This window comes from Streptomyces sp. NPDC048419, from assembly GCF_043200415.1.
GTDB lineage: Bacteria > Actinomycetota > Actinomycetes > Streptomycetales > Streptomycetaceae > Streptomyces.
Window position 1 is genome coordinate 11766 of record NZ_JBICXT010000010.1, and the last position, 56074, is coordinate 67839.

A 56074-nucleotide genomic window follows, 5' to 3' on the forward strand; every position below is an offset into this window, starting at 1 on the left:
GGCCTCGCGGGGTCTGAGGGCGCCCCCCCGCCCCCCACTGTCAGCCGGGCGATACTCCCCGCGGGGCCCCGCGGTTGGGCCCGCGGCTGGCATGCCCCCCGGTTCGGCGCCGTCACCTCGCCAGGAGCGTCACAGACCGCTCTTACGCAGGACGCCGCGGCGCTCCCCGTCGGCCGTCACGGGCCGCCGGGAGCCGGGCAGCGCGCTGGTCTCCGCCAGGGTGCGGCCGCGCGTCTCCTCGGCCCACAGCACCGACACCAGCCAGCCCACGAGGGTGATGCCGGCGCCGATCAGCATGGTCGGGCCGATGCCCAGGCGGGCCAGGGAGATCGGCAGCAGATAGGTGCCCGCGGCGGCGCCGATACGGCTGATGGACGTCGCCACGCCGCCGGCGGTGGCCCGGATGCCGGTAGGGAACAGCTCGTTGGGATACGTCCACTCCAGCACCGTGGGGCCGCCCGAGAAGAGGGCGTAGGCGCAGAAGCAGGTGACGACCACGGCGATGGGCAGCGCGGAGCCGCCGCCGAGCACCGCGAGCGGGACCGCCATCAGGGCGAACGACCACACGATGACCGGGCGGCGTCCCACCCGGTCCACCAGGCGCAGCGCGGGGATGCAGCCCACGACGAACACGACGCTGATCAGGGCCGAACCCAGGTAGCTGTCGTTGCCCTCGCCCAGGCCGAAGGAGCCCAGGATGGCGGGGCCGAAGGTGTAGAGGGCGAACATCGGCGTGATCTGGCACATGTAGAACAGCCCGCAGAACAACGTCCTGCGCAAGTAGACCCCTTGGAACAGATCGCGGAACCGGCTCTGCTCCACCGACTGCTCCTCGGCAGCGGCCGCCAGCAGGTCCTCGGTCGGCACGGTCCGGTCGAGGGCTTTGCGGATCGCCTTCTGGGCGTCGGCGGTACGGCCCTTGTTGACCAGCCACAGCGGTGACTCGGGCGTGCCGATGCGCATCAGAAGGATCAGGGCGCTCAGCACACCGCCCGAGGCGAGCATCCAGCGCCAGGTGCCGGGGCCGCCGATCTCGGCCATCGCGTAGCCGACGACGTAGGCGGCCGCCGCGCCGACGTACCAGGCCAGGATGAGGACGCCCAGCAGTCGGCCTCGGTGCCTGTTCGGCACCCATTCGGCCAGCAGGGACGTCGCGATCGGGTAGTCGGCACCGATGGCCATGCCGAGGACGAAGCGCAGCACGACGAACTGCCAGGTCTCGGTGGCGAAGATCGACAGGACGGAGCCGCCGACCAGGACCGCCAGGTCGATGGTGTACATCGCCTCGCGGCCGAGCTTGTCGGTGACGGCACCGAAGAAGAGGCCGCCCACGAAGATGCCGACCAGCGCGGCGGCACCGATCAGGCTCTCGTCGCCGGTGGTGAGGTTCAGCTCCCCGCTCATCCCGACGAGCGCGACACCGATGATGCTGAGCAGATAGCCGTCCAGGAAGGGGCCGCCGGCGCAGGCCCAGGTGAGTTTTCGATGGAACTTGTTCAGTGGCGCCTCGTCGACGGCACGGATGGACATTTCAACTCCGGGGGGATCGGGGACTGACATGTCGTTGCGTGGGATTGCGCGGTTGCGTCCAGAAGAACGCGTTGCTGTGCACGCAACGGAACCCCGATAGCTCGACGGCGTCAAGACGGTGCGCCGAACCTCTTGCGACTTCTCACCGTGGCCGCGATCCACCCTTGACGGGGCGCCGGCACCCCTTTCATCATGTTGCACATTCCGCCGAGCGTTCCTCAGTGCGGAACACCGCTGCCGACCCGCAGCCGGCGCGTCTCCACCTTCGTCATCTACCGCCGGTGCCGTGACCGGAATGGTTCACCGGAGGGGTGCGATCGGTTTCTCAAGACGGGGTGTGAACGGAGCCAGCGTGGTGGGCTGCACCGCGTCGGCTGCGGCCGAGCCGCGCAGTAGCTCGGTCAGGTTGCGGGGGTGTGCCTGCTCCGTGGTCGGAGTCGCTGCTGTGATGCGGTCCAGCCGGAAGCCCCGGCCGGCCAGTCGCGTGCGGCACCAGGCGATGAGGTACCACCGGCCGTCGGCGGTGAGCAGTCCGGCCGGTTCCACGATGCGGTCGCTTTCGCGTCCTGCCGCGTCGGTGTAGGACAGCCGCAGGACCGTGTTGGTGGTGAGGGCCTGTTCCACCGCGGTGCGGACTGCGGCGTCGGAGGGTGCGGGCAGCGCAACGATCCGGGTGGCCAGTTCCTGTGCCGCCGCTGAGGCGGGACCGGTCATCGAGGCCACGATCTTCTGGGCCGCCGTGCGGGCCGCCCCGGCGTACGGGGCGAAGACATCGGTCGCGGCGAGGGCGACGGCCAGGGCCGAGGCTTCCTCAGCGGTGAAGTGGATCGGGGGCAGCGTCATGGCCGGGTCGATCGACCAGCCCCCGCCGCGTCCCGGTGTCGTGCGCACCGGGACGCCGGTCCCCATCAACGCCTGGAGGTCGCGCTGCACCGTGCGCGTGCTCACCTCGAAGCGCACGGCGAGCGCCGCGACCGTCAGCGGCTGCGGCGCGGCTGCGCGCAACTCTTCCACCAGCGCATACAGCCGGGCGGTGCGGTTCATGCGGGCGACGCTACAGGCCCGCGGTGGACAGGAAGTCCCGTCCGCGTCGCAACTCCCGTTCGGTGATGGTCAGCGGGAAGAGGGTGAAGCCGTGCATGGCGCCGGCGACGACGCCCAACCGCACGGGCGCGCCCGCCGCCTGCCACCGTTGGGCCAGGAACAGCGAGTCGTCCCGCAGCGGATCTTCGCTGCCGACGACGATCCGGGCGGGCGGCATGCCGACAAGGTTGGCGAACAGCGGTGAGACCTCCGGATCACGGCGCTGTTCCGCGTCCATGCCTGGGGTGACCAGCTCATAGGTCCGCCGCAGTGTGTCGGTATTGCTCAGCAGCCGCTTGGAGCCGAACGATCGCCGGCTTGGTGTCATCGACAGGTCGTAGGGGCCGAAGAGCAGGTGGGCGGCCCGGAACGCGCTGGTGATGCCGTGTCGATCGCGAAGGCGCAGCAGCGTCACAACACTGAGGTGGGCACCGGCCGATTCGCCGCCGATCAGCAGCCGCTCGGTGCCGAACTCGGTCGCGGCGTGCCTCACCAGCCACCGTGCGGCGGCTTCGCAGTCGTCGGGTCCGGCGGGGAAGGGGTGTTCCGGTGCGAGGCGGTAGTCCACGCTGACCACGGCGAGCCGGGTCTGCTCGGCGAGTCGCCACAGTCTTTCGTCCTGCCCGTCCGCGGAGCCGAACGTCCAGCCGCCTCCGTGGAAGTGCAGGTACACGCCGTCAACCTGCTCCGGCACGAAGACTCGTACCTTCACCCCGCCCTCAACGACGCGGTCTTGGCCCTGCGTCAGTCGCACCGGTGGCGTGTCGCCGCCGAGCCGGTTACGCCGCAGGGCGGCCAGCATGGTTGCGTTGGGCGTCTCGTCGCGCGCCGGGCGGCTCGCGGCCGTGGCCTCGAACTGCTCGTTGAACGCCAGGGTCTCGGCCAGGCAGTCCTCATCGGTGATCGTCATGCGTCGACCATCACAACCGTCCGCGACAACACCCTGTCACCGTTTACCGGTGAACCGCGTCACATTCCTGTTGCAGCAGCTCTCTGTCCGCCCAAGTGTCCCGGTGTCAGAATCCCGCTGTGATCCGTGCAGAGGAGCTGACCCTGCGCTGGTGGACCGGGCGTGCGCACTGGGTGATGCGGGCGTTTGCGCGGTGGTCCTGGTCGCCGTGTATCTCACCTGCGAGATAGCGGGATTCCGGCGGGGGCTCGTGGCCGATCGGGAAGGGCTGCGATTCCGGACCATCCTGCGGTGGCGGCGTCTGGCCTGGATCGAGGTCGCCCGAATCGAGCGGATGCAGGTGGAGTGGGCGGACAGCGCGCGGAGGGGTGACCGGCTGAGGGCGGTCGCCGTACTGCACGACGGCTCCCGGGTGGCCCTGCCGCTGCCGTACGGAACCACGCAGCGCCGGCACCCGTACGAGGAGGAGATGCTCGAACTCCAAGCCGCCTGTGAACGGTTCGCGGGCCGGCACGATGAATCACGGCGTATCTGAGGGCGGAGCCGACGGCCCACGACGGCACGACCGACCGTCCGCGTTCGCCGGGGCGCGGTCGGCTCACGTGGCCGTCCGCCCCGTCAGCGCTTCCACCTCACGACGACAGCCCGCGGCGTGAACTCCCCTCAGAGCAAACAGAATTCGTTGCCCTCCGGATCCGCCATCACCATGTGATCCGGCCTGCCGTCCAGGGCCTCCTCGCTGATCACCAAGGCGCCCGCCTCGGTGAGTCTCTCCATCGCCTCCAGCACGCGCGGCCACCGCTCTTCCCACGGTGTCTCCCGGCCGCCGCCGACCTGTACGTCCAGATGCAGCCGGTTCTTCGCCACCTTCGGCTCCGGGACCCGTAGGAACGAGATGTTGGGGCCTACTCCGTCCGGATCGCTGAGGTACGCGCCTTCGTCCCACTCCTCCTCCGGGACGCCGTGGTGGGTCAGCCACTCCTCCCAACTGCCGTATCCGGCGGGGGCGGGCCGTTCCGCGTAGCCGAGCGCCAGCGCCCAGAACGCGGCGAGTTCCGCCGGCCGTGCGCAGTCGATCGTCACGGTCCACCTGGTCGCCATGCGGCCCTCCTCGGTCGGATACGGCGACGCTACCGGCAGTTCTGCCCGAACCCCTTGACCAGCCGCCCACTACCCCCGACCATGTTGCGTATAGCTCATCAAGTTGCGTAATACGCACCCTCGATCAAGTCCCGACGGAGGATGCCATGTCTCCTCGACCGCAGCCCGGCAGCGAGTTCGTCCTGACCCTCTCGTGTCCCGACCAGGCCGGCCTGGTCCACGCCGTGACCACCTATCTCATGAGTCACTCCGGCAACATCCTGGAGAGCCAGCAGTTCGACGACCGGCTTCAGGACCGCTTCTTCATGCGGGTGCATTTCGACGTCTCCGATCCGGCGCTCTCGCTGGAGGAGCTGCGCACCGGCTTCGGCCCGGTGGCCGAGGCGTACCGGATCAGCTGGCAGCTGTACGACGCCTCGACGCCGACGCGCACCCTGATCATGGTGTCGAAGTTCGGCCACTGCCTGAACGACCTGCTGTTCCGCAGGTCCACGGGCGCGCTGAACATCGAGATCCCGGCGATCGTCTCCAACCACCGGGAGTTCGAGTCACTGGCCGAGAGCTACGGCATCCCCTTCCACCACGTCCCGGTCACCCCGGACACCAAGGCGGAGGCGGAGGCGCGGCTGCTGGAGCTGGTCGACGAGCTCGACGTCGACCTCGTGGTGCTCGCCCGCTACATGCAGATCCTCTCCGACGACCTGTGCAAGCAGCTCGACGGGCGGGCCATCAACATTCACCACTCGTTCCTGCCGAGCTTCAAGGGGGCCCGCCCCTACGTCCAGGCACATCAGCGCGGGGTCAAACTCGTGGGCGCCACGGCGCACTACGTCACCTCCGACCTCGACGAGGGCCCGATCATCGAGCAGGAGGTGGTCCGCGTGGACCACTCCCGCACCCCGGACGAACTGGTGGCCATGGGCCGCGACGTCGAGGCGCAGGTGCTCGCGCGCGCGATCGCTTGGCACACGCAGAGCCGCGTTCTGGTCAACGGACGTTGCACGGTGGTCTTCCGCTGAGGCGCCGCTGATGCGAGGCTGACGCGAGGTCGCGACGGCTCTCCCCCGAGCCTCCCCAGGGCTTCCCGGACCGCCGACCGGGATGCGTATAGTTGCGCTATGAGCAACCACACGGCAGATGGCGAAACAACGGGGCCTGCGGTGAGCGGTGTGCAGTCCGTCGACCGTGCCGTCAGCGTCCTGGAGATTCTCGCCCAGCGCGGCGAGGCGGGTGTGAGCGAGGTGGCCGCCGAGATCGACGTCCACAAGTCGACGGCGTTCCGTCTGCTCGGGGCGCTGGAGTCCCGCGGCCTGGTGGAACAGGCGACGGAGCGCGGCAAGTACCGGCTCGGCTTCGGCATCGTGCGCCTGGCCGGCGCGGTCACGGGCCGGCTCGACATCACCCAGCAGGGCCGGCCCGTGTGCGAGCGGCTCGCCGAGGAGTTCGGCGAGACCGTCAACATCGCGGTCCTGCAGGAGCATTTCGCGGTCAACCTCTACCAGGTACGCGGTCCAGGCGCGGTCGGCACGCACAACTGGGTCGGCCAGCTGACCCCGCCGCACGCCACGTCCAGCGGCAAGATCCTGCTCGCCCATCTCTCGGAGGAGGCGCGCGCCGCGGTGCTCGGTGGCTCCGGGCTGCAGAAGCTGACGCCCCACACCCTCACGGCGCGGACGAAGCTCGACAAGGACCTCACCCGGTCACGCGAGCGCGGCTACTCGATCACGCTGGAGGAGCTCGAGATCGGCCTGCACGCCATGGCGGCCCCGATCCGCTCCCGCGACGGCGAGGTCATCGCAGCCCTGAGCGCCTCCGGCCCGGCGTACCGCTTCACGGAAGCACGGATGCACGAGCTGGCACCGGTGCTGGTCAAGGGCGCGGAGGAGATCAGTCACCGGATGGGGTATCTGGGCTGAACGCGCAGTGGCGAGTTGGGCACGCCCCGTCGCCCCCTCAGACCGCCGCCTCCGCCGCCCACCGCGCCGTCACCCGTACCGCGTCCAGCGTCGACGCGACGTCGTGCACGCGTAGGCACCAGGCGCCCTGCGCGGCGGCCAAAACGGAAACCGCGGTGGTCGCGGCGTCGCGCCGCGGCGCCGGGCGGGGCTGTCCCGTCGCAGGGTCGGCCAGCAGGCGGCCCAGGAAGGATTTGCGGGAGGCGCCCACCAGGACGGGGTGGCCCAGGGACGCGACCTCCGCGAGGCGGGCCAGCAACTCCCAGTTGTGGTCGGGCTGTTTGGCGAAGCCAAGGCCGGGGTCCATGATCAGGCTGCCCGGAGGGATGCCTGCCCGTAGCGCGGCCTCGATCCGCAGGCGCAGTTCGTCGAGCACGTCGGTGACGACGTCGGCGTAGACGGCGTTCGCCTGCATGGCGGTGGCGTGGGCGCGCCAGTGCATCAGGACGTACGGCGTCCCCGCGCGCGCCATCAGCGGCAGCATCGCGGGGTCGGCGAGGCCGCCGGAGACGTCGTTGATCAGCCGTGCGCCCGCGTCGAGGGCGCGCGCGGCGACCTCGGCCCGCATGGTGTCGACGCTGACGACGCCGCCCGCCGCGACCAGTTCCCGTACGACGGGCAGGACGCGGCGCAGTTCTTCGTCGACCGGTGGGCGGACCGCGCCGGGGCGGGTCGACTCCCCGCCCACGTCGACGATGTCCGCCCCGTCCTCGAACAGCGCGAGGCCGTGCGCGACGGCCGCGTCGGCGGCGAACGACCGCCCGCCGTCGGAGAACGAGTCGGGGGTGACGTTCACGACGCCCATGACGAGCGTGCGGCCGGGACGTGGCAGCCCGTAGGGGTGGAGTTCCGGTGTTCCCGGGGGCGTTGCCGTGGCGGCGCGGGCGGTGCCGATCACCGGGACCGGGCCTTGCGCACCGCCGCGTCCCTCACGCCACGCCTCCGGCCGGCACCGCCCCGAGGCGGGCCGCGACGCAGGCCGGCGGGAGGTTCGGCCGGGCGTCGGACAGCTCGACGTAGACCATGCCGTCCTCGACGAGGACCTGGTGGGTGCGCACGGGCAGGCGGGCCGGCGGGGCGTCAACGTTGCCGGTGCGCAGGTCGAACTTCGAGGCGTGCAGCGGGCATTCGACCTCGCACCCCTCCAGCCACCCGTCCGCGAGCGAGGCGTCCTGGTGGGTGCACGTGTCGTCGATCGCGTAGAGCTCGCCGTCCTCGGTGTGGAAGACGGAGACGGGCGGTTCGGACTCGATCCGGAACGCCTCGCCCTGCGGCAGGTCGGCAAGAGGGCACGCGGGAATCTTCATGACCACCTCGGTGCGGATGCGTAATACGAAACGATGTGCGCTTAGCGCAACGCCAGTTTGGAGGCGCACTCCGCCCCTGTCAAGAAGTCGGCGAGGCGGCTCAGCAGCACCCCGGGCCGCCGGTCACGAAGCAGCAGCACAGGGGCTAGTGAGCCACATCCGGAATTTCCTGCTCCGCCCAGATGATCTTCCCGTCGGGCGTGTGGCGGGCGCCCCAGCGGTCGGTCAGCTGGGCCACCAGGAAGAGTCCTCGACCGCCCTCGTCCATGCTGCGGGCATGCCGCAGCCGCGGGGCCGTGCCGCTGGCGTCGGCGACCTCGCAGGTCAGCCGGGCGTCACGGAGCAGCCGTAGCCGGATGGGCGGCTCGGCGTAACGGATCGCGTTGGTGACGAGCTCGCTGACGACGAGTTCCGTCGTCATGGCGAGGTCGCCCAGACCCCACGCCTCCACCTGGCGGGTCGCCTGCGCGCGGACGTCGGCCACGGCGGACGGGTCGACGGGCACGTCCCAGGAGGCGACGTGGTCCTCACCCAGGATGTGCGTGCGGGCCAGCAGAAGGGCGATGTCGTCGGGCTGCGGTACGGGCACGAGCTGCTGCACCACGGACGTGCAGAGGTCGGAGAGGTCGGCGCCGGGGCGGGCCAGCAGGTCGGCGAGCCGTGACATGCCGCGCTCCATGTCGCCGTCGGTTCCCTCGATCAGGCCGTCGGTGTAGAGACCGAGCACGCTGTTCTCGCCGAGCTCGATCTCGGTGGCCTCGAAGGCCATTCCCCCCAACCCCAACGGGGGCCCGGCCGGGGGTTCTGGGAAAGACACCTGCCCCTCAGAGGCGACCACGACGGGAGGCGGGTGTCCGGCCCGGGCCATCGTGCACCGGCCGGTGACGGGGTCGTAGACGGCGTAGAGGCAGGTCGCCCCCAGGAAGGCGGTCGTGCTGCGCTGGGCCGCCTCGTCGTCGGACTTCTCGGCGCTGAGCCGGAGCACCAGGTCGTCGAGGTGGGCGAGGAGTTCGTCGGGCGGCAGCTCCATGTCGGCGAGGGTCTGCACGGCGGTGCGCAGCCGGCCCATCGCCGCGGCGGCGGTGATTCCGTGCCCCACCACGTCGCCGACGACCAGGCCCACGCGCGCGCCGGACAGCGGGATCACGTCGAACCAGTCGCCTCCCACGCCACCCGTCGGGTCGGCCGGCAGATAGGCGGAGGCCGCCTCCAGGGCGGTTCCGCCGGTCAGCACCTGCGGCAGCAGACTGCGCTGCAGGGTGACGGCCGCCGTGTGTTCCCGGGTGTAGCGGCGGGCGTTGTCGACGCACAGCGCCGCGCGCGCCACCAGCTCCCGGGCCAGCAGGACGTCGTCGGGCTGGAAGGAGACGGAGTTGAGGGAGCGCAGGAAGGTGGTGATGCCGAGGGCGGTGTTGCGCGCCCGCATCGGCACGGAGATGAGCGAGTGCATGCCGAACTTGTGGATACGGTCTGCTCGTTCGGGCTCTTCGGTGACCCACTCGGGGGCGGACGGGTCGAGGACGGGGATGAGGATCGGCTCGCCGTCGATGAGCAGGTTCAGGTCGTGCGAGGGCGGCAGGAAGCCCGCGCTGTCCCCGATCCGCACCACGGCCTCCGGGCAGCCCTCGCGCACCGAGCTCATGCCCGCGCGGCGCAGCATCGGCCGGACGGAGGCCGGCCCGGCGTCCGTCAGCCACGCTCCGTGCCCTTCGGTGCTCAGGACGGGCTCCAGCAGGTCCACGACGACGAAGTCCGCGAAGCGGGGCACCGCGAAGTCGGCGAGTTCCTGCGCCGTGTCCATCACGTCCAGGGTGGTGCCGATGCTGGCCCCGGCCTCGTTGACCAGCGTCAGCAGCCGGCGCGCGCTCCACCGCTCGGTGACGTCCTGGACCAGGTAGCAGACCCCGGTGGTGACGCCCGCGGCGTCCACCAGGGGGAAGAAGGACGTGGAGTAGGCGTGCTGACGGTGGGGATCGGCCCAGCTCCAGCCCAGGTACTCGTAGTCGGTGACCGGGACGCCGGTCTCCAGGACCTTGCGCATCAGGCCCTCGATGGTGGCCGCCTGAAGGCCGGGCAGCAGCTCGCTCAGCCGGCGCCCCAGCCGCTGCTCACGGGGCACACCGCCGAACCGCTCCAGGGTGTCGTTGAGCCACATGTAGCGCAGCTCCAGGTCCATCACGGCCATGCCGACCGGGGAGCGGGTCAGGAACCCGTCGAGCACGGACTGGCCCATCGCCCACTGCGGCTTCTCCTCCCGCGCCGAGATCAGGAAGCACTCGTCCGCGCCGATGCGAAAGGCCGCGGAGACCCGCAGGTCGACGTCGACGACGCCGCCGTCGCCGTGCCGCAGGGGGATCAGGCCGTTCCAGCCCATGCCCGCGCGGCACCGCTCGACCACGGCGGCCACGCGCGCGGGGTCCCGGTCCATCGCCATCAGGTGCTCGACGGAGCCGCCGACCACCTGGGCGGCCGGCCGGCCGAGCAGGATCTCGGCGCCCCGGGTCCAGCCGATCACGGCACCCTGGGCGGACACGATCGCCGCCGCGTCGCTGGACGCGTCGAGGAGATCGCGCGGTGTCGCGGGCGGGGGCCCGCCGGATGCTTCTCGCGCAGGATCCATGGGTGCCATCCGGTTCGTTCCTTACAGCACCATGTTCCTGCTACTCCGCCCGATGTGCACGGCTCCGGCGCAAAGCCCGCCGGAGCGCCCTCCGCTTCCGCCCCGCCCGGACCGGGGGCAGCATGGAAGGGCCACTGGTCAGAACCCGGGTGGCCGGCGACGCCGCACGGTCTCGCCGGATGCCGCGGAAGCGGCGGAGGTGGGTGCGGGATGACGGCCGATTTCTTCCGGTCCGGCGGTGACGGTCAAGGCTCCGGGGAGCCCCGGCGCACCGGCCTGCTGGACGTCCTGAGCGTGTCCGCGGTGGTCGTCGACGCCGGTGGACGCGTCGTGTTCTGGACCCCGCAGGCCGAGGAACTGTTCGGGTACACCGCCGAGGAGGCGCTGGGCACCTACGCGGCCCGGCTGTTCATCCACCCCGAACATCTGCAGGCCGTGGTCGAGCTGTTCACGGAGGTGCTGCAGACCGGCCGGAGCTGGGCGGGCACCTTCCCCATCCGGCACAAGGACGGCAGCACCCGGCTGATGGAGTTCCGCAACATGCGCCTCCAGGACGACCTGGGGGACGTCTACGCCCTGGGGATCGCCGCCGACCACAACCTGCTCCAGCGCGTCGAGACCGATCTGGCCCTGTGCGAGCGGCTGATCAACCAGTCCCCCATCGGCCTGGCCCTGCTGGACCCCGATCTGCGCTACCTCCTGGTCAACCCGGCGCTGGCCCGCATCGACGGCGTCCCCGCCGAGGACCACGTGGGCCACAGCCTGCACGAGATCCTGACGCTGCCGGACGTCGACACCATCGAGTCCGCACTGCGCCAGGTGCTCACCACCGGCAGCCCGCTGCTCGACCAGTACCACGTGGGCCGCCCCACGGCCGACCCCGAGCACGAGCACGCCTGGTCGCTGTCCTTCTACCGGCTGGAGGACCCCGGCGGGCGGGTCCTGGGCGCGGCAGCCTCCGTCGTCGACGTCACCGAGCGGCACCGCGCGGCCGCCGAGGCCGACCGGGCCCGGCGCCGGCTCGCCCTCATCGCGGACGCCTCGGTGCGCGTCGGCACCACGCTGGAGGTGGAGGACACCGCACGTGAACTGGCCGAGATCGCGGTGCCGCAGCTCGCCGACGTGGTCGCCGTGGACGTCCTCGACTCGGCGCTGGCCTGCCGCCGCTCGCGCCGGCCGGACGACGGCCCGGAGCTCTTCCGCGCCCTCGCCCTCAAGGCGGCCCACCCGACCGTGGCGCTGCGCGCCGCCGACCCGCCCGGCGACCTCGCCGCCTACGACGGGGACCGCCTGGTCACGCTGTGCGTGCACTCCGGGCGGCCGGTCCTGGTGCGCCATGTCGGCGACCGGGATCTGCCGCGTATCGCCCGCGACGCCGAGGCCGGCGCGCTGCTGGCCCAGGCCGGCGTGCACTCCTACCTCGCCGTGCCGCTGATCGCCCACGGTGAGGTGCTCGGCGCCCTCGACCTCAAGCGGACCCGTAACCCGCTGCCGTTCGACGAGGACGACGTAGTCCTCGCCACCGAACTGGCCGGCCGTGCGGCGGTGGCCATCGACAACGCCCGCTGGTTCCAGAGCGTGCGCAACACCGCGCTCACCCTCCAGCGCAGTCTGCTGCCCGACCATCCGCCCCGGCACGCGGGCCTCGAACTCGCCTCCCGCTACCAGCCCGCCCAGGCCACCAGCGAGGTCGGCGGCGACTGGTACGACGTCATCCCGCTCAGCGACGACAAGACCGCGCTGGTCGTCGGCGACGTCATGGGCAACGGCATCGACGCCGCCGCCACCATGGGCCGGCTGCGCACCGCCACCTGCGCCTATGCCGACCTCGACCTCGCCCCCGGCGCCGTGCTCCAGCATCTGGACAAGATCACCTGCGATCTGGAGCACTACATCGTCACCTGCCTCTACGCGGTCTACGACCCGCGCACCGGGCGGTGCGACATCGCCAACGCCGGGCACATGCCGCCCGCCCTGGCCGGCCCGGACCGCCCCGCCGAACTGCTCGACCTGCCGCCCGGCGCCCCGCTCGGCGTCGGCGGCATCCCCTTCGAGACCACTACGGTCCGGCTCGGGCCCGGCGACCTGCTGGTCCTCTACACCGACGGCCTCGTCGAGACCCGCCAGCACTCCCTGGACGACCGGCTGAACGTTCTGCTCAGCTTCCTCGACGAGCCCCAGCGCCCGCTGGAGGAGACCTGCGACCTGCTCCTGTACGGCCTGCGCCACCCCGACGACCACGACGACGTCGCCCTCCTGGTCGCCCGGACCGTGTAGGGAACCCGGCCGGGGGAACTGGCGTCCTCGTGCAGGACAGAAACGAGGGGACACGATGAGCGAGAAGGCCCGCAAACTCTTCGAGGCGCTCGACCTCGACCACAACGGCATGCTGACCCGCGACGAGGTGATCATCGCCCTGCGCACGAAGGGCCCGACGCTCGCCGCGGCGGGAGACCTGCCGTTCTGGGGCCTGGGGGATGCCGACGACTCCTCCGCCCTGTTCGACGCGGCGGACCTGAACGGCGACGACGTCGTGACCCTGGAGGAGTTCGCGGCCGTGGTGGACCGCCGCTTCGGCTGGCACTGACGTACGGAAGGAGCGCGCTCAGCCCTGGGCCGGCGTGAGCACCACGAAGTCCGCGTTCGACGGGTCGAGGCAGACGGCCAGCCGGCCCACGCCCTCCATGTCGGCCGGCCCCATCTGCACGCTTCCGCCGTTCCCCGTCACCTGCGCGACGGCCGCGTCGCAGTCGTCGACCGCGAAGACCGGGTGCCAGTACGGCCGTCCGTTCGTCAGGGAGAGATCCTTCGGGGCCAGCTGCATCAGGCCGCCCTGCATCCGCTCCTCGGGGAGACCGGCCGGGGTGATCAGGGTGTACGCGCCTCCCCCGCCCGGCATCGGCATGTCGCCGAACTGCCAGCCGAGGACGGTGCCGTAGAACTCCCTCGCGGCCGGTGCGTCGGTCGTGTAGAGCTCGGTCCAGGACAGCGAGCCCGGCGCGTCCGCCAGCTCGAAACCGGTGATCTTCCCCGGCTGCCAGACCGCGAACTGGCCGCCCGCCGGGTCGCTGTACTGCGCCGTTCTGCCCTGGTCGCCGAAGGCCCTCGGCGCCATCCGCACCGTGCCGCCCGCGCGCTCCACGGCCTGCGTCGTGGCGTCCACGTCGGCGACGTCGTAGTAGATCATCCAGGCGGAGCGGGCGCCTTCCTCGGTGAGCTTGCCCAGTCCGGCGACGACCTTGCCGTCCTTGCGGAACATGCCGCCCTCCGCGCCCTCGCCCATGGACTCGAAGTCCCAGCCGAGCACGGCGCCGTAGAAGGCCGCGGCCGCCGGGACGTCAGGCGCGCCGAGGTCGAGCCAGCAAGGGGAACCGGGAACGAAGTCGGTGGTGATCACAGGGGTGCCCTTTCGCAGCGTTCAGACGGTTTCAGCGTGACACCGAGTCCCTGTACGCGCGCGTCGGACCACCCACCCGAACACCACCACCGAGCTCACCGCCGCGACGGCGCACCAGGTCGAGACGAACTCCAGCCGCCACAGCGCCCAGCACACCAGCGCACCCACGGCGGCCAGCAGGCCGAGCACCCGCAGCCAGTCGTCGCCGGACAGCAGAAACGCGCCCACGGTGGCCAGCAGATAGCCCGCGACCAGCACTTCGCCGTGCGGCAGCCCGATCACGTAGCCGACGGTGTGACCACGGATCTCCGCCCGGACGGTGTGGGTGGCGATGGTGTACGCCATCACCGCGGCGGTCAGCACGCCGGCCACCAGCGGAACGGCAGGTCGTCGTCGATCACGCCGTGGAACGGCACACATCACGGCCACCGGCACCCACACCGCCAGCAACGGGAACGCGATCACCGCCCAGGCGACGGTGGCCGGTCCGGTACCGCCGCCGAGCTGCCACACCCGGGCCTCGACGAGCTGATGCGCCCCGAGCAGCAACGGCAGCGCGGCGAGCGGGAGATCCCCGATCCGCCGCACCCGCGCCACACAGGCCACACCGACACCGGCGATCGCAGAACCCGCCACGAGATCAGCCGTCGCACTCCAGCACATGACACAACCATGTCACCGCGTTCTGGCGGTTCATGCGTGCCGCAGGGTGACAACACTCCACGTCACGGCGAAATCGCGGAGTCGGCGGTCCACTTCGGCCGTGATGCCGTGTGACGCATCACCAGGGTGTGGTCGACGCGACGGCTGTGGCCGGCTGATGTCCCCGTACGAGCGGTGATGGGCGGTCAGCCGGTGAGCGCGTGGTGGAGGGTGTCGTTGCAGTCGATGACGGTGTCGACGCCGACGATCTGCAGGGTGCGCGACACGACAGCGGTGGGCGCGGCGAGGCGGAGCCAGCCGCCGGCCTCGCTGAGGGTGTGGTGGGCGTTGATGAGGATGTTGATGCCGGTGGAGTCCATGAAGGTGACCTGGTGCAGGTCGAGCACGATGCGGGGGCGGGGGACGTCGGAGACCTCCAGGGCCCGGCGGAGCGGGTCGCCGGTGGCGTGGTCGATCTCTCCGGTCGGTGTCACCACCCGGATGCCGTCGCTGGCGGTGACCGCCACGGACAACTCGCCGGTCTGGCCGGCGGATTGGTTGCCTGTCATCTCTGGGTCAGCCATGCCGGTGATCCTGGCACATGCGGACCCTGGCATGCAGTGCTGCCCCGCCGGGTCGGAGCGGGGGCGAGGTGTGGCGGATGCAACAGAAGAGCAAGGCGTGATCCGCGAAAGTCCGGGTACGCGCCAGGCGATGTGGGGGAGTGAATGGCAGCTGTGGTGGAACCAGGCTCGGCGGGGGAAGACGGCATCGTGCCGGGCGACCGGGCCATGCAGTTCACCGTGGCGCTGGTGGGGGACGGCACCTGTATCGCCAGGGCCCGCCATCTGGCCGCGGACTTCCTCCACCATGCACAGACGACGCATGGCGTGGCCATCTCGCAGCGCGCCCTGGACCTGACCCAGCTGGTGGTCAGCGAACTGGTCACCAACGCCTGTAAATATGCGCCCGGCCCGCTGCTGATGGACCTTCGGATCGCGGACGGGACGGTGGAGATCGTGGTGTGGGACTCCGATCCGGCGCTGCCGCTGGCCCGGACCGCGGACGCCGGACGGGTGGGCCAGCACGGCTTGGAGATCGTGATGGCCATCGCCCAGGGCTTCGAAGCGCACAAGGAGCCGGTCGGCAAGCGGATCAGCGCCCGCATCGCCCTCACCGACGGCCCGGACGGCGACGCCGCCGGACACCGGCCCGGGTGACAGGGGCGTTGTTTCAGCTTGCCGGACCGGTGTGGCTGCGTACGGCGGTGGCCACATGTCCGGCGAGGGACTCGGGCAGCGGTGTACGGCCGTCGGCGGTCCGCAGCAGGGCGTCGGCGATCTCGCGCAGTTTCGAGTTGCTGTGCTGGGAGGCGGTCACCAGCAGGTGCCAGGCCTGCTCGGCGGTCGGGTGGAAGGAGGCCATGAGCATGCCTCTGGCCAGGTCGATCGGCGCACGGGTCTCCATCGCCCGGTGCAGCTGCGCATTTTCAACGGCGAGGCCGTCGTCGGACGGCCGGCTGTCCGTCGGCCGGCGTGCACCCTTGCGTGAGGTGGGGGAGGGTGCCGGTGAGGGTGAGCAGGCGGTGCACGGCCGGGCTGGTGGCGCGCACGACGAATGACTTGGCCATCTTCTGGGCGCGGTGGTGCATGTGGAGCAGGACGTTGAGGGCGGCGCAGTCGCAGAAGCCGACGCCGGAGAGGTCCAGTTCCACGCCGTCGGTGGCGCGGGTGAGCGCCTCGCCCAGCGCCTGCTGCAGGATCGGGTTGCCCTCCAGGTCGAGTTCGCCGCAGACCAGGACCACGCTCCGGTCGCCGGCGGCGTCGACACTGATGGTGAGCGGCGCCGGCAGGGCCGCCGACGCCGGTAGCGGCGGGCGCTGGAGTTCGGTGCCGCAGGCCGTGCAGGGCACGTCTTCCCGGGGGAAGGCCGCGTGAGGGGACATCGGTGCTCCCGGCGCAGATGGTGGGTCGGCCGCTTCCAGCATCACCTCACCACCCGTTCACGTCAAGAAAACCATGAAATGCAGTACGTCCTTTTGAATGCGTGAATCAGGGACCGTATCCTGGGGGGATGGAGCGAGCGCCGGAACCTCACGCAGGCTGGACCTTTTTGACCAATCACTCCCGGGTGTTGGCGGCCATCGCCGAGGACCACACCACCCGGGTCCGCGACATCGCCGCCCGCTGCCGGCTCACCGAACGGGCCGTACAGAAGATCATCGCGGACCTGGAGGAGGGCGGATACCTCACCCACAGCCGGGAAGGCCGCTCGAACGTCTACCGGATCGCCCCCGACCGGGTCCTGCGCCATCCCGCCGATGCCCCGGCCACCGTCGCCGAACTGCTCTCGGTCCTGATGAGCCACGAGGCCGGGCATACCGCCGCCACCGCAGACCAGGACGCCTGACCTGAACAGCGGCAGCCGGGTCGGCCGGCCCGAGCAAGTAACCACCGGCTGAGGCGGGGATGGTCATGGAGTGGAGTCGGTTCGCGCGGCAGCTGGTCCAGGGATGCGGCGCATCGGGAATCCTGGTGCCCCACGACAGCACGGGGCAGACCCTCGCCCCCACCGATCAACTGGTCATCGACAGCGACAAGTTGCAGAAGCGGCTGGGCCCCGGGCCGTGCCTCGATGCCGCCCGGACCCACCAGGGCGACCACCCTCTGCGCGAGCACCGCAGCCCGTCCTGAACCATCCGGGCGCGGCTCCCCCGGGCTCACAGTCCGAACCAGGGGAACCTGACCAGGTTGGCCCCCTAGGGAAAGCCGCCAACCCGGGCTCCACTCCGAGTCCCCACCACCGCGCCGGCCATGCACCCCCGACCGCGTCCGGGCCCCACGGTGGCGCATCACCCGGTTGGCCTGGCCTGGAGCCGGCACACCGGGGCATCCGCAGGTCAGGCCCCCGTGCGTCGTCCTCCAGGTGCGCTCCGGGGCCTGCTCAACCGGTGTGTGCCGCACTTCGTCCCCCGAGCGGACTGCGGCACACACCGGGCTCTGAGCGAGTCCGCCCAGACTGCGACGGATTGCCCACACCTCCTGCTGACGGCAGGCGAAGTCCGCGATCAGCACCTCACCGGCCATGTCGATGATCGGCCGACTCCTGCGGTGGCCAAGCCGGTCAGTACTGCACATGCCACCCCGTGCGTCCCCCAAAGCGCGAAAGAGCCTCGCCTTTGACATCGTTCCGGCCCTTTGCGGCAAGGCCGCCTACGGATTCGCCACCGTCTCACCCCTCTTCAGAAGGAGGTACACCGCATGGTCGGCAGACATGCAGTGGGCGCCCGCCGCGCCGCCCTGACCGCGCTCGGCGCACTAGTACTCACCGGAGTCCCGTCCGCCGCCGCGGCCCCGCCGCCCCCCGCACCGGGACCCGCGCACCTCGCCGCCCGCACCCTGGGCGCCATCCGGCCGCCGGCCCAGGTGCTGCGCGCGATGGAGCGCGACCTGGGGCTGACGCGGTCCCAGGCCAGGGCCCGGCTGGTCAACGAGGCCGAGGCCGGCACCCGTGCGGGCCGCCTCCGCAACTCTCTGGGCGGGCACTTCGCCGGTGCCTGGGTGAGCGGGGCGACCTCTGCCGAGCTCACCGTCGCCACCACCCACGCGGCGGACTCGGCCGCCATCCAGGCCCAGGGCGCCAAGGCCGCCGTCGTCACCACGCCGCTGAGCACCCTCCAGGCGCTCAAGGAGAGGCTGGACGCGACCGCCGGGCACCTGCGCTCCCGCGACACCCCGGTCTGGTACGTCGACGTGCCGGCGAACCGGGTCGTCGTACAGGCGACCAGGCAGGCGGCGGCCAAGGCCCTCATCAAGGCCGCCGGTCTCGAAGGGCGTGGCGTGGTGGTCCGGATCTCGGCGGACCGGCCGAAGCTGCGGACCGACCTCGTCGGCGGCGACGCCTACTACATCGACAACAGCGCCCGCTGCTCGATCGGATTCTCCGTCACCAAGGGCTCCCAGCAGGGCTTCGCCTCCGCGGGCCACTGCGGCAACCCCGGCGACAAGACGGCGGGCTACGACAAGACCGACCAGGGCACGTTCAAGGCGTCCACGTTCCCCGGCAAGGACATGTCCTGGGTGGGCGTCAACAGCAACTGGACCGCCACGCCCGACTACAAGGGGCAGGGCGGCAAGCGGGCGTCGGTCGCGGGCTCCGTCCAGGCGCTCGTCGGGGCGTCGGTCTGCCGCTCCGGCTCCACCTCCGGCTGGCACTGCGGCACGATCCAGCAGCTGGGCGCGACGGTCCAGTACGAAGAGGGCACGGTCAACGGCCTGACCAAGACCAGCGTGTGCTCCGAACCGGGTGACTCCGGCGGCCCGTTCATCTCCGGCGCCCAGGCCCAGGGCACCACCTCGGGCGGCTCGGGGGACTGCACGAGCGGCGGGACCACCTTCTTCCAGCCGGTCAACCCGATCCTGAGCGACTTCGGCCTCACGCTGAAGACCGCCCAGACCGGGGCACAGGCCCCGCAGGACAACGCCGCGGCGGACGCGTGGATCCCCGGGCACGTCTACGAGACCGGGCAGACCGTCACCCAGTCCGGCGTGCGTTACCAGTGCCTGCAGACCCACCAGGCGCAGGGTGTGTGGTCGCCGGACGCCACTCCGGCCCTGTGGCAGCGACTGTAGGAGTCGCACGGCGAATGGCGCGGAGGCCCACGGCCCCCGCGCCATTCCTGTCTCTATGCCTCTGCGAGGAGTCCGTACGCGGTGGCGACGAAGGGGTCGCCGGACCGGAAGCGGCGGGTGCAGAGCGCGGCCAGGGCCGTGCCGGTGTCGGGCCGGAAGCCCAGGAACGCCTGCTGGCCCAGGGTCGCCCCGCCGTGGAAGTACATCGGCCCTACGTCGGTGGGGTGCCGGAACCAGGCCATGGTGTGCACGTGGCGGTGTCCCAACCCCCTTCGCAGCAGCGGCGTCCGGACCGACCGCAGCGCACTGGACAGGGGGGTGCCGGACGGGTCGAGGTGCGCTTCGAGGAAGGTGAGCAGGTCGTGCGGGGTGGCACGCAGAGCCCCCGCCGCCTGGAAGCCGCCGGAGTCGAAGCCTGGCACACGGGTACGGCCGTCCTTGCCGTGTCCTACGGCGTCGGTGTCCGGGCCGCTCCCTCGCAGGGCGGTGCCGTCCAGGGCGAGCGGGCGCAGGATCTGATCGGTGAGCAGGTCCTCCCAGGGGGTGCCGGTGACGGCCGTGAGGGCGTGGCCGAGGACGGCGACACCGAAGTTGGAGTACCGCCACCGCGTGCCGGGACGGTGCCGCGGACGATGGCGCAGGAAGGCGTCGATCACGCGGGCGGCCGGGTAGCGGGCGTAGGGCGCGGTGTGCCAGGCGGGGAGGGCCCTCAGGTAGAAGTCGGCCGGCAGGGCGGGCAGTCCGGACGTGTGGGTGAGGAGATGGGCGAGCGTCACCGGGGCCCGCGTGGGCCGGTCCGGGGCCAGGCAGGCGGTGGCCGACTCGCCGCCGGTCAGCAGGCCGCCCCGGATGAGGTGCGCGAGCAGCAGGCCGGTGAACGTCTTGGAGGCGGAGCCCAGTTCGTAGCGCAGGTCCTCGCGGGGAGTCGGCGGAGGCAGGGCGGTGCCGCCGCAGTGGATCGTCCGGCGGCCGTGCCGGGAAAGGGCGAAGACGGTGTCGGGCGCGTCCACCGCCTCCACGGCCGCTTTCAGCCGCAGGTGCAGCTCCTCGGCGTCCCCGCCCGCCGCGCAGTCGCCCGCACGGAAGTCCTCCTCGTCGTGCGGGTCGCCGGGCCAGGGCGTGACCGTGGCGCTCATGAGGGGGCGTGCGCCAGTTCGGTCAGGGCGCGGGAGGTGGCCAGGACGGAGGCGAACGCGGCGACCAGCGTGGGGTGGTAGACGACGTCGAAGACTTCGTCGGGCGGGCCCTGGGGCATGCCGCGTACGGCGGGCATGGTGCCGTCGGGCTGCTGGGCGGCGGCGAAGGCCTGCCAGGCCCGTTCGTCGAGGGTGGGGCGGGGCAGGCAGGCGTCGACGACGAGGAGTTCGCCGAGCAGGTCCCAGCGTTCGAGGTCGAGCCAGTCGTCGATCCAGACCGGCAGCCAGGTGGCGAGGTAGGCGGCGATGTGCGGCGGCAGGCCCTCGGGGCGCTCTCCCCAGTCGGTGAGGTGGAACACCGCGTGCGTGATGTCGTAGGCGATGTGTCCGCCGACCGTCCAGGGCTCGGGTGTGCGGCCCAGCCAGGTCGCGCCGACGAGGTCGGCCTGCGGCGCGCGGGGCGTGAGGCCGTAGCGGCGCTGGAACGCGGCGAGCCCGAGGCGGCGGGTCGGGTGGAGTTCGAGGGCCGCGTAGCTGCTCAGCCGGTGGTGCAGAGCGGCGACGCGCTCCAACTCGGGCTCGCTGTACCCGAGTTCCTTGTAGGGCAGGTACACCTCGAAGGGGATGGGCGAGAGCGGCTCGATGCGCTGGCCGCGCACCAGCATGCGACCGCCGTCCAGGGTGTCCCGCCAGGTGTGGTCCACCAACCGGCGGGCGAGTTCGGCCTGTTCCGACCCGGCCACGCCCTCGCGGAACAACACCCGGCAGATCAGGGCGAGTTCACCGATGGGCTTGAACCGCTCCAGGAAGCCCACTTCCGGGTCGACGTCGGGTTCCAGGCGGAATCCGTCGCGTCGCGCCCAGAGCCATTCAAGGGCGCGGACGCCGACGGTGTGCAGCAGACGGGTGTCGGTCATCGGGGCACTCCTTGGCCGTCGTACCGGTTCCGCATGTCCTCGGCGCGGAACGCGGGGCCGTCCGGTTCGCGGGTGAGGTGGTCGACGCTCAGGGCCGCGGCGAAGGCCGCCATGAGGGTGGAGTGGTAGCAGTGGACGAAGCCCGGATCAGGGTCGGCCGTGGTGTCGGGGGCGTTCAACGGGATCGCTCCCGAGTCGAGTTGGGCCTGCGCGAGCCGGGTCCAGGCATCCTGCAGCATGGCCGTGCCGGGCGGGCGGGACAGGCTCGCCGCGACAATGAGGAGTTCGCTTGCGAGGTCCCACAGTCCGGCGTCCAGGCAGGTGTCGAGCCAGGGCGGCAGCCAGTCGGTGAGGTAGGCGGCCAGGTCTTCGGGGATGCCCTGGGCGGTGCGGCCCCAGTCGGTGAGGTGGAAGACGACGTGGGTGAGCGCGTAGCCGGCGGTGCGCTCGAAGGCCCATGGTTCCGGCAGCCCACCGAGCCAGGTGCGGCTCAGCGCCTGCGCGGAACGCTCCTGACGGTGGATGCCGCTGCGCCGCTCGGCGTTGAGCAGACCGAGCCGGCGGGTCGGTTCCTGTTCGCTGTGGCGCCAGCCGCGGGTGCGGGCCACGGTGGCGGCGGCCGCCTCGTACCCGGCGTGCCGGAACCCGGCACCGGCGAAGACCGAGTACACCTCCAGCGGGTACGTCGCGAAGGGCTCCAACTCCTGCAGGCGCAGGAACAGTTCACCCTTGCCCGTCTGCTGCCAGGCGAAAGTCAGCAGGTCGGACACGCAGGTGTGCAGGGGGTCCGACGGCGGGGTGCGGCGGCCAATGCTCACGCACGTCTGGGCCAGTTCCCCGAGCGGTTTCCAGGTGAGGTCCACCTGGCCGTCGGCGGTGAGCGCCTCGTCGTCGAGGGCGAAGTCGCCGCGATGCGCGGAGATCCAGGCCAGCGCGGCGACCTCCAGGTTCCGTATCCGCCCGACGTCCACGGCGGTCGTCATACGAGCGCCCCGGACCAGCGCATCGCCCGGGCCGCCTCCAGTTGGAGGGCGACGCGCGGGTCGCTGCCGCCCATCAACTCCACGAAGTCGAGGCCGCTTTCGAGGCCCAGCGTGTCCGGCACGCCGTCGAGCAGCGTCAGCCAGCGGCCGGCTCCGGCGGCCTGCAGCCAGTCCCGGCGGCGCACGGCCCGTACGAAGCCACGGGCCACGTCGACCGGGCGGTGCTGGGCGGCGCGGGTCACCGCGCAGTCCTCGCCGGGCAGCGCGAGCGGGGCCAGGACGGCGAGTTGGTGGGTCAGTGATTGCCAGGTGGCGGCACCGAGCCAGTCGGCGCCGGGTTCCGTACGCTGCTCACCCTGGTCGAAGCGGTGCAGCGTGCGTCTCATGGCCCAGTGGCTCCAGACGACGGCGGGCGCCGCGTCGGAGCGGGGCGGGAAGGCCTCAACTGTCCGCCGGAACGCGTCGAGCGTGTCCGGGAGGGGCGGCGTGCGGGTGAGGACGTGCGGCAGCAACAGGTCCGCGCCCAGCACGCGTACGGCCGCGGCGGCGAGGCCGGCCTCGGGGCCGTCCACCGCGCCGCCCGACAGCTGGACGTGGCCTCCGCCCCGGAGGACGGAGACCACGTCCGACGAGAGGTCCTGCACCGCACCCTGCAGGAGGGCGGACGTGCCTGACTGCTCCATTCAGCTGCTCCTGTCGGCTCGCTCAGCCCTTCTTTGGGCGGGGGGCCGGCGGGGAGAGCAGCAGTGACGTGGTGCCATGGGTCAGCGCGAGTGCTGCGCACTCGCGGCTGTCACGGTAGACACCGTCGGGCTCGGCGGGGTCCAGTGCAGCGTCGATGTCGACGCTCTTGATCCCCGTGAGTTCCTCGACCGTCCTGTCCGTGGAAGGCATACGACCATCTCCTCTGGGTGTACGAAGAGCCTTCGTAATCCAGGTCACCATAAGCACCCAAAGCATGCAAACTGCCATAAAAGAAACATTGGTCACTTCTTCAACGACGCAGCAGCACAGCGGTCTCACGCCAGATAATCGGTCGCCGCGTCCAGCAGCCAGTCCGCGAGGTAGCCGGCGAAGGACGAGCGGACCAGCACCCAGAACCCGGCCCGGGGCTCGTCCCGGGCGACCAGCACGACCTGGGTGCGGCCGAGCGTCGTCTGCGCGCAACGCCCGGCGCCGAAGGCGCGCGGGTGCAGGTCGAGGGAGCAGCCGTGGGCCAGCAGGTCGCGGGCGCGGGGGCCCGCGACGAGCAGCGTGGTGCGCTGGGCGGAGACGTCGGTGACGGAGACGGGCTCGTCCCCGGCGGCCTCCCGCACCCGGGCCTCCAGGTCCGCCTGACTGCCCGGCGGGCCCACGACGAGCCACTCGTCCGGTCCCAGCCACAGTGTGGTCAACTCCCCTGTTCGTACGACCGTGTTGGGGTCGAGGGGCAGTTGCAGGCCGAGCGCGAGCCCGACCTGGTCCGCCGCCGCGCCCTTGGCGTCCAGGCGGATGTTCACCTGGGCCAGGAAGGGCAGTTCGGCCAGCCGGACCGCGCCCCGGGAGGTACGCGTCGCGGCGGCCAGACGGCCGGCGTCATGCGCCAGAGGGCTGCGGGGCGGTGCGGAAAGAGCGGTGTCAGCCATCGCGGCGGGCTCCCTCGGGGTCGTAGAGGACGGGGCCGGTGACGGTCACCGGGACCAGCCGGTCGCCGACGGGGGCGTACAGGCGCTCGCCGATGCGGTCCCGGCCGCCCTTGATCAGGGCGAGCGCGAAGGTCCGGCCGAGGGCGGCGCTGCGGTAGCTGGAGGTGACGTGGCCGAGCATCGGCACGGGCGGGGCGGGCAGCACGCCGTCCGCCACCAGCTGGGTGCCCTCGGGCAGGAAGGTGCCGGACTCCTCCGGGAGCAGTCCGACCAGGTGCTTGCGGTCGGGGCGGACGCTGTCGGCGCGGGCGAAGGAGCGCTTGCCGATGAAGTCGCGCTTCTTCTTCGACACCGCCCAGCTCATGCCGAGGTCCTGCGGGGTGACCGTGCCGTCGGTGTCCTGGCCGACGATCGGGTAACCCTTCTCGGCGCGCAGGACGTGCATGGTCTCGGTGCCGTACGGGGTGATGCCGTACTCGGCACCCGCCTCGTACAGCGCCTCCCACAGGGCGAGGGCGTCCCACGGCGAAACGTTGATCTCGTAGGCGAGTTCGCCGGAGAAGCTGATCCGGCAGACGCGGGCGTCGATGCCGGCGACGTTCGTCTCGCGCCACGCCATGAACGGGAAGTCCTCGTTGGCCACGGCCAGTTGGGGCGCCAGGAAGCCTAGGACCGCGCGGGACTTCGGGCCGACCAGGGCAACGGTGGCCCACTGCTCGGTGACGGACGTGCAGTGCACCCGCAGGTCCGGCCACTCGGTCTGCAGCCACTCCTCCATCCAGTCCAGTACGGCGGCCGCGTTGCCCGTGGTCGTGGTGACCAGGAAGCGGTCCTGGGCGAGGCGGATGACGGTGCCGTCGTCGAAGACCATGCCGTCCGGGCGGCACATCACGCCGTAGCGGATCATGCCGACCTTCAGGGTGCTGATCATGTTGGTGTAGAGCAGGTCCAGGAAGGCCGCAGCGTCCGGGCCCTGCACGTCGATCTTGCCGAGTGTGGAGGCGTCCATGAAGGCGGCGCCTTCGCGGGCGGCGGCGCACTCGCGCAGCACGGCCGTCTCAAGGTTCTCGCCGCCCTGCGGGTAGTACCACGGGCGCTTCCACTGGCCGACGTTCTCGAACAGGGCGCCGTGCGCGACATGCCACTCGTGCAGCGCCGTCGTGCGGACCGGGTCGCTCAGTCCACCACGGTCAGGGCCGGCGAGAGCGGCGAAGGAGACCGGCGTGTACGGCGGCCGGAACGTGGTCGTGCCGAGCGCGGAGATGTCCACGCCGAGCAGTTCGGCGACGACGCCGCTGGCCAGGACGCCGGAGGTCTTGCCCTGATCGTTGGCGGTGCCGGCCGTGGTGTAGCGCTTGGTGTGCTCCACCGAGCGCATGCCCGCGGCGGTCGCGCGGGTCAAGTCGTCGACGGTGACGTCGCGTTGGAGGTCGACGAAGCGCGGGGCGCCCTCGCGGCCGGGGACGGTGAACACCTGCATGGGCGGCGTCGGCCGCGGCGGTGCGGGCACGGCCGGGAGGACGGGCGCCTCGGCGGTGTAGCCCTCGGCCTCCAGAGCGCGGACACCGGCCGCCGCGCCCTGGGCCAGGACGCCGGCCAGGTCGAAGACGCCGCTCGCGCTGCCCGCGACCTCGACGGCCTGCCGGCAGGTGTCGGGCACGAAGGTGCCGAGCGCCTCGTCGTGGCGGAGCCTGCCGCCCGCCTGGCTGAACAGGTGCGCCACCGGGTTCCAGCCGCCGGAGACCAGGAGGAGGTCGGCGGTAAACTCCCGCTGTCCTTCGGTCTGTCCGTACGGGGCGACGGTCACGGAGGTGAGGCGCGCCTCACCGTCCGTGCCGGTCACGGCGTGGCCGGCCAGCACCTCGATGCCTGCCTTGCGTGCACGCTCGGCCCAACCGCCGAGTTCCGTACGGGTGTCGACGATCGCCGGGATCTCCACACCGGCCGCGGCGAGGTCCAGTGCGGCGGCGTAGGCGCTGTCGTTCGTGGTGAACACGACGGCGCGGCGGCCGGGCAGGACGCCGTACCGGTTGGCGTACGTACGGGCCGAGGCGGCCAGCATCACGCCCGGGCGGTCGTTGTCCGCGAAGGCCAGCGAGCGCTCGTGGGCGCCGGTGGCGAGGACGACGCGGCGGGCCCGGATGCGGTGGACCCGTTCGCGGGAGACCCTGGCCGGGGCGGCGGCGCCGAGGTGGTTGGTGCGGCGCTCCACGGCCAGGAGGTGGTTGTCGTCGTAGTAGCCGAAGACGGTGGTGCGGCGGAGGATGCGGACGTCCGCCGACGTGTCGAGCAGGGTGGTGGTTTCGCTTGTCCAGTCGGGGAGTTCGCCGGTGCCGAGGAGGCTGCCGCCGAGCTCGGGCTGGTCGTCGGCGAGGATGACTCGGGCGCCGGTGCGGGCCGCTGCCGCCGCTGCGGCGAGGCCCGCCGGGCCGGCGCCGACGATCAGTACGTCGCAGTGGTCGTGTACGGCGTCGTAGCGGGCGGGGTCGGAGGTGGCGGCGAGGCGGCCCTGGCCGGGGAGGCCGGTTGCCACGAGGCCGTCGTAGAGCTCGACGGTCGTGGCGGGGAGCATCGGCTCGGGGAAGGGTTCCTCGATCTGGATGACGGCGTTGGGTTCTTCGGCGCCGGCGGAGAAGATGCCTCGGGGGCGGCCGAGTCTGATGCTCGTCGCTGTCGCGATGATGTTGTTCGCGAGGAGGGCTGAGGCGAGGGTGTCGCCTTCTCGGCCCTGGTATTCGGTGCCGTCGAAGGTGAACGTCAAGGTGCGGGTGGTCGGGCGGGTGCGGGAGCGTGCTGGGGGCTCTGCCCCCAGACTCCCGATCGGCCCTGAAGGGGCCTCGTCCTCAAACACCGCACGGGCTGGAAATGCCTGCCGCCGCTCTACAGTTGCGGGGCGCTCCTCCCCCGCCCGGTACACCGACAGAACCTCGTTCGTCGACGTGTCGCGTACCGCGTTGAACCAGCGGCGGCAGCCCGACGTGTGGTTCCAGCGTTCGGCGAAGGGGCCCTTCGTGTTGTCGCGGAAGAAGAGGTAGCGGGCCCACTCCTCGTCGGTGAGGGCCGAGGGGTCCTCCGGGTAGGGGACGTGGGCCTGGCCGCCGTAGTGGTACTCGGCCTCGTCGCGGGGCCCGCACCACGGGCAGGGGATGAGCAGCATGGATCGGCTCCCTAGTGGGCCACCGCGGCAGCGCCGTGCTCGTCGACGAGCGCGCCGGTGGTGAAACGGTCGAGCGAGAAGGGGGCGTTGAGCGGGTGGGGGGTGTCGTGGGCGATGGTGTGGGCGTAGACCCAGCCGACGCCCGGGGTGGCCTTGAAACCGCCCGTTCCCCAGCCGCAGTTGAGGTAGAGGTTGTCGACGGGGCTGAGGCCGACGATGGGTGAGGCGTCGGGGCTGACGTCGACGATGCCGCCCCAGGTGCGCAGGACGTGGGCGCGGGCGAAGACCGGGAAGAGTTCCAGGGCCGCGGACATCTGGTCCTCGATGATGTGGAAGGCGCCGCGCTGGGTGTACGAGTTGTACGCGTCGATGCCCGCGCCCATCACCAGTTCGCCCTTGTGCGCCTGGCTGACGTACACGTGGACGGCGTTGGACATGACCACCGTCGGGTGGACGGGCTCCAGGAGTTCGGAGACCAGGGCCTGCAACGGGTGGCTCTGGACCGGGAGTTCGATGCCCGCCATGGCGGCGAGGACCGAGGTGTGGCCCGCCGAGCACAGGGCCACCTTGCCCGCCGCGATCGGGCCGAGGTTGGTCTGGACCCCGACGACGCGGTTGCCGACCACGTCCAGGCCGGTGACCTCGCAGTTCTGGATGATGTCGATGCCGGCGGCGTCCGCGGAGCGGGCCAGGCCCCAGGCGACGTGGTCGTGCTTGGCGATGCCCGCTCGCGGCTGGTAGGTGGCGCCGAGGACCGGATAGCGCACGTCCTGGCTGATGTTGACGATCGGGCAGACTTCCTTGACCTGCTCGGCGTCCAGGTACTCCGCGTCCACGCCGTTGAGCCGGTTGGCCTCCACGCGGCGCACGCTGTCGCGGACGTCCTGGAGGCTGTGGGCCAGGTTCAGCACGCCACGCTGGGAGAAGAGGATCGGGTAGTCGAGGTCGTCCGCCAGACCCTCCCAGAGCTTGAGCGCGTGCTCGTAGATGCCGGCGCTCTCGTCCCAGAGGTAGTTGGAGCGGATGATCGTGGTGTTGCGGGCCATGTTGCCGCCCGCGAGCCAGCCCTTCTCCAGCACCGCGACGTCGGTGATGCCGTGGTCCTTCGCCAGGTAGTGGGCGGTGGCGAGGCCGTGTCCGCCGCCGCCCACGATGACGACGTCGTACGAGCGCTTCGGCTCCGGCGTGCGCCAGAGGAAGTCGGGGTGTTCGGGGAGATCGGCGCCGGGGGTGCGGGGGCTCATGGGGTCTCTCCGGCTTCTGCTGCTGCCTGTGACAGGTGCGGTTGGAGCGGGTGCCCGGCGGCCAGGGCCTCCGTGCGGGCGCGCGGGGCCGCGGCGTCGGGGGCCGCAGGCGGGGTGTTCGGCGCGTTCATACCGGGTTCGCGTTCCTCTCGGCGGCCTCGACGACGTTGGCGAGCAGCATGGCGCGGGTCATGGGACCCACTCCCCCGGGCATCGGCGCGAGCCGGCCGGCGACCGAGGCGGCCTCCGGGTGGATGTCGCCGACGAGGCCGTGCTCGGTGCGGGTGATGCCGACGTCCAGGACGGCCGCGCCGGGGCGCAGCATGTCCTTGGTGATCAGTCCGGGCGAGCCGGCGGCGGCGATGACGATGTCCGCCTCGCGCACGTGCCAGGAAAGGCCCTTGGTGCCGGTGTGGCAGAGCGTCACGGTGGCGTTCTCCGACCTGCGGGTCAGCAGCAGGCCGATGGGGCGTCCGACCGTGATGCCGCGTCCGATGACGGTCACGCGGGCGCCCGCGAGGGGCACGTCGTAGCGGCGCAGGAGTTCGACGATGCCGCGCGGGGTGCACGGCAGCGGCGCGTCGACGCCGAGGACGAGCCGGCCGAGGTTGACGGGGTGCAGTCCGTCGGCGTCCTTGGCCGGGTCCATCCGTTCCAGTACGGCGTTGGCGTCCAGGTGCTTGGGGAGCGGCAGTTGGACGATGTAACCGGTGCAGGCGGGGTCGGCGTTGAGTTCCTCGATGACGTCCTCGACCTGGCTCTGCGTGGCGTCGGCGGGCAGGTCGCGGCGGATGGAGGCGATGCCCACCTGCGCGCAGTCCCGGTGCTTGCCGCCGACGTAGGCGCGGCTGCCCGGGTCGTCGCCGACCAGGACGGTGCCGAGCCCCGGCGCGCGGCCGGTGGTGGCCTCCAACTTGGCCACCCGCTCGGCGAGTTCACGTCGGATGTCGGCGGCGGTCGCCTTGCCGTCCAGCAGTTGTGCGGTCACCGGTACTCCTTCCAAAGAGGCTGGGCTGCGACGCTTTTCAGGGGCGCGACTCACCCACGGAGACGGGACATGGTCGGGTCGAACAGGGGTTCCTCGGTCACGACCGCCTCGATCCGCCGGTCGAAGTAGCCGATCTGCACGCTGTTTCCGGGCACGGCGACCTCCGCCGGCAGCCACGCGTAGGCGATCCCCTTGCCGATCGTGTAGCCGTACGAGGCACTGGTGACGTAGCCGACCGCGCGCTCGCCGTCGTACACCGGCTCCTTGCCCATCACGACCGACCGCGGGTCGTCGATGGTGAGACAGGTCAGCCTGCGCGTCACGTTCTCCTTGCGGCGCAGCAGCGCGTCCTTGCCGGTGAAGTCGCCCTTGTCGGGCTTGACGGCGAAGCCGACGCCGGCCTCGTAGGCGTCGTGCTCGTAGGTCATGTCGGTGCCGAAGGAGCGGTAACCCTTCTCCAGGCGCAGGCTGTTGAAGGCGCCGCGCCCGGCGATGATGCCGCCCAGCGGGCGGGCCGCCTCCCACAGCGTGTCCCACAGCTTCAGGCCCTGGTCGGCGGTGGTGTAGAGCTCCCAGCCGAGTTCGCCGACGTAGGACAGGCGCATCGCGGTGACCGGGACGCTGCCGATGTAGGCGCGCTTGGCGCGGAAGTACTTCAGGCCGTCGTTGGTGAAGTCCTCGTCGGTGAGCGGCTGCAGGACCTTGCGGGCCAGCGGGCCCCACAGGCCGATGCAGCAGGTGCCGGGGGTGATGTCGCGGACCTGGACCGTGCCGTCGGCAGGGAGGTGGCGGGTGAACCAGTCCAGGTCGAGGTTGCCGTTGGCGCCGACCTGGAAGAGGTCGCGGGACAGTCGGGCGACGGTGATGTCGCTGCGGATGCCGCCGTCGTGGTCGAGCAGCAGGGTGTACGTCACCGAGCCGACCGACTTGGCGACCTTGCCGGTGACCAGGCCCTCCAGGAAGGCGGCGGCACCGGGGCCGCTGACCTCCAGGCGCTTGAGGGCGGTCATGTCGTACATGGCGACGGTCTCTCGGGTCACCTGTGCCTCGGCGCCGACGATGGGCGACCAGTACTGCGCCGCCCAGTCGTTCGGGGTCGGGATCGAACGGCCTTCCACCAGGTGTGCGTTGGCCTCGTACCACTGCGGGCGCTCCCAGCCGTTGGCCTCCAGGAAGAAGGCGCCGTGCTCCTGCTGGCGGGGGTGGAAGGGGCTGGTGCGGATCGGGCGCGGGTCGCCGGAGGGCTGCAGCGGGTGCAGGATGTCGTAGACCTCGACGAAGTTCTGGCAGTCGCGGGCCAGGACGTACTCCGGGGAGAGCTGGTGCGGCTCGAAGCGGTTGAGGTCGCACTCGTGCAGGTCGAAGGAGGAGCAGTAGCCGTCGACCAGCCATTCGGCGACGGCCTTGCCGACGCCCGCGGAGTGGGTGACCCAGACGGCCTCGGCGACCCAGAAGCCCTTGACGTCCGGGGACTCGCCCAGCAGCGGGAAGTTGTCGGTGGTGAAGGAGAACAGGCCGTTGATGCCCTCCTCGACCTTGGCCTCCTGCGTCGCGGGCAGCAGGGACTGGGTCTCGGCCCAGGCCGGCGCGAAGTCCTCCTCGGTGAACTTCAGGACCGACGGCATCTCGTCCGCCTCGTCGAAGGAGAGGATCTCCTCCGCGGTGGTGGGCATGGGGCGGTGGCCGTAGTAGCCGATGCCGAAGCCGTCGAAGCGGTCGCGGTAGTAGAGGTCGGCGTCCTGGTGGCGCAGGATCGGCCGGATCGCTTCCTGGGTCTGGCCCGCGAGCGCCGGGACCGGGCCGGTCCAGGCGAGCTGGTGGCCGAGCGGGGTCAGCGGCAGGTCGAGGCCGACCATGCGGGCGATCTTCGGGCCCCAGATGCCGGCGCAGCACACGACGATGTCGGCGTCGAGCTCGCCCTGGTCGGTGACGACGCCGGTGACGCGGCCCTCGTCCTGGCGGATGTCGAGGACCTCGTGGCGGGCGAGGAAGCGCACGCCACGCTCGGTGGCGCGGCGGATCTGCGCCTCGACCGCGAGGACCGCCTTGGCGAGGCCGTCGGTGGGGACGTGGAGGCCGCCGAGGATGCGCTCGCGGTTGACGAGCGGGTGCTGCTTCACGCACTCCTCGGGGGTGAGCAGCTTCGCCTCGATGCCCCAGGCGGTGATCCAGCCGTGCCGGCGCTGCAGTTCGGCCAGGCGCTCGGGGCCGGTCGCCACTTCGAGGCCGCCGACCTGGAGGAAGCAGGGCTTGCCGTCGACGTCGAGGGAGCAGAACTTCTCGACCGTGTAGCGGGCCATCTCGGTCATGGTCTTGGAGGAGTTGGTCTGGAAGACCAGGCCCGGTGCGTGCGAACTGGAGCCTCCCGTGGCGGGCAGCGGGCCCTGGTCGACCACGGTCACTTCGGTCCAGCCTCGCGCGGAGACCTCGTCCGCGAGGGCCGCTCCCACGACACCCGCTCCGATGATCACCACTCGGGGTCCCGCCATCGCCGCACCTCCGAAATCAAAACCAGCCAGTTGCTTTCTGCGCAACGCAGTTCAGGTTGCGCAACTCAATGTGCCTTCCGCGGGGAGGGGTGTCAAGGGGTCCGTGACGTCGGAAAACGGCCCGGAACGGCCCGGGACACGGCAATGCCCGGCGGGCGGTGCACACCTGTGCACACCGCCCGCCGGGCATGGGACAACCGTTGTCAGAAGCGGCTCACTTGAGCCAGGCGTCCACCTTGTCCTTGTTGGCCTCGACCCACTTCTTCGCCGCCGCGTCGGGCGTCATCTTGTCCACCGCGATGTACTTGGCCACGGTGTTCTGGTCGTCGTTGGTCCAGTTGAAGTTCTTCACCAGGTCGTAGGCGGGCGAGCCGGACTTGGCGAACTTGGAACTGACGATCTTGTCGAGGTCGTAGACGGGATAGTCACAGGCGATCTTGGCCGCGTCCGCGTCGCAGCCCTTCTTGTAGGCGGGCAGGGCGACCTTCTTCAGCGGCACCTCGGACATGAACCACTGCGGCTCGTAGAAGTAGCCGATCACCCACTGCTTGTCCTTCTCGGCCTTGCGGTAGGCCTGGATGAGCGCGGTCTCGCTGCCCGCGTACACCACCTTGAAGTTCAGCTTCAGGTTCTTGACCAGGGCCGCGTCGTTGGTGACGTAGGAGGGGTCGCCGTCCAGGAGCTGGCCCTTGCCGCCCGACTCCGACGTCTTGAATTTGGCCGCGTACTTGTTGAGGTTCTTGTAGTCGAGGATGTCCGGGTGGGCCTTGGCCAGCCACGGCGGCACGTACCAGCCGATGATGCCCTTGTTGCCGGTGGAGCCGGCCTCGACGGCGGTCTTCTGTTCGGTGATGTACTTCTTCTTCAGATCGTCGTGGCCCCAGTTCTCCAGGACGGCGTCGATCTCACCGGTGCCGAAGCCCTGCCAGGCGATCTCCTCCTTGAGGTCCTTCTTGTTGACCGTGCAGCTGAGGTTGTGCTGGGCGACGTACGCGACGACCGCCGCGTCCGCCTCATAGCCCACCCACGGGTTGACGGCCAGGTTGAAGGTGCCGCACTTGCCCGAGCTGCCGCCCGAGCCCGAGGAGCTGTCGCCGACCTTCGCACCTCCGCACGCGGTGAGGGTGAGGCCGAGGACGGCCAGGCCGGCTGCGCCGACTCGCCAGGTTCTTGCCATCAGTCTTGCTCCTTATGCGCCTGCGCCGGTGCGTCGCGCCGCAGCCTGAGTGATCCGGTCGAACATGACTCCGAGCAGTACGATGGCGAGCCCTGCCGCCAGCCCCTTGCCGTACAGCTCTCCCTGCGAGAAGCCGGCCACGACGTCGTAGCCGAGGGCGCCCGCGCCCACCAGGCCGCCCACAACAACCATCGACAGCACGTAGATCAGGCCCTGGTTGGTCGCGAGAGTCAGGGCGCTGCGTGACATCGGCAGCTGGACCTTGGTGATGATCTGCCGGGTGCTGCACCCGGCGGAGGTGGCCGCCTCGACGGTGGTCTCGGGCACGGCCCGCACCCCGTCCGCGATGATCTTTATGGCGACCGGTGCCGCGTAGACGACGGCCGCGACGATCGCCGTGAAGCGGGTCGCGCCGAACAGCGCCAGGAACGGCACGAGATAGACGAACGGCGGCATGACCTGGGCGGCGTCCAGGGTGGGCCGCACCAGTTTGTCGACGAGCATGCTGCGGCCCATCCAGACGCCGAAGACGATGCCGAACAGCATCACCAGGACCGTCGCCACCAAGGTGGACGCGGTCGTGGTCATGGCGTCCGACCACACGCCGGTGCCGACCAGCAGGCCCACGCACACGGCCGTGGTGATGCCGGCCTTCCAGCCGCCGAGCACCACGGCGAGCGCGACGAGCACCATCCCGACGAGCCACCAGGGCGAGTCGGTGAGCAGGCTCTGGAACGGGTTGAGCAGCACATTGGTGATCACGTCGCGGATCGCGTTGGTCAGGCCCGAGAGGTTGTTCTGCGCCCAGTTGGTCACGGAGTCGGCCGCGCTGGCGATGTGGCTGCCGACGGTGCCGTCACCGGGGAAGTCCGCCGCCCACAGATACGTGTGGGACAGGTAGATCAGGACCACGGTGACCACCGCTCCCGCACCGAGCAGCGGCTTGCGCCACTTCAGGAAGCGGTTCTTGCAGCGGCGGGCGTCCTCCTCGCGGGTGCTGGCCGCGGTCGTCACCCGGTCCAGCACGATCGCCATGACGACGATCGCGAGGCCCGCGTTGAAGGCCGTGCCGACGTCGAGGGACTGCAGCGCCTGCACGACGGTCTTGCCGAGGCCGGGCGCGTCGATCAGGGCGGCGATGGTGACCATGGCCAGGGCAGCCATGATCGACTGGTTGATGCCCATCACCACGGTCCGCTTGGACATCGGCAGCAGCACCTTCAGCAGCGACTGCCGCCGGGTCGCGCCGAGCGAGTCGGCCGCCTCCGAGGTGGTCTCCGGTACCGAGCGGATGGCGTGCGCGGTGATGCGGATCGCGGGCGGGGCGGCGTAGATGACGGTGGCGATCGTCGCGGAGGCCGGGCCGATGAGGAAGATCAGGGTCAGCGGGGCCAGGTAGACGAAGGTCGGCATCGTCTGCATGAAGTCCAGGAAGGGCGTCACGATCCGGTTGAACCGGTCGGACAGCCCCGCCCACACGCCCAGCGGGATCGCGAACAGCAGCGCCACGAGCACCGCGGAGACGGTCAGGGCCAGGGTGTCCATGGACTCCTGCCACAGGCCCTGGAGCCCGAAGAAGGTGAAGCCGCACACGGCGAGCAGCGCCACGCGCCAGTTGCCCACGGCCCAGGAGACGTAGCCGGCGATGCCGACCACGCCGAGCCAGCCGATCTGCGGGAGGGGCCGGCCGGGCGGGGGCTGCGAGATCAGGTGCTGGACGAAGGTCACCAGGTTGTCGATGACCAGCCGGATCTCGTTGAAGAAGTACAGGAAGAGCGGGTTGGAGTTGCGGTTGGCGCCGATGGAGTCGTTGACGTCGTTGAACCACCGGTGCAGATCGGTGAGATCGGCCGTCGCGAGTGACAGGGTCTGCTTGCCGCGCAGCACGAAGAACAGCACCAGCCACGACACCACGATCCCGGCGACCATCGCGGTGCGGCCGACCTTGCGCGGCTCCTTGGCGGGCGCCTTGGGTTCAACCGGCCCTGTCGTCTCGGGTTTTTCGATGGCGACGGTCATCACGCGCCGCCTTCCTGCCCGGCGACCACTGCGAGGATCTCCTCGTCGCCGACGATGCCGAGCAGCTTGCCGTCCTCGACGACCTTGACCGGCTTGTGCGCGGCCAGCACGGTCCGGGTCGCTTCCCGTACGACGACGTCCGGGCCCAACTCCGGCCCGTCCAGGGCGTCTCCGTCCTCCGGCGCGCGCATGATCCAGCGCAGGGTGAGCACGTCGCCGCGCGGCACGTCCTTGACGAAGTCCCGTACGTAGTCGTCGGCGGGGGCGCCCACGAGTTCGTCGCCGGTACCGCACTGGACCATCTTGCCGTCGCGCATGATGAGGATGCGGTCGCCCAGCTTCAGCGCCTCGGACAGGTCGTGGGTGATGAACACCATCGTCTTGCCGACCTCGTGGTGCAGCCGGATGACCTCGCTCTGCATGTCCCGGCGGATCAGCGGGTCGAGGGCGGAGAACGGCTCGTCGAAGAAGAGCACGTCCGGGTCTCCGGCGAGCGCGCGGGCGAGGCCCACGCGCTGCTGCATACCGCCGGAGAGCTGGTCGGGGTAGGAGTTCTCGTAGCCGGCGAGACCGACCAGCTCCACGACCTCCTGCGCCCGCTTGGTCCGCTCGGACCTGCTCATGCCGCGGATCTCCAGGCCGAAGGCGACATTGTCGACGACCCGGCGGTGCGGCAGCAGCCCGAAGTGCTGGAAGACCATGGAGAACTTGCTGCGGCGCAGCTCGCGCAGCCGCTTGTCGTCCGCCTGCCGGATGTCCTGGCCCTCGAAGACGATCTCGCCCGCGGTGGGTTCGATCAGCCGGGTCAGACATCGCACCAGCGTGGACTTGCCGGAGCCGGACAGGCCCATCACGACGAAGACCTCGCCTGGCGAGACGTCGAAGTTGACGTCGCGTACGGCGGCGGTGCAGCCCGTGCGGTCCATGAGCTCGCGGCGGGTCAGCCCGCACAGCTCCTCCGATTCCGGCACCCGGTCGGCCTTCGGCCCGAACACCTTCCACAGCCTGCGCACGGATATGACCGGAGTCCCGTCGGACTCCTCGGGCGTGCCGCGACGCTGCGCCACCTCGGTCTGTGTTGGGGTCACGATCGACCTCTTTTCGGCGTTCAGCCGCTAAACCAGCGCTGCGGCCGGGGTTGGATGTTCTGCCAGATGTGCTTGGGCTCTCGGTACTCGTCCAGGCCGCTCGCTCCGAGCTCGCGGCCGACGCCCGAATGTCCGAAGCCACCCCATTCGGCCTGGGGCACATAGGGGTGGTAGTCGTTGATCCACACCGTGCCGTGCCGCAGCCGCCGGGCGACCCGCTGGGCCTTGCCGGCGTCCTGCGTCCATACGGCGCCGGCCAGCCCGTACTCGGTGTCGTTGGCGATGCGCACGGCATCGCCCTCGTCGGTGAAGCGCTCGACGGTCAGCACCGGCCCGAAGGATTCCTCGTGCACCACCCGCATGTCCTGGGTGCAGGCGTCGAGCACGGTCGGCGGGTAGTAGTGGCCGTTCGCGAGGGCGGGGTCGTCGGGCCGTTCGCCGCCGCAGCGCAGGACCGCGCCCTCGGCAAGGCCGGCCGCGACGTACGCCTCGACCTTCTGAAGATGCTGCGCGGAGATCAGTGCCCCTGTCTCGGCGCCGGGATCGAAGGGGCCGCCGAGGCGGATGAGCCGGGCGCGGCGGACGACCTCGTCGACGAAGCGGTCGTGCAGCGCGTCCTCGACGATCAGCCGGGCACCCGCCGAGCAGACCTGCCCCGAGTGCAGGAAGACGGCCGTGAGGGCGAAGTCCACGGCGGCCTCGAAGTCGGCGTCGGCGAAGACGACGTTGGGGTTCTTGCCGCCGAGCTCCAGCGCCACCTTCTTCACCGTCGCGGCGGCACTCGCCATGATCCGCTTGCCCGTCTCCAGGCCGCCGGTGAAGGAGACCAGGTCGACGTCCGGGTGTTCGGAGAGCGGTGCGCCGGCCTCGGGCCCGGCGCCCAGGACGAGGTTGGCGGCGCCCGCCGGCAGGCCGGCCTCCTCCAGTGCCTTCATCAGCAGGATGGAGGTGGAGGGGGTCAGCTCGCTGGGCTTGAGGACGATGGTGTTGCCGGCCAGGAGCGCCGGGGCCACCTTCCAACTCGCCTGTAGCAGCGGGTAGTTCCAGGGCGTGATCAGTCCGCACACGCCGACCGGCTCGTACACGACGCGGCTGACGGCGTCGTCGCGGCCGGTGTCGATCACGCGCCCGGCGTCGGTGCCGGCGATCCCGCCATAGTGGCGGAAGCAGGAGACGACGTCGGCGATGTCGTACTCGCTCTCCACCAGCCGCTTGCCGGTGTCCAGCGACTCGGCGCGCGCGAACTCCTTGGTGTCGCGCTCGAGGATGTCGGCGGTGCGCAGCAGCAGTGCGCCGCGCTCGCGTTCGGGGGTGCGGGGCCAGGGCCCCTCGTCGAAGGCCCGCCGGGCGGCTGCGATCGCCGCCTCGGTGTCAGGACGCGTTGCTTCCGCTACGGTCGCAACGAGTGCGCCGTCAGCGGGGCAGCGGATGTCGCGATGGCCGCCTGCCACCGGCGCCCGCCATTGCCCGTTCACGTACAGATCTGCCACGCGCCAAGCCCTTCAGCCGGAATGCGTTGCGCATCGTGCATCCAATTGCTTGTGGTGGAACACAGTGGCGAAACCTCAGAGCCCCGTCAAGTAGTTGGTGGATGACGATTTCGCCATGGCCGCCGTTACCCGGCCACCCCTTGACCGCAGCCGTACGACGCGCCCAGCATGTTGCGCATCGCTCACCTTGTTGTGCAATACGCACCGACGGAGGCCGCACATGTCCCCTCGACCGCAACCCGGACGTGAGTACGTCCTCACCCTCTCCTGCCCCGACAGCGCGGGACTGGTCCACGCCGTGAGCGGCTTCCTGGTCAGGAACTCGGGCAACATCCTGCAGAGCCAGCAGTTCGACGACCGCCTCCAGGACCGCTTCTTCATGAGGGTCCACTTCGACGTCTCCGACCCCGGCGTGGATCTGCACGCGCTGCGCTATCGCTTCGGCCCGGTCGCCGAGGCCCACCGCATCTCCTGGACCCTGCGGGACGCCTCGACCCCGACGCGGACGCTGATCATGGTGTCCAGGTTCGGGCACTGCCTGAACGACCTGCTCTTCCGCAGGCGCACCGGCGCGCTCAACATCGAGATCCCGGCGATCGTCTCCAACCACCGCGAGTTCGAGGGCCTGGCGGACACCTACGGCATCCCCTTCCACCACGTCCCGGTCACCAGGGACACCAAGCCCGAGGCCGAGGCCCGGCTGCTGGAGCTGGTACGGGAGCTGGACGTCGACCTGGTCGTGCTGGCCCGCTACATGCAGATCCTCTCCGACGACCTCTGCAAGCAGCTCGAGGGCCGCGCCATCAACATCCACCATTCCTTCCTGCCCAGCTTCAAGGGCGCGCGACCCTACGAGCAGGCCTACGACCGCGGGGTCAAGCTCGTCGGCGCGACCGCGCACTACGTGACCTCGGACCTGGACGAGGGCCAGATCATCGAGCAGGACGTGGTCCGCGTCGACCACTCCCTCGACCCCGACGAGCTGGTCACGGTCGGCCGGGACGTCGAGGCGCAGGTACTGGCGCACGCGGTGAAGTGGCACAGCGAGAGCCGGGTCATGGTCGACGGCAACCGCACGGTGGTCTTCCGCTGAGCATCGCGCCTCACACACGAGAGGGGCGGGCCGGGGTCTCCGGCCCGCCCCTCTTCGTATACGGAGTCGTCCACGACGCTCAGCCCTACGACGATGCGGTGGCGAGCCGGTCCAGCAGGGCCCGGCGCCAACTCTCCGTCTCCGCGATCTGGTTGAAGGTGAACAGGTGCAGGCCCGCCACCGCGGCCGAGGGCGCGGTCAGCGCCTCCTGGGTGCGGGAGAGCAGCCTCCCGGGCGAGTAGCCGCCGGGCGCGGCGAAGCGCAGGAACCACGACGCGTGCTTCGTGAGGAACCGCGTCGACTCCCCCACCCCGATCTTCGTCGCCATGGCCAGCAGCTTCGCCCGCTGCACGGGACCGGCGACGCCCACGTGCACGGGCAGGGTCACCTCCCGCCGCCGTATCCGGGCGAGCCACTCCCCCAGCACCCGCGGATCGAAGCAGAGGTTGCTGACGATGTACGTGGCGTGGGCCTGCTTGTCCCACATCGCCTGGATGGTGAGGTCGTCGTGGATGAGCGGATGGCTCTCGGGGTAGCCGGTGATGCCCACGCGGGCGAAGGGCGCGCCCAGCTCGCCCAGCCGGCGCAGCACCGGCAGGGCACCGTCGTAGGGTCCGGCGGGCGGGTCCGCGTCGCCCGCGGGGACGAAGACGTCGTCCACGCCCGCCGCGGACAGCCGCTCCACCACTTCCTTCAGGTGTACGTCGTCGCGCAGCAGCCGGGCGGGCACGTGCGGGACGACCCGGTAGCCGTGCGAGGCGAGCCGGTCGGTGAGGTCGAGGGTCGGCTCCAGGCCCTTGACCGGCGGCGCCGTGATCGTGACCACGACGTCGCGCGGGACATGCGCGAGGACCTTCTCCTCGGTCGCCCTCGCGGGCAGCACCTCGTAGCGGACGCTGTTCAGCAGCGCGCTCAGTCCTGCGGCGCCCAAGGTCTCACCCCACCTGCTTGTGGGCGTCGGGGTGGCGGTAGTACGCGGCCTTGGAGGCGGCCGGCGGCTCCTTGCCCAGGATCAGGTCGGCGGCCTTCTCGGCAACCATCATCACCGGGGCGTAGATGTTGCCGTTGGTGACGTACGGCATTACGGACGCGTCGACGACCCGCAGGCCCTCCACGCCGTGCACCCGCATGCTGGCGGGGTCGACGACGGCCATCTCGTCGGTGCCCATCTTGCAGGTGCAGGACGGGTGCAGAGCGGTCTCGCCGTCCTTGGCGACCCAGTCGAGGATCTCCTCGTCGCTCTCCACGGAGGGTCCTGGCGAGACCTCGCCGTTGTTGTAGGGGGCGAGCGCGGGCTGGTTGAGGAGCTTGCGGGCGACGCGGATGGCCTCGACCCACTCGCGGCGGTCCTGCTCGGTGGAGAGGTAGTTGAAGCGCAGCGCCGGGTGCTCGAGCGGGTCCTTGCTCTTGATCTTCACCGAGCCGATGGCGTCGGAGTACATGGGTCCGACGTGGACCTGGTAGCCGTGGCCGCCGGCGGGCACGGAACCGTCGTAGCGGACCGCGATCGGCAGGAAGTGGAACATCAGGTTCGGGTACGCGACGTCCTCGTTGCTGCGGGCGAAGCCGCCGGCCTCGAAGTGGTTGGTCGCCGCCGGGCCCTTGCGGAACAGCCACTGCAGGCCGATGAACGGCGCACGCCACTTCGCCAGATACGGCTGCATGGAGACGGGCTGCTTGCAGGCGTACTGGATGTAGACCTCCAGGTGGTCTTGCATGTTCTCGCCGACGCCCGGCAGGTCGTGCACGACGTCGATGCCGAGCGCCCGCAGCTCCTCGGCGTTGCCCACGCCGGAGAGCTGCAGCAGCTGCGGGGAGTTGATCGCGCCGCCGCAGAGGATGACCTCCTTGGCGCGGACCTGCTGCAGAGCGCCCTTGCCGCGCCGGAACTCGACCCCGACCGCCTTCTTGCCCTCGAAGAGGACGCGCGTGACGAGGGAGCGGGTCTTCACGGTGAGGTTGGGCCGCTTCATGGCGGGCTTGAGGTACGCCTTCGAGGCCGACAGCCGGCGTCCGCGGTGGACGTTGCGGTCGAACTTGGCGAACCCCTCCTGGCGGTAGCCGTTGACGTCGTCGGTGGGGGCGTAGCCCGCCTCCTCGGTGGCCTTGAGGAAGGCGGCGAACAGCGGGTTGGTGGCCGGGCCGCGCTCCAGGACGAGGGGGCCGTCGTGGCCGCGGAACTCGTCGTCCGGGTCGGCCACCAGGCAGTTCTCCATCCGACGGAAGTAGGGCAGGCAGTGCGCGTAGTCCCAGGACTCCATGCCGGGGTCGGCGGCCCAGCGCTCGTAGTCCATGGGGTTGCCGCGCTGGAAGATCATGCCGTTGATGCTGCTGGAGCCGCCCAGGACCTTGCCGCGGGCGTGGTAGACGCGCCGGCCGCCCATGTGGGGCTCGGGCTCCGACTCGTACTTCCAGTCGTAGAACCGGCTGCCGATCGGGTAGGTCAGCGCCGCGGGCATGTGGATGAAGACGTCCCACGGGTAGTCGGAGCGGCCGGCCTCCAGGACCAGCACGCGGTTGGCCGGATCGGCGGTGAGTCGATTCGCCAGCGCACTGCCGGCCGAACCGCCGCCGACGATGACGAAGTCGTATTGCAGGGGAGCCATGGTGCCTCGTCTCGCTCGCGCCGTCGATGTGCGGAGCATGCTAGCGCCGGTAGCGTGATGCGCACCAGGTTGCGAACGACGCAACTTCGGAAGGGGCGCGCGTGTACTTCCCGTCGGGCGCCGCCGGCAATGAAGGGTGGCAGGCCCGTTACAGACAGTGTTTGCGGCTAGGTGTCCGACCGTGCGCACAACACGTACACACTTCACGGAAACTTCCAGATACTCGCAGGTAGCAGGGGGAGCCGTCTGGCGCAGGAAGTGGTCTTTACCTGATCAAAGTGCCTGGTCAGAGTCCCGAGGGTAAACAGCTTGTACCGTACTGCGCGTATAGTTTCGTTGTGAGCAACCACAGCCAAGACACCGAGACAGGCAATTCGCAGGCCGGCGGAGTGCAGTCGGTCGACCGCGCCATCAGCGTCCTGGAGATCCTCGCGCAGCGTGGCGAGGCGGGCGTGAGTGAGGTGGCCGGCGAAATCGACGTCCACAAGTCCACTGCCTTCCGCCTGCTCGGCGCCTTGGAGGCGCGTGGGCTGGTGGAGCAGGCGGGAGAGCGGGGCAAGTACCGGCTCGGCTTCGGCATCGTGCGCCTCGCCGGCGCCGTCACCGGACGTATCGACATCACCCAGCAGGGCCGGCCGGTGTGCGAGCGGCTCGCCGAGGAGCTCGGCGAGACCGTGAACATCGCGGTCATGCAGGAGCACTACGCGATCAACCTCTACCAGGTACGTGGCCCCGGTGCGATCACGGCGCACAACTGGGTCGGCCAGCTGACGCCGCTGCACGCCACCTCCAGCGGCAAGGTCCTGCTGTCCTACATGCCGGCCGCCGACCGGGCCACACTGGTGGCCGAGACCGGTCTGAAGAAGGTCACCCCGCACACGATCACCGCGAAGACGAAGCTCGAGAAGAGCCTCGCCGAGGTGCGTGAGCGGGGTTACGCCTGGACCGTGGAGGAGTTCGAGATCGGCCTGCACGCCATGGCCGCGCCGGTTCGCAACCGCGACGGCGAGGTCATCGCCGCGCTGAGCGCCTCCGGTCCGGGCTACCGCTTCACGGAGGAGCGCATGCACGAGCTCGCGCCGAACCTCCTCAAGGGCGCGCAGGAGATCAGTCACCGGATGGGGTACCTGGGCTGAGCGGCCCGTAGACGCTACTCAGGCCGGCGGGTGCCCAGGCGCTCGTTGACCCAGTCGTGGAACGCACCGATGTGGTGCTCGCTCGGAACCAGCACGCCGCCCTTGGCGTACAGCCGGGAGCTCATGCCGGGCTGCGTACGCTCGCACGCGTCGAAGTCCTGGCGGTTGACCCGGTCGAAGAGCTCGACGGACCGGCTGACGTCCTTGCCGCTCTCGACGACGTGCGGCAGGTAGAGCCAGTCGCACTCGACGATCGTGCGGTCGACGGCGACCGGGTACATGCGGTGGAAGATGACGTGGTCGGGCACGAGGTTGATGAAGACCTGCGGCCGGACGGTGATCGCGTAGTAGCGGCGGTCCTGGTCGTCGCCGACGCCCGGGATGCGGTCCAGGCCCTCGGAGCCGTCCACCGTGAAGCCCTGCACCTCCTCGCCGAACTCCGCGCCGTGGCCGACGTAGTACTGCGCGGCGTAGCCGTCCGCGAACTCCGGGAGTACTTCGGTGAGTTCGGGGTGGATCGTGGCGCAGTGGTAGCACTCCATGAAGTTCTCGATGATGAGCTTCCAGTTGGCCTTCACGTCGTAGACGATCCGCTTGCCGACGGAGAGGTTGTCGATGTCGTAGTGGTCGATCGACTCGGCGTCCCCCAGGCGGGAGACGACGTCCCCGATGACCTCCTCCTCGAACGAGGGCGGGTTCTCGGCGAGGCAGAGCCAGACGTAGCCGAGCCATTCGCGGACGGCGACGTTCACCAGGCCGTACTCGGTGCGGCCGATGTCGGGCATCTTGGTGAGGTTGGGCGCCGCGACGAGCTTGCCGTCCAGGCCGTAGGTCCAAGCGTGGTACGGGCATTGGAAGGCCCGCTTGACCTCGCCGGACTCCTCGGTGCACAGCTTGGCGCCGCGGTGCCGGCACACGTTGAAGAAGGCGCGGATCGAGCCGTCGCGCGAGCGGGTGACGAGGATGCTCTCGCGGCCCACGTCGACGGTGCGGAAGGCGCCGGGCTTGGCGAGCTCGGACGAGCGCACGGCGCAGAACCACATGGTCTCGAATATGCGCTCCTGCTCCAGGGCGAAGTTCACCGGATCCGTGTAGGAGGAGCCGGGGAGGGTGGCGATCAGGCTGTCCGGCAGGCTGGTCGAGGTCACGGTGCACTCCTCGGAAGTCGTCGGGGAGCGCCCCTCAGGGGCGCGGGGAACTGCGCGACAAGCCAGAACGGCGCCGCGGAAAGACAACGACCCATCCCGCTGCTCACAGCGAAGCGATCTGCTTGCGCCAGCGCATGAACAGCCGCGGCTGGTTCATGCCGAGCACCGCGACCGGGATGCCGGCACGCAGGTACACGGCCAGGACGTTGCGGCCGTCGGCGGAGCCTTCCTCGACGGTGACACGGTCCGCGCCGGCCGCGTGCCCGGCGAACTGGATCTTCACGCCGTACTGGTCCGACCAGAAGTACGGCGGCCGGGGCACACCCGGCTCCACCGCGCCGCCCGCCAGCAGCGTGGCGATCGCGGCGTCGGGGCGCTCGCGCGCGCCGGTCCAGTGCTCGACGCGGCGGTGGGAGCCCGCGCGCGGGTCGTACCAGTTGGCGCAGTCGCCGACCGCGACCACGCCGGCCAGGCTGGTGCGTCCGTCGGCGCCGCACTTGACGCCGTTGTCGAGTTCGACGCCGGAGCCTTCGAGCCACTCGACGCAGGGGCGGGCACCGACGCCGACGACCACGATGTCCGCGGGGACGGTGCGGCCGTCCTCCAGCAGGACGGCCTCGACCTGGCGCTCGCCGCTGAGTCCCTTGACGCCGACGCCGCACAACAGCCGTACGCCGTGGTCCGTGTGGAGCCCGGAGACGACGGCGCCCATGGCCTCGCCGAGCGGTCCGGCGAGCGGCGTCGAGGCCGCCTCGATCACGGTCACGTCGAGTCCGAGGGCGTACGCGGTGGAGGCGACCTCGGCGCCGATGAAGCCGCCGCCGATCACCACCAGCCGTCCGCCGCGGGCCAGTTCGTCCCGCAGGGCGCGGGCGTCGTCCAGGGTGCGCAGGGTGTGCACCCCGGACAGGCCCTCGGAGCCCGGCAGGCTGCGCGCGGCGGCGCCGGTGGCGATGACGACTCCGTCGGCGCGGACCTCGGCCCCGTCGGCGAGCCGGACCGCGCGCCGCGTGGCGTCGAGTCCGGTGGCGCGGGCGCCGAGCAGCCACTCGGCCCGCAGGTCCTCGCCGTCCGTCTCCAGCACGAGATCGGCCTCGCCGATGGTGCCGGCCAGGAACTCCTTGGACAACGGCGGTCTGTCGTACGGGCGATGGGGCTCGTCACCGATGATGACCAGCCGGCCGTCATAGCCCTGCTTGCGCAGGGAGCGCGCCGCCGACAGACCGGCCAGCGAGGCCCCCACCACGGCGACCGTCCTCACGCGAGACCTCCGGCGAGCCGGGCCGCGATGCACGGAGGCAGGTTGGGGGCGTCCGTGGACAGCTGGACGTAGATCATGCCGTCCTCGATCGCGACCTCGTGCGTGCGGACCGGGAGCTTGGCCGGCGGGGCGTCCACCTTGCCTGTCCTGAGGTCGAACTTCGAGGCGTGCAGCGGGCATTCGACCTCGCAGCCCTCCAGCCAGCCGTCGGCGAGCGAGGCGTCCTGGTGGGTGCAGGTGTCGTCGATGGCGAAGAGCTCGCCGTCGTCGGTGTGGAACACCGAGACCGGCGGGTCGGTCTCGAGCCGGACAGCCTCACCTCGCGGGAGATCCACGAGACGGCACGCGGGAATCATCATGACACCTCGGTGCGTATAGCGAAACGGATTGCGGTAAGCGCAACATCAGTCTGGGGTCGCCCTGAACCCCTGTCAAGGAGTTCAGGGACCAGGTTCCTGCGAGAAGCCGCGTTGCGTTATACACAACATGCAGCATGATGAGAAACGACTTCCGCGGTCAGAAACCGCGGTCGATCCACTTCTGAAGATGCGGTGCCTCGGCGCCGACGGTCGTCGTCTCCCCGTGGCCCGTGTGCACCACGGTGTCGGAGTCGAGGGGCAACAGCCTGTCCCGGATCGACTCGACGATGGTCGGGAAGTGGCTGTACGACCGCCCCGTGGCCCCTGGCCCGCCCGCGAAGAGCGTGTCGCCGCTGAAGAGCGCCCCGAGCGCCGGCGCGTACAGGCATACGGCGCCGGGCGCGTGGCCGGGCGTGTGCAGGACGGTGAGCTCGATGCCGGCCACCGTCAGGGGCTGCCCGTCGGTGAGGTCGGCGTCCGGCATCCGGTCGGGATGCGTGAGCTTCCACAGCGGCAGGTCGTCCGGATGCAGGAGGACCGGGGCGCCGGTGCGGGCGGCCAGTCCGGGTGCGGCGTTGACGTGGTCGTCGTGGGCGTGGGTGCACACGATGGCCTTCAGCGCGCGTTCGCCGACCGCCTCGGCGATCGCGTCGGCGTCGTGCGCCGCGTCGACGACGATCACCTCGCGGTCGTCGCCGACGATCCACACGTTGTTGTCGACCTCCCAGGTACCGCCGTCCAGGGAGAACGTGCCCGAGGTGACGAGCCGTTCGACGTGGACCCGGCTCATCAGAACACCACCACCGAGCGCAGGACGTCCCCGCCGTGCATCCGCTGGAAGGCCTTCTCCACCTCGTCCAGCGCGATGGTCTCGGTGACGAAGGCGTCCAGGTCCAGGCGGCCCTGGAGGTAGAGGTCGATCAGCATCGGGAAGTCACGGCTCGGCAGGCAGTCGCCGTACCAGGACGACTTCAGCGAGCCGCCGCGGCCGAACACGTCAAGGAGGGGCAGTTCGAGCTTCATCTCCGGGGTGGGCACGCCGACCAGGACGACCGTGCCGGCGAGGTCGCGGGCGTAGAAGGCCTGCTTGTACGTCTCCGGGCGGCCGACCGCCTCGATGACGACGTCGGCGCCGAAGCCGCCGGTCAGCTCGCGGATCGCCTCGACCGCGTCGCCCTCGCGGGAGTTGACGGTGTGGGTGGCACCCAGCCTCTGCGCGGTGGCCAGCTTGCGGTCGTCGATGTCGACGGCGATGACCTTCGCGGCGCCGGCCAGGTTGGCGCCGGCGATCGCCGCGGCGCCGACTCCGCCGCAGCCGATGACGGCGACCGAGTCGCCACGGCCTACCTGGCCGGTGTTGATCGCCGCGCCGATGCCCGCCATCACGCCGCAGCCGAGCAGGCCGGCGGCGGCCGCGGACGCCTTCCGGTCGACCTTGGTGCACTGTCCGGCGGCGACGAGGGTCTTCTCGGCGAAGGCGCCGATGCCCAGCGCCGGGGACAGCTCCTCACCGGTGGAGGCGAGGGTCATCTTCTGCTTGGCGTTGTGGGTGTTGAAGCAGTACTGCGGGCGGCCGCGCAGACAGGCCCGGCACTGCCCGCACACCGCACGCCAGTTGAGGATCACGAAGTCACCGGGGGCGACGTCGGTGACGCCCTCCCCCACCGACTCCACGACGCCCGCGGCCTCGTGCCCGAGCAGGAACGGGAAGTCGTCGTTGATGCCGCCCTCGCGGTAGTGCAGGTCGGTGTGGCACACCCCGCAGGCCTCGATCTTCACCAGCGCCTCGCCCGGGCCGGGATCGGGCACGATGATCGTTTCCAGGCTGACGGGGGCACCCTTGCCCCGCGCGACGACAGCGCGGACCTGATGCGTCATGACCACTCCTCGGCTGTGGAGAACTGAAGCTCGGAAGCCACTCGAAACTGAGTTGCTCAATGCGGCACGTATCTCGTGTGCCGCAACACAGCATCATGGAGTGGCGACCGTGGGTCAAGGCTCCGGAATCCACCGCACAAGCCGCGCGCCCCGGCACCCGGTGCCAACGCGAAACGGCCCCGGCACGGCAGAAGCCGTACCGGGGCCGCCCCATGGGGTCGGAGCCGGGATCACCCGATCTCGACGAGCAGGTCACCGCCCTCGACCTGCTGGATCTTGTTGATGGCCAGGCGCGAGACCCGGCCCGCCTTCGAGGCGGTGATCGCGGCCTCCATCTTCATCGCCTCGATGGTCGCCACCGTCGCCCCGGCGTCCACCTCGTCGCCCTCGGAGACCGCGAGCGTGACCACACCGGCGAACGGTGCGGCGACATGGCCCGCATTGGCCCGGTCGGCCTTCTCGGTGACCGGGATGTCGGAGGCCGCGGAGGTGTCCCGCACCTGGATCGGCCGGAGCTGGCCGTTCAGGGTGGACATCACGGTCCGCAGTCCGCGCTCGTCGGCCTCACCGACGGCCTCCAGCTCGATCAGCAGCCGCACGCCGGGCTCCAGGTCGACGGCGTACTCCGTGCCGGGACGCAGACCGTAGAAGAAGTCCTTGCTGTCCAGCACGCTGGTGTCGCCGTACGCCTGGCGGTGGCTGTCGAAGTCGCGCGTCGGGCCCGGGAACAGCAGCCGGTTGAGCGTGGCGCGGGGCTCCTTCGCCAGGCCCTCGCGATCCTCCGGCGTCAGCTCCTGCACCGGCTTGGCGTCGGCGCGGCCCTCAAGTGCCTTGCTGCGGAAGGGCTCCGGCCAGCCGCCGGGCGGGGTGCCCAGCTCGCCGCGCAGGAAGCCGATGACGGAGTCGGGGATGTCGTAGCGGTTCGGGCTCGCCTCGAAGTCGGCCGGTGCGACCCCCGCGCCCACCAGGTGCAGGGCGAGGTCGCCGACCACCTTGGAGGACGGGGTGACCTTGACCAGACGCCCCAGCATCCGGTCGGCCGCCGCGTACATCGCCTCGATGTCCTCGAAGCGGTCGCCGAGGCCGAGCGCGACGGCCTGGGTGCGCAGGTTGGACAGCTGGCCGCCGGGGATCTCGTGGTGGTAGACGCGCCCGGTCGGGGAGGCGAGGCCCGCCTCGAAGGGGGCGTAGATCTTGCGGACGCTCTCCCAGTACGGCTCCAGGTCGCCGATCGCCTGGAGGTCGAGGCCGGTCGGCCGGTCGGAATAGTCGGTCGCGGCCACGATCGCCGACAGCGACGGCTGCGAGGTCGTACCCGCCATGGAGGCGACCGCGCCGTCCACCGCGTCCGCGCCCGCCTGGATCGCGGCGAGGTAGGTGCCGAGCTGGCCGCCCGCGGTGTCGTGGGTGTGCAGGTGCACCGGCAGGTCGAACTCCCGGCGCAGCGCGGACACGAGGGTCGCGGCGGCCGGGGCGCGCAGCACGCCGGCCATGTCCTTGATGGCCAGGACGTGGGCGCCCGCCTCGACGATCTGCTCGGCGAGACGCATGTAGTAGTCCAGCGTGTACAGGCGCTCGTTCGGGTTCGACAGGTCCGCGGTGTAGCAGAGGGCGACCTCGGCGACCGCGGTGCCCGTCTCGCGTACCGCCTCGATGGCGGGGCGCATCTGACCGACGTCGTTGAGGGCGTCGAAGATGCGGAAGATGTCGATTCCGGTGGCGGCGGCCTCCTGCACGAAGGCGTCGGTCACCTCGGTCGGGTACGGGGTGTAGCCGACGGTGTTGCGCCCGCGCAGCAGCATCTGCAGACAGATGTTGGGGACGGCCTCGCGCAGCGCGGCCAGCCGCTCCCACGGGTCCTCGGCGAGGAAGCGCAGGGCGACGTCGTACGTCGCACCGCCCCAGCACTCCAGCGAGAGCAGCTCGGGCAGCGTGCGCGCGACCACCGGGGCGACCGCCAGGAGGTCCTTGCTGCGTACGCGGGTGGCGAGCAGGGACTGGTGGGCGTCGCGGAAGGTGGTGTCCGTGACGCCGATGGTCGGCGACTCGCGCAGCCGGCGGGCGAAGCCCTCCGGGCCCAGGTCGACCAGCTTCTGCCGCGAACCGGCAGGCGGCTCGCCCTCGGGGAGCGAGGGCAGCTTCGTGGTCGGGTCGATCAGGTGCGGGCGCTCGCCGTGCGGCCTGTTGACCGTGACGTCGGCCAGGTACGTGAGCAGCTTGGTGCCGCGGTCCGCGGAGGAGCGCGAGGTCAGCAGGTACGGGCGCTGCTCGATGAACGACGTCGTCACCCGCCCGGCCTGGAAGTCCGCGTCGTCCAGCACCGCCTGCAGGAACGGGATGTTGGTGGCCACACCACGGATGCGGAACTCGGCCACGGCACGCCGGGCCCGGCCGATCGCGGCCTTGAAGTCCCGGCCCCGGCAGGTCAGCTTGACCAGCATGGAGTCGAAGTGGGCGCTGATCTCCGTACCGGCGTGGGTCGTTCCGCCGTCGAGGCGGATGCCCGAGCCGCCGGGCGAGCGGTAGGCGCTGATGCGGCCGGTGTCCGGGCGGAAGCCGTTCGCCGGGTCCTCGGTGGTGATACGGCACTGCAGGGCCGCGCCGTGCAGCTTCACCGTCTCCTGCGACAGGCCGAGGTCGGCCAGCGTCTGGCCGGAGGCGATGCGCAGCTGGGCCTGGACGAGGTCGACGTCGGTGACCTCCTCGGTGACCGTGTGCTCGACCTGGATGCGCGGGTTCATCTCGATGAAGACGTGGTTGCCGTCGGGGTCGAGCAGGAACTCCACGGTGCCCGCGTTGCGGTAGCCGATCTCGCGGGCGAAGCGCACCGCGTCGGCGCAGATGCGGTCGCGCAGCCCGGGGTCGAGATTGGGCGCCGGGGCCATCTCGATGACCTTCTGGTGGCGGCGCTGCAGCGAACAGTCGCGCTCGAAGAGGTGGATGACGTTGCCCTCGCCGTCGGCGAGGATCTGCACCTCGATGTGGCGGGGGTCGACGACGGCCTTCTCCAGGAAGACGGTCGGGTCACCGAAGGCGGAGGCCGCCTCACGGGACGCCGCCTCGATCGACTCACGCAGCGCGGCCGGGTCCTCGACGCGGCGCATACCGCGCCCGCCGCCGCCCGCGACCGCCTTCACGAACACCGGGAAGCCGATCTCCTCGGCCGCGGCGACGAGTTCGTCGATGTCGTTGGAGGGCTGGGACGAGCCGAGGACGGGGACGCCGGCCGCACGGGCGGCGGCCACGGCGCGCGCCTTGTTGCCGGTCAGTTCCAGGGTGTGCGCGCTGGGCCCGACGAACGTGATGCCCGCCTCCTCGCACGCGCGCGCGAGCTCAGGATTCTCGGACAGGAACCCGTACCCCGGGTAGACCGCGTCCGCGCCCGCCTGCCGCGCGGCGCGGACGATCTCCTCGACGGAGAGATACGCCCGCACGGGGTGCCCCTGCTGGCCGATCTCGTACGCCTCGTCGGCCTTGAGCCGGTGCAACGAGTTGCGGTCCTCGTGCGGGAAGACGGCGACGGTCCTTGCGCCGAGCTCATACCCGGCGCGGAACGCCCTGATCGCGATCTCACCACGGTTGGCGACCAGCACCTTGCGGAACATCACCGCTCCCTTCAGCCTGACGATGACGTGCACCATGGTGTCGGTCACGATCGCGTCACGCCATGTGAGCCGGGACACTCATATCAAGGTGTGATCTCGGTTGCCGCCCGCCTGATTGCTTCGCGTATGCGGGGGTAGCTGCCGCAGCGGCATACGTTCTCGATGCGGTCGATGTCCTCGTCGGACGGCCGGGGCGTCTTCTTCAGCAGGGCCGCGGCGGCCATGATCTGGCCGGGCTGGCAGAACCCGCACTGCGCCACGTCGCACTCCAGCCAGGCCTGCTGCACCGGGTGCAGCGCGTCCCCGTCGGCCAGCCCCTCGATGGTCGTGACCTGGCGTTTCGCACAGTCGGCGACCTTCACGACACAGGGCTGGATCTCCTCCCCGTCCAGGTGACTGGTGCAGGCGCGGCAGACGCCGACACCGCAGCCGTACTTGGGGCCGGTGACGTGCAGCAGGTCGCGCAGCACCCACAGCAGCGGCATGTCGGCGGGGGCCTCGACGGTGACCTGCTCGCCGTTGAGGACGAAGGAGTACGAGGGCATCGGAACCTTCTCGGAGCGTCTCAGCATGTGAACGGTCTCAGAATGTGAGCGGGAAACGGCGGGGCTTGGTGCCGGTCGCGCGTGCGTAGGCGTTGGCGACTGCCCCGGACGCGGCCGGCACCCCCAGCTCACCGGCCCCGCCCGGCTCCCCCTTCGACGGCATGATGTGCGCCTCGAAACGCAGCGGAGCGTCCCGCTGCCGGGCCCACCGGAAATCACTGAAGCTGCCCTCGCGCACGGCGCCGCGGTCGATGTGCAGCCCGGCGCTCAGCACGGTGGAGATCCCGTCGACCGCGGTCCCCATCAGCTGTGCCTCCAGACCGCGCGGGTTGACGGCGGTCCCGACGTCGGCCGCCATCACCACCCGGGTCACCCGTGGCTTCTTCGGATCGGTCGCGTCGATCTCGGCCAGACAGGCCACGCACGAGCCGTACTCCTCGTGCACGGCCACCCCCTGCCCATGTCCGTCGGGCAACGCCCGGCCCCAGTCCCCGGCCTGGGCGACCTTGTCGAGCACGGCACGCACGGCCTTGCTCCGCAGCGTCGTACGGCGTAAGGCGACCGGGTCCCTGCCGAGGCTGCGGGCCACCTCGTCCACCATGATCTCCTCGGCGGTCCGCATCGTCCCGGAGTCCACGGACCGCCAGGCGCCGAGCGGCATCGCGAGGTCGACGCCGCCCGAGCCGCCGGAGATGCGGCCGAAGTTGTAGAGCCCGGAGTCGCTGAGGGCGGGGGCGGACACCCTGCGTACGAAGGAGGCCTGGCTCGCGGACGCGTTCCTCCCGTACGACTCGTTCACCGAGGACATCGCATGGGTAAAGGCGACCACCCGGCCGTCCTTGTGGCTGACCCGGATGCGGTGGTGGCCGGCGGGCCGCATCCGGCCGTGCCGGGTGTCGTCGTTGCGGCTCCACATGAGTTTCACCGGACGGTGGGAGGCCTTCGAGATCTGGGCTGCCTCAACCGCCGCGTCGAAGGTCAGCCGCCGCCCGAACGAGCCGCCGCCGCGCATCACATGGACCGTGACCGCGGACGCGGGCAGCCCGACCGCGTGGGCGATGGTGTCGCGGGCCTCCATCGGCGTCTGGGAGGAGAACCAGATCTCGGCCTTGTGCGCCCGCACATCCGCGATCGCGGTCAGCACCTCCATCGGCGCGTGGCTGACGAACGCGAACGCGAACTCTCCCTCGACCTGCGCCGACCCGCGAGGCGGCGTGCCGAGACGCGGAACCGCGGTCCGCAGCCGGGCGCGGATGCCGTCGTCGGACAGGGCGGCCAGCGGCCCCGGCGTCCACTTGATCTTCAGGGCGTCGCGCGCCTGGAAGGCGTGGTGGAAGGACTCGGCGACCACGGCGACCCCGCCCGGGACCCGGACGACGGCATGCACTCCGGGCATGGCGCGCGCGGCCCGGTCGTCGACGGAGACGACCTTGCCGCCGATCGTGGGCGGCCGGGCCACCACGGTCGGCTTCGCCCCGGCCACGTTCAGGTCGCCGGTGTACTGCGCCTTCCCGGTGACCAGATCCCGGGCGTCGACCCGGTTCGTCGCCCGGCCGATCACCTGGTGCCGCGACGCCGGTTTCGGCTTGGCGGACACGGCCGTACGACGGATGCGGGCGGCGCTCGCGCTCAGCGATCCGAAGGTGGCGGTACGGCCGTCCGGCGCGATCACCATCGTGTCCCGGGTGCGCAGGGTCGAGGCCGGCAGGTGCCAGCGCCGGGCGGCGGCGGTGACGAGCCGGGCGCGTGCGGTGGCGGCGAGCTGCCGGGCGGGCCCGTAGAGCGAACTGACCGAACTGGAGCCGCCGGTGGACTGGTTGCCCTTGGTGCGGGCGTCGGCGAGTGGGATGTCGACGTCGGCGAGCCGGGCGTCCAGCTCCTCGGCGATCATCATGGCCACGGCGGTGGTGATGCCCTGGCCGACCTCGACCCGCGGCAGCCGTACGACGACCTTGTCGGCCCGGGTGACCTCCAGGACAAGCATCTCCTCGTCGGCGCCGGTCACCAGCACTCCCGAGGCGTCCCGGCGGGGCACGGACCCTTGGGCGGAGGAGGTGTCGCAGGCGAGCGGGGCGGCGATGGTGAGGGTGGTGGCGGCCAGGGAGTAGACCATGAAACGGCGGCGGGAGACGGCGGAGCGCGGGGACTTCTCGGCCTGTACGGCCTGTACGGCCGGACGGGTGTCTGCGGCGGAGGGATTCTTGCCGTCCAACACGGCCTCCTAGCGGGTCGGTCCGGCTCATACGCGGATTCCTCCGGCCGAGCACTCACCTCGACCGTCCGCGTCGTCACCAGATATGAGGGACCAGTCGCCCCGTGGGTTCCCTGAGAGCCGAGTGCCGTTGACTTCCGGCCTCTCACGCGCGGCTTGCCCTCCTTCGTCCCCACTTCTCCGTAGGCTCTGGGTCCGTACACGAGCCGTGCGGTGGACTCCCGTCCTCCCCCGACCTACGGAGAGCCATGGCCGACGTCAGCCCCCAGGCCCGTGCCGCCAGTCTGCTGGGCCGCCCCAAACTGTGGCTCGTGCCCACCGTCCTGACCGGACTGCTCGCCCTGCTGCTGGCGCTCCTCTACATGGGCGGCATCGTCAACCCGCAGGGCGCCCTGCACCATCTGCCCATCGCCCTGGTCAACAGCGACACCAGCAAGCCGCCGCCCGGGCAGAAGCAGAACGCGGGTGCGCAGATCGCCGCCGCGATCACCTCCAACAAATCCAACGACAAGGCCGAGTGGCGCACCCTCACCCGCGCACAGGCGCAGGACGAGCTGGACTCCGGCAAGGTCTACGGCGCCCTGGTCATCCCGTCCGACTTCACCGCGTCGCTCACCGCGCTCACCACCGCCAACGCCACCACCCGGCCGACGATGACGGTGCTCACCAATCCCGGCAAGGGCAGCCTGGGTTCCTCCCTCGCCAGTCAGATCACGATGGCGGCGGCGCACCAGGCCTCGCAGACCATCGGCAGGCAGCTCACCGCGGCCGCTGGAGGTCAGGCCAACTCCACGACCAAACTCCTGCTGGCCGACCCGGTGAACGTCGTCACCCAGGTGGGCCACCCGATCGGCAGCCACAGCGGGCTCGGCCTGAGCGCCTTCTACTACACGCTGCTGCTGGTCCTGGCCGGCTTCATGGGCGGCAACATCATCACCAACGCCGTCGACACCGCCCTCGGCTACACCGACAGCGAGATCGGCCCCTGGCACACCCGGCGCCCGACCGTGCCGATCAGCCGCACCCAGACGCTGCTGCTGAACATGGCGCTGACCGCGGGCATCACGGTCGTCAGCGTCTCCCTGATCATGGTCGCCACCATCAGCATTCTGGGCATGGACGCCACCCACATCCCGCTGCTGTGGATCTACTCCTACTGCGCAGCCCTCGCCGTCGGGCTGGGCGTGCAGGCCATCAACGCTGCCTTCGGCGGGGTCGGCCAGCTGGTCTCCATGTTCGTGTTCATCGTCCTGGGCCTGCCCTCCTCGGGCGCCACCGTGCCCCTCCAGGCGGTCCCCGGCTTCTACCGCTTCCTCTCCCACTTCGAGCCGATGCGCCAACTCAGCGACGGCGTCCGCGCCATCCTCTACTTCGACGCCCGCGGCGACGCCGGCCTGACGCGCTCCTGGATCATGATCGCGATCGGCGCGGCGCTGGCGCTGCTCTTCGGGTTCGTGATGACGCGGTACTACGACCGCAGGGGGCACAAGCGGCTTACGCCGCAGCCGGTTTGAGAGCCGGCCGGGAGACGAACACCGACGATTGTCGGCGTCGGCTGAGAAGCGGCTCTGCCGAGTTGTCCGGCCAGACCCGCCAGGGACTCGCGAGCGATCAGGGAAGGCCCTACCGTCCTCGGGCCTGCTCCAGGTTCGACCGGTGGGGGCCGGAGAGCCAGTCCGCATGGGGGCCCAGGCGCGAGTCCACGGGTTCCTCTCCTCGCCGGAGCGCGTCGACGTAGGCATGATCGGCGGCGAGGCGGGCCGCCGTCTCGGGCCCCTCGGCAACGGCGCCGTGGCCGGGGACCACGACGTCGACGTGGCCGGCGGCCTCGTCCAGCCGGTCGAGTGCCGCCTCGTAGGCGCCCACCTGATCGTGCTGGCGGAAGTCGAAGAGCGGGATCAGTACGTCGGAGAGCATGTCGCCGACGAGCAGGACGCCACGGTCCGCGAGGAGGATCGCGGCGTGGCCGACGGCGTGCGCCTGATGCTCGATGATCTCGCCCGGCACGGGCCCGCCGTCCGCGGGCAGGGCGGTGCTGAGCGCGATCAGCTCGAGAGGGATGCCGGTCGAACTCTCGGCCGCCATCGCCTGCGCCCGCTCCCGGGCTCCACCGGCTACGCGGGTGGCGGCGGGGGTGGCGTAGCGCGGCACGTCGCCGAACCGGGGATGCCAGAGCAGGTGGTCCCAGTGGGGATGGGTGGAGAACCCGGCGACCACCGGGATGTCCAACTGGTCCACGTCGTCGGCGAGTTGATCCAACTCGGAGCCATGGATGCCGGGATCGATCAGGATCAACCCAGCGTCCCCGCGCACCACGACGGAATTGGACCAGACCCACTCGCTCTGCCGGACCCAGACGCCGTCGGCGACCTGCTTCAGCTTGCCCATCTCCACTCCGATCGGTCGGCTACAGTGCTGAGACTCCGATCGGCGGCCGAAATCATCGCTTTGGGCGTTCTTCCCAGTTCTTCCCAGAGCTTCCTGTCCCGCTGGAACCACGACGCGACGAAGCACCTGACGCCGTCCGCGGACTCGGCGTACAGGAGCCGGTGGGTGGTCAGCTCCTGGTTCGGGCAGATCGCCCTGGCAGCTTCCGGACGGGGCCTACGCAGCCGACGGCCCGACGCGGTCCGCCAGACCCGCCAGATGGCCAGCCCAGCCCCAGCAGGGCGAGCGTGAGGGCGAGCAGGGCGACGGAGTCCGCCGGTGCCACGGCTGCCGTGGTGCCGGCGGGCAGGAGGG

Annotated in this window: 49 protein-coding genes; 12 read left to right on the forward strand and 37 right to left on the reverse strand. The window is 70.9% G+C overall.

Translation table 11 applies throughout. The annotated features are described in order from the left end of the window. Nucleotides 1-129 precede the first annotated feature (129 nt). The 3 genes from ACGFYN_RS21410 to ACGFYN_RS21420 all read right to left on the reverse strand — a co-directional run bounded on the left by ACGFYN_RS21410 (nt 130) and on the right by ACGFYN_RS21420 (nt 3523). The gene (locus tag ACGFYN_RS21410; protein WP_393867423.1) at nt 130-1530 is read right to left on the reverse strand and encodes an MFS transporter; all 1401 of its coding nucleotides are present in this window, start codon (nt 1528-1530) and stop codon (nt 130-132) included. A 300-nt stretch (nt 1531-1830) separates the two neighbouring features. Further along, nucleotides 1831-2574, reverse strand: a complete 744-nt coding sequence (locus ACGFYN_RS21415) for a helix-turn-helix transcriptional regulator (protein WP_393867424.1) — start codon at nt 2572-2574, stop codon at nt 1831-1833. 10 nt (nt 2575-2584) lie between these two features. Then, the gene (locus ACGFYN_RS21420; RefSeq protein ID WP_393867425.1) at nt 2585-3523 is read right to left on the reverse strand and encodes an alpha/beta hydrolase; all 939 of its coding nucleotides are present in this window, start codon (nt 3521-3523) and stop codon (nt 2585-2587) included. A 151-nt stretch (nt 3524-3674) separates the two neighbouring features. Here ACGFYN_RS21420 and ACGFYN_RS21425 point away from each other — a divergent pair, with 151 nt between their 5' ends. Beyond that, nucleotides 3675-4058 carry a hypothetical protein gene (locus ACGFYN_RS21425; RefSeq protein WP_393867426.1) on the forward strand — a complete coding sequence of 128 codons (384 nt, stop codon included), beginning with the start codon at nt 3675-3677 and terminating at the stop codon, nt 4056-4058. 128 nt (nt 4059-4186) lie between these two features. Here the strand turns inward: ACGFYN_RS21425 and ACGFYN_RS21430 are convergent, their stop codons facing one another. After that, entirely contained in the window at nt 4187-4624 is a 438-nt protein-coding gene (locus tag ACGFYN_RS21430) for a VOC family protein (RefSeq protein ID WP_393867427.1), read from the reverse strand. Between the two features lie 146 nt (nt 4625-4770). Here ACGFYN_RS21430 and purU (ACGFYN_RS21435) point away from each other — a divergent pair, with 146 nt between their 5' ends. Together purU (ACGFYN_RS21435) and ACGFYN_RS21440 are read left to right on the forward strand one after the other, a co-directional pair. Beyond that, a complete protein-coding gene (purU, locus tag ACGFYN_RS21435; RefSeq protein WP_393867428.1) occupies nt 4771-5643 on the forward strand; it encodes a formyltetrahydrofolate deformylase in 873 nt (290 codons plus the stop codon). Nucleotides 5644-5742: 99 nt separating this feature from the next. Further along, nucleotides 5743-6540 carry an IclR family transcriptional regulator gene (locus ACGFYN_RS21440; protein WP_393867429.1) on the forward strand — a complete coding sequence of 266 codons (798 nt, stop codon included), beginning with the start codon at nt 5743-5745 and terminating at the stop codon, nt 6538-6540. 37 nt (nt 6541-6577) lie between these two features. On the opposite strand, the gene folP is transcribed toward ACGFYN_RS21440, so the two are convergent. The 3 genes from folP to ACGFYN_RS21455 all read right to left on the reverse strand — a co-directional run bounded on the left by folP (nt 6578) and on the right by ACGFYN_RS21455 (nt 10515). Further along, nucleotides 6578-7384 carry a dihydropteroate synthase gene (gene folP, locus ACGFYN_RS21445; protein ID WP_393867677.1) on the reverse strand — a complete coding sequence of 269 codons (807 nt, stop codon included), beginning with the start codon at nt 7382-7384 and terminating at the stop codon, nt 6578-6580. A 124-nt stretch (nt 7385-7508) separates the two neighbouring features. Further along, nucleotides 7509-7886, reverse strand: a complete 378-nt coding sequence (locus tag ACGFYN_RS21450; protein WP_393867430.1) for a bifunctional 3-phenylpropionate/cinnamic acid dioxygenase ferredoxin subunit — start codon at nt 7884-7886, stop codon at nt 7509-7511. 145 nt (nt 7887-8031) lie between these two features. Continuing rightward, a complete protein-coding gene (locus ACGFYN_RS21455; protein ID WP_393867431.1) occupies nt 8032-10515 on the reverse strand; it encodes a SpoIIE family protein phosphatase in 2484 nt (827 codons plus the stop codon). Nucleotides 10516-10716: 201 nt separating this feature from the next. Here ACGFYN_RS21455 and ACGFYN_RS21460 point away from each other — a divergent pair, with 201 nt between their 5' ends. Next, entirely contained in the window at nt 10717-12783 is a 2067-nt protein-coding gene (locus tag ACGFYN_RS21460; protein WP_393867432.1) for a SpoIIE family protein phosphatase, read from the forward strand. 55 nt (nt 12784-12838) lie between these two features. Beyond that, entirely contained in the window at nt 12839-13093 is a 255-nt protein-coding gene (locus tag ACGFYN_RS21465) for an EF-hand domain-containing protein (protein WP_393867433.1), read from the forward strand. An 18-nt stretch (nt 13094-13111) separates the two neighbouring features. Here the strand turns inward: ACGFYN_RS21465 and ACGFYN_RS21470 are convergent, their stop codons facing one another. From ACGFYN_RS21470 to ACGFYN_RS21480, 3 genes are all read right to left on the reverse strand, one after another. Next, the gene (locus ACGFYN_RS21470) at nt 13112-13903 is read right to left on the reverse strand and encodes a VOC family protein (RefSeq protein ID WP_393867434.1); all 792 of its coding nucleotides are present in this window, start codon (nt 13901-13903) and stop codon (nt 13112-13114) included. A 21-nt stretch (nt 13904-13924) separates the two neighbouring features. Next, entirely contained in the window at nt 13925-14566 is a 642-nt protein-coding gene (locus ACGFYN_RS21475; RefSeq protein ID WP_393867435.1) for a DUF6629 family protein, read from the reverse strand. A gap of 185 nt (nt 14567-14751) precedes the next feature. Further along, nucleotides 14752-15129, reverse strand: a complete 378-nt coding sequence (locus tag ACGFYN_RS21480; RefSeq protein WP_393867436.1) for an STAS domain-containing protein — start codon at nt 15127-15129, stop codon at nt 14752-14754. Nucleotides 15130-15273: 144 nt separating this feature from the next. On the opposite strand from ACGFYN_RS21480, the gene ACGFYN_RS21485 reads away from it, so the two are divergent. After that, on the forward strand, nt 15274-15765 hold the full coding sequence (locus tag ACGFYN_RS21485) for an ATP-binding protein (protein ID WP_393867437.1): 492 nt from the start codon (nt 15274-15276) through the stop codon (nt 15763-15765). Between the two features lie 13 nt (nt 15766-15778). On the opposite strand, the gene ACGFYN_RS21490 is transcribed toward ACGFYN_RS21485, so the two are convergent. Both ACGFYN_RS21490 and ACGFYN_RS21495 read right to left on the reverse strand, forming a co-directional pair. Further along, nucleotides 15779-16012: an ANTAR domain-containing protein gene (locus ACGFYN_RS21490; protein WP_393867438.1), complete on the reverse strand. Its 234-nt coding sequence runs from the start codon at nt 16010-16012 to the stop codon at nt 15779-15781. A 22-nt stretch (nt 16013-16034) separates the two neighbouring features. After that, on the reverse strand, nt 16035-16490 hold the full coding sequence (locus tag ACGFYN_RS21495; RefSeq protein ID WP_393867439.1) for an STAS domain-containing protein: 456 nt from the start codon (nt 16488-16490) through the stop codon (nt 16035-16037). Nucleotides 16491-16618: 128 nt separating this feature from the next. Here ACGFYN_RS21495 and ACGFYN_RS21500 point away from each other — a divergent pair, with 128 nt between their 5' ends. The 3 genes from ACGFYN_RS21500 (at nt 16619) to ACGFYN_RS21510 (ending at nt 19176) form a co-directional block, all read left to right on the forward strand. Continuing rightward, a complete protein-coding gene (locus ACGFYN_RS21500; protein ID WP_393867440.1) occupies nt 16619-16954 on the forward strand; it encodes a helix-turn-helix transcriptional regulator in 336 nt (111 codons plus the stop codon). 65 nt (nt 16955-17019) lie between these two features. Then, nucleotides 17020-17238: a hypothetical protein gene (locus tag ACGFYN_RS21505; RefSeq protein ID WP_393867441.1), complete on the forward strand. Its 219-nt coding sequence runs from the start codon at nt 17020-17022 to the stop codon at nt 17236-17238. A 567-nt stretch (nt 17239-17805) separates the two neighbouring features. Further along, entirely contained in the window at nt 17806-19176 is a 1371-nt protein-coding gene (locus ACGFYN_RS21510; RefSeq protein ID WP_393867442.1) for an alpha-lytic protease prodomain-containing protein, read from the forward strand. A gap of 53 nt (nt 19177-19229) precedes the next feature. Here the strand turns inward: ACGFYN_RS21510 and ACGFYN_RS21515 are convergent, their stop codons facing one another. From ACGFYN_RS21515 to ACGFYN_RS21580, 14 genes are all read right to left on the reverse strand, one after another. After that, nucleotides 19230-20312 carry a serine hydrolase domain-containing protein gene (locus ACGFYN_RS21515; protein ID WP_393867443.1) on the reverse strand — a complete coding sequence of 361 codons (1083 nt, stop codon included), beginning with the start codon at nt 20310-20312 and terminating at the stop codon, nt 19230-19232. After that, nucleotides 20309-21229, reverse strand: coding sequence for a DUF6895 family protein (locus tag ACGFYN_RS21520; RefSeq protein ID WP_393867444.1), 921 nt, complete (start codon nt 21227-21229; stop codon nt 20309-20311). Before ACGFYN_RS21520 ends, ACGFYN_RS21515 begins: the two co-directional genes overlap by 4 nt. Then, on the reverse strand, nt 21226-22212 hold the full coding sequence (locus tag ACGFYN_RS21525; protein ID WP_393867445.1) for a DUF6895 family protein: 987 nt from the start codon (nt 22210-22212) through the stop codon (nt 21226-21228). The genes ACGFYN_RS21520 and ACGFYN_RS21525 overlap by 4 nt, the downstream gene beginning before the upstream one ends. Next, nucleotides 22209-22895 (reverse strand): hypothetical protein, encoded by a 687-nt coding sequence (locus ACGFYN_RS21530; RefSeq protein ID WP_393867446.1) that lies wholly within the window; start codon nt 22893-22895, stop codon nt 22209-22211. Before ACGFYN_RS21530 ends, ACGFYN_RS21525 begins: the two co-directional genes overlap by 4 nt. Nucleotides 22896-22917: 22 nt before the next feature. Further along, nucleotides 22918-23106: a hypothetical protein gene (locus ACGFYN_RS21535; protein ID WP_393867447.1), complete on the reverse strand. Its 189-nt coding sequence runs from the start codon at nt 23104-23106 to the stop codon at nt 22918-22920. A 125-nt stretch (nt 23107-23231) separates the two neighbouring features. Next, on the reverse strand, nt 23232-23837 hold the full coding sequence (locus ACGFYN_RS21540; RefSeq protein ID WP_393867448.1) for a sarcosine oxidase subunit gamma: 606 nt from the start codon (nt 23835-23837) through the stop codon (nt 23232-23234). Next, nucleotides 23830-26994: a sarcosine oxidase subunit delta family protein gene (locus ACGFYN_RS21545; RefSeq protein WP_393867449.1), complete on the reverse strand. Its 3165-nt coding sequence runs from the start codon at nt 26992-26994 to the stop codon at nt 23830-23832. Before ACGFYN_RS21545 ends, ACGFYN_RS21540 begins: the two co-directional genes overlap by 8 nt. An 11-nt stretch (nt 26995-27005) precedes the next feature. After that, on the reverse strand, nt 27006-28238 hold the full coding sequence (locus ACGFYN_RS21550; protein ID WP_393867450.1) for a sarcosine oxidase subunit beta family protein: 1233 nt from the start codon (nt 28236-28238) through the stop codon (nt 27006-27008). Between the two features lie 127 nt (nt 28239-28365). Beyond that, nucleotides 28366-29226: a bifunctional methylenetetrahydrofolate dehydrogenase/methenyltetrahydrofolate cyclohydrolase gene (locus ACGFYN_RS21555; protein ID WP_393867451.1), complete on the reverse strand. Its 861-nt coding sequence runs from the start codon at nt 29224-29226 to the stop codon at nt 28366-28368. Between the two features lie 50 nt (nt 29227-29276). Beyond that, nucleotides 29277-31715, reverse strand: coding sequence for an FAD-dependent oxidoreductase (locus ACGFYN_RS21560; RefSeq protein WP_393867452.1), 2439 nt, complete (start codon nt 31713-31715; stop codon nt 29277-29279). A gap of 214 nt (nt 31716-31929) precedes the next feature. Next, nucleotides 31930-32892 (reverse strand): ABC transporter substrate-binding protein, encoded by a 963-nt coding sequence (locus ACGFYN_RS21565; RefSeq protein WP_393867453.1) that lies wholly within the window; start codon nt 32890-32892, stop codon nt 31930-31932. Nucleotides 32893-32904: 12 nt separating this feature from the next. Beyond that, a complete protein-coding gene (locus ACGFYN_RS21570; RefSeq protein WP_393867454.1) occupies nt 32905-34911 on the reverse strand; it encodes an ABC transporter permease in 2007 nt (668 codons plus the stop codon). Beyond that, nucleotides 34911-35999 carry a glycine betaine/L-proline ABC transporter ATP-binding protein gene (locus ACGFYN_RS21575; RefSeq protein ID WP_393867455.1) on the reverse strand — a complete coding sequence of 363 codons (1089 nt, stop codon included), beginning with the start codon at nt 35997-35999 and terminating at the stop codon, nt 34911-34913. Before ACGFYN_RS21575 ends, ACGFYN_RS21570 begins: the two co-directional genes overlap by 1 nt. A gap of 20 nt (nt 36000-36019) precedes the next feature. Further along, nucleotides 36020-37489, reverse strand: coding sequence for an aldehyde dehydrogenase family protein (locus tag ACGFYN_RS21580; protein WP_393867456.1), 1470 nt, complete (start codon nt 37487-37489; stop codon nt 36020-36022). A 220-nt stretch (nt 37490-37709) separates the two neighbouring features. On the opposite strand from ACGFYN_RS21580, the gene purU (ACGFYN_RS21585) reads away from it, so the two are divergent. Beyond that, nucleotides 37710-38582, forward strand: a complete 873-nt coding sequence (gene purU, locus ACGFYN_RS21585) for a formyltetrahydrofolate deformylase (protein WP_393867457.1) — start codon at nt 37710-37712, stop codon at nt 38580-38582. 85 nt (nt 38583-38667) lie between these two features. Here the strand turns inward: purU (ACGFYN_RS21585) and ACGFYN_RS21590 are convergent, their stop codons facing one another. Next, on the reverse strand, nt 38668-39513 hold the full coding sequence (locus ACGFYN_RS21590; RefSeq protein WP_393867458.1) for a 5,10-methylenetetrahydrofolate reductase: 846 nt from the start codon (nt 39511-39513) through the stop codon (nt 38668-38670). A gap of 4 nt (nt 39514-39517) precedes the next feature. Next, complete coding sequence (gene betA, locus ACGFYN_RS21595) at nt 39518-41188, reverse strand: choline dehydrogenase (RefSeq protein WP_393867459.1); 1671 nt, start codon at nt 41186-41188, stop codon at nt 39518-39520. 389 nt (nt 41189-41577) lie between these two features. On the opposite strand from betA, the gene ACGFYN_RS21600 reads away from it, so the two are divergent. Further along, entirely contained in the window at nt 41578-42324 is a 747-nt protein-coding gene (locus ACGFYN_RS21600) for an IclR family transcriptional regulator (RefSeq protein ID WP_393867678.1), read from the forward strand. 14 nt (nt 42325-42338) lie between these two features. On the opposite strand, the gene ACGFYN_RS21605 is transcribed toward ACGFYN_RS21600, so the two are convergent. The 8 genes from ACGFYN_RS21605 to ACGFYN_RS21640 form a co-directional block, all read right to left on the reverse strand. Continuing rightward, nucleotides 42339-43472, reverse strand: coding sequence for an aromatic ring-hydroxylating dioxygenase subunit alpha (locus ACGFYN_RS21605; RefSeq protein WP_393867460.1), 1134 nt, complete (start codon nt 43470-43472; stop codon nt 42339-42341). Nucleotides 43473-43575: 103 nt separating this feature from the next. After that, nucleotides 43576-44733: an NAD(P)/FAD-dependent oxidoreductase gene (locus ACGFYN_RS21610; RefSeq protein WP_393867461.1), complete on the reverse strand. Its 1158-nt coding sequence runs from the start codon at nt 44731-44733 to the stop codon at nt 43576-43578. Further along, nucleotides 44730-45092, reverse strand: a complete 363-nt coding sequence (locus ACGFYN_RS21615; protein WP_393867462.1) for a bifunctional 3-phenylpropionate/cinnamic acid dioxygenase ferredoxin subunit — start codon at nt 45090-45092, stop codon at nt 44730-44732. Before ACGFYN_RS21615 ends, ACGFYN_RS21610 begins: the two co-directional genes overlap by 4 nt. A gap of 157 nt (nt 45093-45249) precedes the next feature. After that, a complete protein-coding gene (locus tag ACGFYN_RS21620) occupies nt 45250-45882 on the reverse strand; it encodes an MBL fold metallo-hydrolase (RefSeq protein ID WP_393867463.1) in 633 nt (210 codons plus the stop codon). Beyond that, nucleotides 45882-46970, reverse strand: a complete 1089-nt coding sequence (locus tag ACGFYN_RS21625) for an S-(hydroxymethyl)mycothiol dehydrogenase (protein ID WP_393867464.1) — start codon at nt 46968-46970, stop codon at nt 45882-45884. The genes ACGFYN_RS21620 and ACGFYN_RS21625 overlap by 1 nt, the downstream gene beginning before the upstream one ends. A gap of 230 nt (nt 46971-47200) precedes the next feature. Continuing rightward, complete coding sequence (locus ACGFYN_RS21630) at nt 47201-50575, reverse strand: pyruvate carboxylase (RefSeq protein WP_393867679.1); 3375 nt, start codon at nt 50573-50575, stop codon at nt 47201-47203. A gap of 83 nt (nt 50576-50658) precedes the next feature. Beyond that, on the reverse strand, nt 50659-51120 hold the full coding sequence (locus ACGFYN_RS21635) for a (2Fe-2S)-binding protein (RefSeq protein WP_393867465.1): 462 nt from the start codon (nt 51118-51120) through the stop codon (nt 50659-50661). Between the two features lie 37 nt (nt 51121-51157). Next, nucleotides 51158-53233, reverse strand: coding sequence for a molybdopterin cofactor-binding domain-containing protein (locus ACGFYN_RS21640; protein ID WP_393867680.1), 2076 nt, complete (start codon nt 53231-53233; stop codon nt 51158-51160). A 347-nt stretch (nt 53234-53580) separates the two neighbouring features. Between ACGFYN_RS21640 and ACGFYN_RS21645 the strand changes: the two genes are divergently transcribed. Beyond that, on the forward strand, nt 53581-54846 hold the full coding sequence (locus tag ACGFYN_RS21645) for a YhgE/Pip domain-containing protein (protein ID WP_393867466.1): 1266 nt from the start codon (nt 53581-53583) through the stop codon (nt 54844-54846). A 109-nt stretch (nt 54847-54955) separates the two neighbouring features. Here the strand turns inward: ACGFYN_RS21645 and ACGFYN_RS21650 are convergent, their stop codons facing one another. Then, a complete protein-coding gene (locus ACGFYN_RS21650) occupies nt 54956-55720 on the reverse strand; it encodes an MBL fold metallo-hydrolase (protein ID WP_393867467.1) in 765 nt (254 codons plus the stop codon). Between the last annotated feature and the right edge of the window lie 354 nt (nt 55721-56074).

What these genes read in the sequence shown, in the direction of transcription:
- ACGFYN_RS21455 (WP_393867431.1), bottom strand. Translation starts at nt 10,515, where the DNA reads ATGGCACCCATGGATCCTGCGCGAGAAGCATCCGGCGGGCCCCCGCCC.
- ACGFYN_RS21465 (WP_393867433.1), top strand. Translation starts at nt 12,839, where the DNA reads ATGAGCGAGAAGGCCCGCAAACTCTTCGAGGCGCTCGACCTCGACCAC.
- ACGFYN_RS21520 (WP_393867444.1), bottom strand. Translation starts at nt 21,229, where the DNA reads ATGACCGACACCCGTCTGCTGCACACCGTCGGCGTCCGCGCCCTTGAA.
- ACGFYN_RS21410 (WP_393867423.1), bottom strand. Translation starts at nt 1,530, where the DNA reads ATGTCCATCCGTGCCGTCGACGAGGCGCCACTGAACAAGTTCCATCGA.
- ACGFYN_RS21570 (WP_393867454.1), bottom strand. Translation starts at nt 34,911, where the DNA reads ATGACCGTCGCCATCGAAAAACCCGAGACGACAGGGCCGGTTGAACCC.
- ACGFYN_RS21565 (WP_393867453.1), bottom strand. Translation starts at nt 32,892, where the DNA reads ATGGCAAGAACCTGGCGAGTCGGCGCAGCCGGCCTGGCCGTCCTCGGC.
- ACGFYN_RS21535 (WP_393867447.1), bottom strand. Translation starts at nt 23,106, where the DNA reads ATGCCTTCCACGGACAGGACGGTCGAGGAACTCACGGGGATCAAGAGC.
- ACGFYN_RS21545 (WP_393867449.1), bottom strand. Translation starts at nt 26,994, where the DNA reads ATGCTGCTCATCCCCTGCCCGTGGTGCGGGCCCCGCGACGAGGCCGAG.
- ACGFYN_RS21505 (WP_393867441.1), top strand. Translation starts at nt 17,020, where the DNA reads ATGGAGTGGAGTCGGTTCGCGCGGCAGCTGGTCCAGGGATGCGGCGCA.
- ACGFYN_RS21495 (WP_393867439.1), bottom strand. Translation starts at nt 16,490, where the DNA reads ATGTCCCCTCACGCGGCCTTCCCCCGGGAAGACGTGCCCTGCACGGCC.
- ACGFYN_RS21515 (WP_393867443.1), bottom strand. Translation starts at nt 20,312, where the DNA reads ATGAGCGCCACGGTCACGCCCTGGCCCGGCGACCCGCACGACGAGGAG.
- ACGFYN_RS21530 (WP_393867446.1), bottom strand. Translation starts at nt 22,895, where the DNA reads ATGGAGCAGTCAGGCACGTCCGCCCTCCTGCAGGGTGCGGTGCAGGAC.
- ACGFYN_RS21560 (WP_393867452.1), bottom strand. Translation starts at nt 31,715, where the DNA reads ATGGCGGGACCCCGAGTGGTGATCATCGGAGCGGGTGTCGTGGGAGCG.
- ACGFYN_RS21630 (WP_393867679.1), bottom strand. Translation starts at nt 50,575, where the DNA reads ATGTTCCGCAAGGTGCTGGTCGCCAACCGTGGTGAGATCGCGATCAGG.
- ACGFYN_RS21500 (WP_393867440.1), top strand. Translation starts at nt 16,619, where the DNA reads ATGGAGCGAGCGCCGGAACCTCACGCAGGCTGGACCTTTTTGACCAAT.
- ACGFYN_RS21540 (WP_393867448.1), bottom strand. Translation starts at nt 23,837, where the DNA reads ATGGCTGACACCGCTCTTTCCGCACCGCCCCGCAGCCCTCTGGCGCAT.
- folP (WP_393867677.1), bottom strand. Translation starts at nt 7,384, where the DNA reads ATGGGCGTCGTGAACGTCACCCCCGACTCGTTCTCCGACGGCGGGCGG.
- ACGFYN_RS21475 (WP_393867435.1), bottom strand. Translation starts at nt 14,566, where the DNA reads ATGTGCTGGAGTGCGACGGCTGATCTCGTGGCGGGTTCTGCGATCGCC.
- ACGFYN_RS21625 (WP_393867464.1), bottom strand. Translation starts at nt 46,970, where the DNA reads ATGACGCATCAGGTCCGCGCTGTCGTCGCGCGGGGCAAGGGTGCCCCC.
- ACGFYN_RS21490 (WP_393867438.1), bottom strand. Translation starts at nt 16,012, where the DNA reads ATGGAGACCCGTGCGCCGATCGACCTGGCCAGAGGCATGCTCATGGCC.
- purU (WP_393867457.1), top strand. Translation starts at nt 37,710, where the DNA reads ATGTCCCCTCGACCGCAACCCGGACGTGAGTACGTCCTCACCCTCTCC.
- purU (WP_393867428.1), top strand. Translation starts at nt 4,771, where the DNA reads ATGTCTCCTCGACCGCAGCCCGGCAGCGAGTTCGTCCTGACCCTCTCG.
- betA (WP_393867459.1), bottom strand. Translation starts at nt 41,188, where the DNA reads ATGGCTCCCCTGCAATACGACTTCGTCATCGTCGGCGGCGGTTCGGCC.
- ACGFYN_RS21525 (WP_393867445.1), bottom strand. Translation starts at nt 22,212, where the DNA reads ATGACGACCGCCGTGGACGTCGGGCGGATACGGAACCTGGAGGTCGCC.
- ACGFYN_RS21510 (WP_393867442.1), top strand. Translation starts at nt 17,806, where the DNA reads ATGGTCGGCAGACATGCAGTGGGCGCCCGCCGCGCCGCCCTGACCGCG.
- ACGFYN_RS21550 (WP_393867450.1), bottom strand. Translation starts at nt 28,238, where the DNA reads ATGAGCCCCCGCACCCCCGGCGCCGATCTCCCCGAACACCCCGACTTC.
- ACGFYN_RS21430 (WP_393867427.1), bottom strand. Translation starts at nt 4,624, where the DNA reads ATGGCGACCAGGTGGACCGTGACGATCGACTGCGCACGGCCGGCGGAA.
- ACGFYN_RS21615 (WP_393867462.1), bottom strand. Translation starts at nt 45,092, where the DNA reads ATGATGATTCCCGCGTGCCGTCTCGTGGATCTCCCGCGAGGTGAGGCT.
- ACGFYN_RS21640 (WP_393867680.1), bottom strand. Translation starts at nt 53,233, where the DNA reads ATGGTCTACTCCCTGGCCGCCACCACCCTCACCATCGCCGCCCCGCTC.
- ACGFYN_RS21460 (WP_393867432.1), top strand. Translation starts at nt 10,717, where the DNA reads ATGACGGCCGATTTCTTCCGGTCCGGCGGTGACGGTCAAGGCTCCGGG.
- ACGFYN_RS21415 (WP_393867424.1), bottom strand. Translation starts at nt 2,574, where the DNA reads ATGAACCGCACCGCCCGGCTGTATGCGCTGGTGGAAGAGTTGCGCGCA.
- ACGFYN_RS21635 (WP_393867465.1), bottom strand. Translation starts at nt 51,120, where the DNA reads ATGCCCTCGTACTCCTTCGTCCTCAACGGCGAGCAGGTCACCGTCGAG.
- ACGFYN_RS21480 (WP_393867436.1), bottom strand. Translation starts at nt 15,129, where the DNA reads ATGGCTGACCCAGAGATGACAGGCAACCAATCCGCCGGCCAGACCGGC.
- ACGFYN_RS21420 (WP_393867425.1), bottom strand. Translation starts at nt 3,523, where the DNA reads ATGACGATCACCGATGAGGACTGCCTGGCCGAGACCCTGGCGTTCAAC.
- ACGFYN_RS21650 (WP_393867467.1), bottom strand. Translation starts at nt 55,720, where the DNA reads ATGGGCAAGCTGAAGCAGGTCGCCGACGGCGTCTGGGTCCGGCAGAGC.
- ACGFYN_RS21620 (WP_393867463.1), bottom strand. Translation starts at nt 45,882, where the DNA reads ATGAGCCGGGTCCACGTCGAACGGCTCGTCACCTCGGGCACGTTCTCC.
- ACGFYN_RS21440 (WP_393867429.1), top strand. Translation starts at nt 5,743, where the DNA reads ATGAGCAACCACACGGCAGATGGCGAAACAACGGGGCCTGCGGTGAGC.
- ACGFYN_RS21450 (WP_393867430.1), bottom strand. Translation starts at nt 7,886, where the DNA reads ATGAAGATTCCCGCGTGCCCTCTTGCCGACCTGCCGCAGGGCGAGGCG.
- ACGFYN_RS21645 (WP_393867466.1), top strand. Translation starts at nt 53,581, where the DNA reads ATGGCCGACGTCAGCCCCCAGGCCCGTGCCGCCAGTCTGCTGGGCCGC.
- ACGFYN_RS21485 (WP_393867437.1), top strand. Translation starts at nt 15,274, where the DNA reads ATGGCAGCTGTGGTGGAACCAGGCTCGGCGGGGGAAGACGGCATCGTG.